Below are 56,949 nucleotides of genomic sequence, written 5' to 3' on the forward strand. Positions count from 1 at the left end.
ACGGTTCATGGCGACGCGCACGACGTCATCACGGAACTCCTGCGGATACCTGGTTGCCATAGTGATCATCCTTCCAGGCCAGCCGAAACTAGCCATGTCGAATGTCACCTAAACGTGCAGCAGCCCCTGATGCCTTGCCGATCCGTGCACTACCCAGCTGTGAGACCGTAGGACAGCCCTAAGCGTCAACCGTTCAGCAAACGGCAGAACAGGCGAACAATGATCTCTAACGAAAAGGCACAAGAAGTCGCACGGCGACTCGGAGTAGCCAGCCACCCACCACTCGACCAGATGGCCGAGGCCATTGCTCTCTTTGCGCCGTCCGGCTGGGCGATGTGTGGGAACTGGCATCTCGCCGGGACCCTGCAAGTTCTGCAGCAAGCTGGCGCAGGTCTGACCGACGAACAGCTCGATGAAGCAATCACAGAAATGTGGAACACGGATGGCGCCGGACTTCTGAAACTCGCAGCGATTCCAATCCGGCGCTGGTCGAACGCACACAAGCCGTTCAAACAGATCCTCTGGGATCGCGTCACGCTTATAGAGAAGGCCATCGCACATCACTTTGAAGGCTCCTACGAAGCTTCGATTCCGATCCTTCTGGCACAGATCGACGGCATGAGCCGTGACCTCACGGGGCAATCGTTCTTTTCCAAAGGAAACAACGATCCCTACCTGGACGATGAGACAGTTGCCGGGATGGAGATCAATCTCCCTGTCGTTCGTGCCCTGTTCTCCGAGGACGTCCGGCCAACCGGAACGTATGGCAAGCTATCTCGACACGGGGTGTTGCACGGACGCGACCTCGGATACGCCACACGGGTGAACTCCACAAAGACAATCGTGCTCGTTGCCGCACTCGCCGAGTACCTCCCAAAGGTCGCCGACGACACAGGTGCCGGACTCCGGCGGGAACACGAAAGCCAGGTCGCTGGTTCGACTGCAACAGATGAAATCGGCCGGCTCGTTGACGACCGGCATGTTCCCGAGGTTCACCAGGTTGCCTGGGATGTCAGCAGCGCCTACTTGGATGCCGTTCTCTTCGCGCCCGGACCATTCGATGCGGCGCTCCAGGTGCAGAACGCGGCGCAGAAGCATGGCCTGGATCCTCATACGTTCACCGTCGAGACCGACGCCATCGGATGGCAGTGGTATTACACCCTCCCCTCCGCTCAAACGCTTGGATACGCAAGTCGTCCAGGCACAAGTGCGCAACGAACGGGCCCGGACATCTGGCGTTGGGATGCGTCTCGACCGCCGCGCACCTTCCCTTGGTCCGGCGAGGTCGAGTGGCGTTCTGATGACGAGTTCCCCCGATCACCGAACTGGGAACCAAAAGTCGTCCTGTGAACGGTTGTCCCATGTTACTCGGAACCGCGATTGGCTCCACTGTCTTATGGAGGCTCAGAATGTTTCAGAAGCTTGATCGCTCCTACGACACACGACGGACTTCTTCCGGCTTGAAGTGTTCAACGAAGAGCCGCCCCAGTTCTGCCCAGTCCTCAGCGGAGACCTCATCGTCCGAGTGGTGTTCCAATGCCTCTTCGACAGTCCAATCTTGAGTGAGGTAGGGCGCGCACCACTGGCTCTCGTCCCACGCCGCGATGGCCCCCTGTCGGCGTTCTGACTTGCCGAGGCCGATCCAGAACATATTGCCGGGGTCATGACCGCCGATACTCGGGAAGAACCTCGCTTCTGGCCATCGACGCCAGGCGTGGTTGAATGCGAATTCAAGCGCCATCTTCTTGCTTGTGACCGCTTCAACACCCTGAGCAAGCACTCCAAGAGCCATCCCAACGACGACAGTCTTGACTTGCTGATCTTTGATTTGCGCCACACCCAAATTCTACCGCTCACCACTGAGACGCTGTTCCTTCCAACGGGCGATCGCCTCTCGCGTCCGAGCCTTCGCGAGTAGTAGCAAGCTGATCGGGCCGACCGCGAGGAACGCGATTCCCATGACGAGGCACCACAGGAGCGGCACGCTGAACAAGGCGTTCCCGCCGTCCTCGAGAATGCCCTTGAAGATGTTCGCGATAAGGAAGTACGGCACCGCGAGAAGCATCGCGGGAATGCCCCACTTGTGGCTGTCGCGGCGGTGGACGATCCGCTGGATGAGCCGGAGCCTGGGAAGGTAGCGGCACAGAGCAGCGACCACGCTCGCGACTCCCGAGACGATGAAGCCCAACATGATGATTCCTCTCAATAGCGCACTGCTGTAGGTAGCGGCGCTATTGGAGGTGGCCCGAAGGCCCGGCCCGGAGGCGAAATGTGTCGTGCAGGTTTCTGCCGCTGCCCTTTTACTGTACGTCGGACAGCCGAGAAGCGGAACAGGCCTCGGCTCGCGCCTACAACGATCGCCCTCCCCGGCGCGTGGACGCATTCGCCGCAGCCGTCGGCCGCGCCCGCTGAGTCGTGAGTGCGCGTGCGCGCTGGAGTGCTTGTGCGGCGCGGGCCTCGTCGATCTTCTGCGCGATCCCGGAGGCTTCCGGTCCGAGCGGATCGTCATCGATGATCCCGTAGCGGTCGCGGTACGCGGCGACCGTGCGCGCATACCGCGACCAGGCCTCCTGCTTTCGCGGATCATCGGGCCGCGCCCCGAGCGCCCGCACCCACGGCGCACCTTCTGTGGCGGCTTGCTCAGCGAGAGTGGCAGCGCGTTGCTCGATGAGCTGGTGCCGCTCCGCGAGCGCCTGCCGCATATCCGACTCGGTGATCCCACCTGCGACTGGGATCAGTCCCACGATCAACCGTGGCGCCTGCGCCGTGCGTCCTCCGCTGGCGGGATGCTCGGTCGCGGTCGCGACCCGCCAGTGCAGGACGGAGGCGATGTCATCGGCATCATCGAAGCCGCGCGCTTTGACGAGGCGCGGGAAGAGCCGGCCAACGTCATGGTGATTCGCCTCTGCCCGGCGGAGCTCAGCGGCGAGGGCACCGAACGCTTCAGAGTCGAGCACTGCATCCGCCTGCGTGGTGGTGAGGCTGGATGCCCGGATGAGGGTGGCCCAGCGGTCGTGTTGGGCTTCGGTGGCGATGGTCTCATACTCGGCGGCGAGCTGCCGGATCGACCCCCACTTTTCCTGCTCCTGCTCGATCGTCTCGTGCACCGACAGCTCCGCCCCGGAATGGTTCAGCACGCCGAATAGCACGCGCCGTGCGGCTTCTTCTGGGTCTTCGACTTCGTGCGGGTGCTGGTGCGCGTCGTCCGGGGCGTCGACGGCGACGTAGGCGTAGTTCCCGTCGCGGCCGCGAGTCAGCGCGACATACAGGTTCTCCCGCGTCATCGACGGATCAGCCAACACGTGCGCCGTATCGACAGTGACACCTTGGGCGCGGTACGCGGTGACGGCGTAGCCCAGATCAAGATGCTCGGAGACGTAGGCGGCGGGCAGCACGATCGAGCCGCCGCGATCCCGGTTCGCAGGTCGGATCGTCGCGGAGCCGTCGCGCCGCACCTTAGTGATGATCCACCGGTTCCCGTTCTGCACCCACGCTGAGCCCGAGCGAAGATCCCGCCGGTTCTTCCTCGTGATGACCACATCGCCGACGGCGGCGGTCGCCCCGCCGTCGAGGGTCACTTCGCCGCGGATGGGTTTGACGATGCCTGTAAGGATGAGTTCGGTGCGGGCGCGGAGGTTGAGCGCGGTCATGGATTCTGCGGCGTCGGTGACGAGGATCGACACGACCCCGGCTTCCCGGTCTGCTCGCCATGCCTCATACGCTCGTGCGGTCATGTCCTCGGTATCGCCGCCGGTGATGCGGCCTGCGTCCTGGTAGGTGTCGATCACGTCGGTGTGGCCGAGGCGGAGCCCGAGCGACGCTCGCTTCTCCCACTCGTTCGTGAAGCGGTGGATCGTGAAGAGCTCCGGGGTGTCGTGGCGGTTGGCGGCGAGGAGCCCGAAGGCGCCGGCGGCTTCGACGGCTTGGAGCTGCGAATAGTCGCCGACCAGCAGGACTTTCGCACCACTGTCGGCGGCGAGGCTCGTGATGCGGTCAAGCGAGAGGGTTCCGGCGAGGCTCGCTTCATCGATGATGACCAGCTGCCCCGCCCGGAACTCGGCTCGGCCCATGAGGTGCAGAGTCCACCAGCGTGCGGTGTTCTCCGTCTGAATGTCGAGGTCATCAGCGAGGACTTCCGCAGCGACCACCGACGGCGCGAGCCCCACCACCGAGCCTTTGCCGTGCTGCTGTTCCCATGCATGGCGTAGTGCGTTCATGGCGGTGGTTTTCCCGGTGCCGGCCGGGCCGACGAGGAGGTCGAGCGTCCTTCCTGAGACCGCGATCTTGGTGAGGGCGTCGGCTTGGTCGGGGCCGAGCATCCTGCCTTCCCGATCCGGCGCGCTCGTGATCCGTTCGATCACCGCGAGTGGCAGCGTTGGCGCGGTCATCATCCGGGAACGATCCAGGAGCCTGGCCTCGGCCTCCAGCAGTTCGGTCGAGGAGAACAGGGCCGAGTGGCGGGGTCGGAATGCGGTTGTGCCGTCGGCGCGCTGGAACCGGGCCGGGGTCGAGGCGAGCTCGGGCGGGGTGAGTCGCAGCGAGGCACGCTCGGCGGCATCGACGACCAGACCGGTTACGGCTTCCCGATCCCGGGTCGTCGCGAACCGGTACTCCATCGTCTGCCGTGCGGCTTCCGCGGTGAGGTTCCAGCGATGCCACGTGGAACGCTTCGCGCCGACGGCCTCGACTACGTTGTGCGCGATCGCCTCGATCAGATCGAGCGGCACATCATCCGCGCGCAGCACCCGCACTTCACCTGCAGGGATCGCTTCACGCGCCCACTCGCCGGCATCACGGCCCAGCTTCTTCGTGGCACGCTTGCGCCATTCACTCGTCAGGTCGGCGAGGGATCGGACATGCTTCTCGGGCCGGGTTTCGAGGGTGGCTTGCGCGCGGAGCTTGATGACCGTAGCGGCCGACGGCTGACGGCCGTGCTTCGCGATGTAGTCGGCGATGAGGCGATCCTTCGCGGCATCGATCTGATGCGCCCGGGTAGAGAACTCGAGCACGAGTTCTTCCGGCACGGTCTTGATCGCCCAGGCGGGGTTCCGATCCCGGCCACGTTCCCGCGCTTCCCATTCGACGCCGAGGAGGCGGGTGAGGTGGTCGGCGATGATCGCCTCGTGCAGTTCGGAGAGCGCGACGGTGGCAGCGTGCATGGGGCGGCCGTCGAGCGACCGCCACTTCCCATCGAGCACCGTCCGCACCTTGTTCGACACGACAACGTGCGTGTGCAGGTGCGGGTCAGAGGCGCGGGAGTCGTAGTGGTCGTAGGCGGTCGCCGCGATCCCGAAGGCATCGACTTGCGCGACCGCGCCCCCGTCGGCGCCGGTCGATCCGATGCGGGTGGCGGCGACCTCGCGTTCCATGAACTCGATCACCTCCGCAATCGCCGCATGATGCGCGTCAGCGATCAGGGATTGCGTGCCCGCGTCTGCGACCGCCCACAGCACCGACGCCGACTTCGGCAACGAGAACGTGTAGTCGTACCCAGCGACGGCCTTCCTGGTGCCGCGGCGTCGTTCCTCGTCCTCGATTTGCGCGACGGCCTCCGCGCGGGAGGCCGGGCCGAGCTCAGCATCGAGGGCTTCGACACGGGCTTCGATGCGCTCTGCCTGGGTTGAGTAGACCGGGTAGGCGTGACCGAGCGGATCACCGGTCACGGGATCGCGGCCCATACCGATCAGGAGCTGTAGTTGCTCTTCCATCACTTCATTGCCGGTCGCGATCTGCCCGCCGGCGAGCTGCACAACTCCGGCGCCGAGCCACCGTCCGGGCGGGTTCCCGACTTCGGCGTAGTAGCGCGTGAGCGGGGTGGACAGTGAGCGGTCGCCGTCGCCGGTGACCACGGAGCGCAGGAGGTATTTATAGCCGTCGCCGGCGCTCATCACCCGCATCGAAACCGTCACAGTTGTGGCTCCCTTCCATCGTGCAATCCGGGGGTTGCGTGAGGGGTTGCAGCCTGTCTCCGCGCAACCCCGGCCAAGATCAGAACAGTGTTGGACCCGCAGGCTTCTTCGGCGTCGCGCGCCTTGGCTGGGGCGTCGGCAACCGGCGCGATTGCGTCTGCAAGTCCTGAGATTGCAGACGTTCGGCGAGCACGCGCTTCACATCGCTCCATAAGTCGGGGCGGTCATGGTGGGGGCGTCGCGTCCGCAGTCTTGGCGGAGGTCGTTGAGGAAGCGGGCGCGTCGGTCTGGGGTGGAGAGCTGGGCTTCGTAGAAGCCGTCGAGGTTGTAGTGCGCGATGAACCCGAAGTAGCCGTGATTGGAGAGCCCGTCATAGAGAGATCGGGTGAAGCGCTCGCGCGGGCAGTCGGCGGCTATGAAGCGCAGCAGTGCGTTCACGAACCGCGCCTTGCGCTCCGGTGTGCCCGACTCCCAACCCGAGGCCACGAACTGGGCTGGCTGATACCTCGGCGCTCTCGTGCTCATGGCGCGCTTCCTTCCTCCGTGGGGTCTCGATCAGGAGGAAGGTGCGCGCAGTCAGCTACAGCGCGACGAGCGGATCGGCGCGAGCAAGGTGTGACTTCTGGGGCGAACAATGCTCACTTCAAACCGCAGATGCAAGACGCGTGGAAGCTCAGGGGCGAGGCCGATGACGTGGCGGCCGGCGGTGGATTGACTGAGTTGCCGTGGTGGGCGTCGGTGGTGCTGACCGCGGGCGCTGGGCGGGTGTTCGGAATGGGTGTCGGGTGCACCTGAGAGGTGACCATCCGGCAGCACTATGCCTGCCGGGATCACCAATCACCGGGAGCCCCAATGCGAGAAGACCCCGCCACGCCCGCCGACCTCACGCCGCTGCGTGTCGGGTCGTTGTTTTCCGGCTATGGGGGCCTCGATCTCGCCGTCGAGCACGTGTTCCATGCCCGGACGGTCTGGTTCTCAGAAATCAGCGTCGTGCAGCGCGTCTTCGCCCGCCATTGGCCGGATGCCCCGAACCTCGGCGATATCACGGCTGTTGATTGGAGCGCAGTGTCGCCGGTGGATATTCTCTGCGGCGGGTTCCCCTGCCAGGACGTCTCGACCGTCGGGAAGATGGCTGGCCTCGCACCGGGCACTCGTTCCGGTCTCTGGTCGTACATGGCCGAAGCGATCGACCAGCTCCGCCCCGAGTTCGTAGTCATCGAGAACGTACGCGGCCTGCTCTCCGCAACCGCCGTTCGCGCAGCCCCGACCGCTGCAACCCCCGAAGGAGCTCCCGATGCAACCCCTGACCCTGCAACCCTTCGCGATCTGGAACCCGGCATGTGGGGTGTGGGAGACGAGTCAGGTCGACCTCTCCGGGCGCTTGGCGCCGTTCTCGGGGACTTGGCCGACCTCGGGTATGACGCGGCATGGCTCGGCCTTCCCGCTTCCGCCGTCGGTGCCCCGCATCCCAGGTTTCGTGTGTTCGTCCTCGCCCGTGCCGCTGTTCCGGACGCCGTTGGCGTCGGATTCGTCTCGCGGTGGGGAAAGCCTCGATCAGGTGCGGGCGAGGCGGGGAACGATCGCGCTCTCCCATCAGGTCATCGACCTCGTATTGAACGGGCCCTATACCTCGAATCGGCGTGTGGGCGAATCGGAGATGCTGTGGTCCCTGGTCGGGCACATCTTCGAGCTTGGGGACGATACGCTGCCGCGATCGCCAGGTGGGAGCACGTCACCGGAATGACGGCTCCGGCCCCTGCTCTGCACCGGGCAGGGCAGGGGTTACGTCCCTCGCCGGGGTTCGTGGAATGGCTCATGGGCCTCCCGCCCGGATGGGTGACGGCCCCGGTGCTGGGGTTGACGGCGAATCAGCAGCTCACAGCGCTCGGCAACGGGGTGCTTCCCCTCCATGCCGTCAGCGCGCTGAATGCCCTCGCTGCGGCGTTCCCTGGACCCCCGTCGCGGTAGGGCCTATGCGTCGTCGCGGTTGCGGGCCCGGTACTGGGTGGGGGTGATGCCGTGGTGCCTGGTAAATGCGGCGGTGGCGTGGGTGCGGCTGTGCCATCCGGCAAGCCTCGCGGCTTCTGCGATGCTGACCCCTGGGCGTTCGGTGAGGAGGGCGGCCATGCGGTAGGCGCGGGCGCGGGCGAGATAGGTGGCGGGAGGTATCCCGTAGGTGGCGGTGAACACGCGCCGCAGCTGCGACGGGGACAGGTGCACGCGGGCGGCGAGCCCTACGGTCGTCCAGCGGGCGTCGGGCTCTGCGGTGAGGAGTTCCGCGACCATGCGGGCCTCGGGTCTCGGCCCGGCACGGCGTGCCCCAAGATCGAGAGCGTGTGCGGTGGCCGGGATGCCAGGATCCGCGGGCGGGGTGGCGTGGAGGTTCCCGAGTTCGGTGATGAGAGTCCAGGACAAGCTCATCGCCTGGGCGTGGTGTTCGAGGCCGAGAGGGAGCGAGAGGGCTTCGTCGAGGCGGTCGAGGACGTCGCAGACCCGGCGAAGGACCGGCTCGGTGAGGCGGGTCTCGTGGATCGGGGCGTGGTAGATGGCGTCGAGCATGCGCTTTGCTGCGGCACGGTCTGGGAGGAGGCCGGTGTAGAGCCAGTAGAGCTCGTCGATGATGTAGCGGCGGTCGAACCCGACCCGGGTCACCTCGTACCCGGGGTCTGGGGTGATCTGGTAGCTTACGCCGGCGTCGATTGCGAGCACGTCTCCCGCGGCAAGCGGCAGTTTCCCGGCCGGGGACGCGAACTGCGCCCTCCCGGCCCGAACGAACTTGTACACGATCCTCGGGTCCTGCAAGCGCGCGGGCGCATCCATCACGGTGGTGACGATCGTGAGCGGCACACCCCGGCCTGTTGCAGGGCTGCCGCCGGTGGCGAGGAAACGGTGCGGCAAGGCTCCGTCCACCCCGGGGGCGAGAGCGGTCTCGTCCTGCGGCTGGGCGGGGTCTTGGTGCATCTCTCCGGTCTTCGTATGTCGGCGCCACCAGCGAGAACGCTGTCCTTGCGTGTGTCTGCGCGGGGAGGCGTTCCGGGGTGTTCTGAGGTTGAGGGGTGGTGCGGCTCTGGAAGCCCGGCGTCTCCCTGGGGCGGAGTCAGAGACCTCGCCTCCCCGAAAGGGGGCGGGGGTTCTCGTCTCCGTGAGGGGAGTCATCGGGGTCCAGAGCCGCACCGTGGGGTGCCGCCGAGGTGATGCCGTGTGTGGTTGTCATGACCCTGTAGGGCATCGGTGGGGGTCTCGGCGGCGGCCGTCACCTCCTCCCCGCGGCCACCGGAACCTCGGAGAAAACGCGCCTTCCCAGAGGGGTGGGGAGGGAGAGGGTGGCGCGGAAGGTTCCTGGTGTGCGGGGCGGGAGGGAAACCCGGGAAAGGGGGTGACGGGCCGGTCGCCTGCACCATCTCTGGTGCGGGCGGTCAGGTCCTGGACGCCGGCTTTAGGAACCGGGGTCCAGGGAGTCAACGGAAACAGGAGCGGAGCGAAAAAGATGCGAGCTGTTGAAGCGGGGCCTTTCGCGCGTGGTGCCGGCGGCTGGGATGGGGTGGGTTCTGGCGGCTCGCCCCGCATGCGAGACAGTGTTCCGGGGGTGGCCAGAACCCGCAACGCCACGTTCAGCCGTCAACGCCTTTCCGGGGTTCCCGCCCCCGTCTCCGACACCTTTCGCTGTCGGAGACGGGGTAGGGCCCGTGTGGTGGGCTACCCGTGTGCGGGAGTCACCGTGGCGTCTTCCTTGCGGCGCTCGCGGAGCAGGAACAGTGCCGCACCCACGAGCAGGAGACCCGCACCCAGGAGACCTGCGGCACCGAGCATCTGCCCGCCGGTGAGCGCGAGCGGCGGCTTCGGCGGGAAGGTGTTTGTGACCTTCACCGTGTTGTCCGCACCCGCAAGGTCGGTGACGATACCGTCCTCGACCCCGCCCTCGGTCGTGCCATCACTATCGGTGTACGTGACCGTCGCGCCATCGGGCACGTCCGTCTCCTTCACCTGGCAGTTCACACCCGCCGGCACGATGATCGTGCGCGATTCCCCATCCCGGAGGGTGAACTTCGCGTCCGCTTCGGGCAGCACGTAGTCGCCACGCGCAGGCGCACCGTCCTCACCGGTCCCGGTGATCGTGCACGCCAGGGTGAAGGAGTACGCGCCACCAGTGCCCGCACCTTCGACCTTCTTCGAGACCGTGAGCTGCGCGTTCTCGAACGTGTTCACCGCACTGATGGTGAGCACCTGGAGGTCTTCCGGCGTGCCGTCGGTGACGGGCACCGAGTTCTCCCACGAATCAAAATCAACCTCCGATTCCTGAGCGCTACCGGTGTTGACCTCGTCGCCGAAGCAGCGAGCATTCAGGGGCAGCACGCGCGGCGTATCGTTCTCGTCGACGAGGTACTTCGTCTGCCCGCCCTTGATCTTCACGACACCGGAGTACACATCCGAGCGAACCGTCTCGTCCTCGTCGGTGGTCTCTTCGATCTGGCAGGTCACGAGCACCTCGAACATGCGATCCTTCGCGGCCTCGACCGCGACATCGTCACCTGCGAGGGTCTTCGTCACCTGCACCGACCCGGCCGACACGAAGTTCGTCATGGAACCTGTCACCGTCCCCGACTTCTCCGCCTCCGGATCCCAGGGCACGGTCACCGTGACCGGTGTGGCAGCCTGATCGGCGGAACCGTGGTCGGTTTCGGTGATCGTGCACGACGAGTACGCCGGGAGGTTCCCGAGCACGTCGCTCGTGATCACGCTCGCACCATTCACCGGGAGGGAGATCTCCTGGTTCAGGACTTCGGTCGGGTCGACCCCGTCGAGTTCGGGATCGAAGGTGCACACCACCTGGAACTTCAGGACGTCGGTCGCTGCGAACTCGCCCGCCCCGGCACCCGTCACCTCCTTGTTGATCTGCACACCACCGAGCGGGGTGAGGCCGGCATCGATCGTGAGATCATGCGTGTCACGCCCCAGCACCACCGGATCAGAAGCCCCCGTAGCCGGGTCCGCGTTCGAATCGTTCGTGGTGTCGCCCAGATCCACCGGGTCAGACCCCGCGACCGTGTTCGCGTACCGCGTCGTGAACTCGCTCCCATCAGGCTTCGTGAACGTCACCGTGTACCCGCCCCCGTTCGAGGAACGCAACTGGTCGAAGACGTACTTCCCGTCATCACCAGTCTCGGTCGAGATATCCACCGCGTTGCCGAGATCGTCCGTGCCCGTGATCCTGACAGGAACCTCGGTCGCGGGCTGCTCATCAGCACCCTTGAACTGATCCTGCAGGCCGTTCCGGTTCAGATCCCACCACACATAGTCACCGATCGAGGACTCGATCGCGACCTCGGGACGACGAATCGGACCCACCGTGTTATCCAGACCCTCAGCGGCAGCCATCGCACGGTTGACATACACGTCACCGCCACGGTTGCCGACACCGACCATCGACAGCTCGATCTCGATCACGTCACCCGAGAGGTACGCGCCAGGACGCTGGATACGCAAGCCCGTCACCTCGGACGCGGAAGCCGGGCACCCGTTCACACCCGACACCACCGTGCCACCGGCAGGCGCATCACACCAGGTCGTCGCACCCGACGCCCCGTTCGAGGCATCCTGCGGATTCGCCGACACATTCGCACTCTTCGTGTACAGGATCCGCGTCGCCGCACCACCCTGCGTCACCGTCGCTTCAACGAACCGGAAGGTCCCGTTGAACTCGGTGCCCTGCACGCCCTGCTTCGGCAACACATCGATGATGTCCGGAGCGGTAACGCCCGACTGCTCAGACGCGGGCAGCGTGTTCGTCAAACGCACCGCCCACTTGTTGAGCTCGTTCGTGGCCTGCCCCGCACGGTTGACCTGCACCACCGGGGTGAGGGCTTCCTTCTGCAGCTTGATGCCCGCGATGTTCGCGATCTGGATCTGCGCCTGATCGCTGCGCTGCGCGAGCGTCGACGCGTCATCCTCAGCCCACACCACCACCGTGTTCGTGTACACACCGTCATTCGCCGTCGGAGACACCTCCACCGACAGAACGATCGGCTCGATCACCTGGTTCACTTCCTGATCAGGCAGCACCCACCGGATATAGGTTTCACCCGCCGCACACGCCGGACGCTCAGCGTCCGCCGGAGTCGAGCCCGGAGACACGATCGCAGGCGTCACCGACGCACTGTCATACGACTGCGACGCCGGGAGGCAGTCCTCCACCCACACATCCTTCAAAATGCCAGGCGTCAGCGCACCACTCGTCAGCGACGGAGACAACTGGTACTGCACCAGATCCCCGCCCGTCACATTCGGCGGCGTCGACGAGAACGCACCACTGTCGCCCTTGCGGACCTGTTTATCAATACGCGCCTGCGCCTGCGCCAGAATCAGACGATCACCATGCGTCCCTTGATGAGTGTCCGGGTTGTACGCGTTGGCGGACCAACTACGCGAAGTATCGTCGATGACTTCTTGCATGCTGGCGTGCTGGCCATAAAGGTACTTGACCGAGCCCCAGTTGGGCACAATTGTCCCGGTCGGTTCACTATTGGCCGCAACCCGCATACCAATCTGAAGCGCGAGCGTTGTGTTCGCGAACTGATTCTTCACCGAATCATCAACTCGAATCCTGACCCGGTTTACTCCGGGGTGAATGGTCGACCCGTCAGCAAGCGTCTGGGGGACGTTTCCTGGAACCTGCGCTGGATCGTCGTACCATGGCCCTTGATCGTCGCCACACTGCGAGTCCTGCCCCGACCCTCCGGCCACAGATCCCGAATATTGCACCTCAATCTCTGAAACCGTGTCTCCAGGCCTACTGTAATAGTTAGGCGAGATGCTTCCCTGGCTTCCTCCGGCAAGCCAAACCGCGGTCTTTCCGGGTGACGGGAGCAGCTGCAGCTGCCCTCCTTGAGCCGAATAGTCCGCTTCTCGGAGATGCAGTTTTGAGTTGTCCCAGGCGTCACAGACGACTGCAGTCACAGGGTCTTCGTAGTCCAATGCGCCGACCATTACGTTGAGTTCTGAAATCACGTTCTGCGTCGGGGCCACCGTGATACCGCCCGTGTCAACGGTCGCTCCTCCCGGAGGGCCCTCCCAGAATCCGGATCCGGGGCTGAACTCGCTAGGCGTCATATTCCCCGGTTCGCCCGGCACGCCAACGAAACGCTTCCAGAAGCTTCCCGGAGGAATCACATTGGGAGTCGTCGCGCGGTGGTCGTTCCATGTGGGCTGTTCAGTCTGCACATCAATATCAGTGAACCCGTTGACTTCAAGATCCGTGTAAGTGTTTAAGGTGTCAAGGGTAGTTCGTCCACCAGATTCCACACCGAAGGTACGGATGGTGTCTACCGGGGTCCACAGAGTCAGCATGACGGAATAGGCGTACGCCGTGTCTCCTGACGAGGGAAGGGCCAGTCCCGAACGAGTCGTTGACGGGTAGGTCTTCAGTGACCAATCAGCATTGCTAATGGTGATCTCGACTGGCTCGCCTACCGCGTTGCTTGGTGCAATGACTGTCACACCAGAATCTCGAACACTATTCGAGGTATTTCCACTCGATGCCTTCGGGCCGGGCTGCATCTGTCCCCTGACAGCATTGCCATTCTGGTACAGCGTTATACGGCTACCGTATTTGTCGAGATCAGCTTCCATATCGGCAATGTCATCGACGCCGTTGCCATCACGGTCTTGCCCCGCAGAAGCGGGATACAGGGCAGCGGGAGAGATGTCGTCCGTAAAGGTAACATCACCCACTGCCGGCATCGCGCCTTTGCCTCCTGCAGGAGCTGAGAGAAGTACCGAGTAGTCAGTCATCTTGCAGGCGCGCGAGGTATCCCAAGGACAAGCGGCATTCTGGGGGCCTTGAATGAGCCCCGTATTCTCTTCCAGCGCGGTGCCGTTCTTGCTGATGTCCCACATCAGCCTTGCGGACGCCTTCACGGACGGCAGCGGCAAGGTTGCGGCAACAGGCTCTTCCACACCGTCAGCGGTGACGGTCGCAGCGGTCAGTGGCAGGTCCTGTCCCTGGTGCGCGAGGTTCAGGACCTTCGTCGTGACGAACACCTTGTCGGTCGCGACCGACCGGTTGCCCATGTTGCAGGTCAGGGTCTGCTCCGAGAGCTCATCGATCGAGTCCGCAGTCAACGGGATCGTGGGCTCGCCCGCCGTCTCGGGCGTGAGGGACGACCCGGCCGCCTGGCAGTAGCCGGGAATCTCGGTGATCTCCATCCCCTTGGGGAACGTGACCGACCAGGTCAGGTTCGCGGCATCGTTGTTCGTCACCACGTACTCGACCTCGTACGTGACCGTGTCGTTCACACGCACGATCCCGTTGTTCGGCCCCGAATCGTTCCCGGCCGTGTCGTCGGCGTCCCATGATTCGGTGCCATCGGATGCGATGCGCACCTGCAGTGCGAGCGAGGGGAGATCCTCCGAATCGGCGAGGGGCTGCGCACCCTGCTCGCCGCCTTCACCCTCGCCGCCTTCACCCTCGCCGCTTTCGCCGCTGGTGTCGTCTCCATCGGCAGCATCGTCACCAGCCGGAGCCTCGTCAGCGTTCTCGGGCGTCCCGGTCGTGGGGGTCTCGATCCCGGTATCCGGCTCGTCCGCCCACGACACCGTCGCAGGAGCCAGGGTGAACGCCAACGCACACGTCAGCACGGAGGCAAGGAGTTTACCCCCCCCCCCCCCGCAAAGAGGGTCGTCTCGCGGGGCCTCGGCCCGGCGACTGGTTAAGTGTTTGCAAGGTGTCTCCTCATCTCTCCGTACTCACTGCAGGGCGCATGCGGCAGGCCGCCCCCTGCACGATCCGCACCCGCATCACGGGCGCGAACGAATGTCCCTTCATACATAAAGACACGCCCCAAGCGTCCCGCATTACACGTTTCGGAAAGAACTTCCGTTGTGTGCGGCCTGCAGCTTCGACACGTCGTCGTGTTGAGAAGGCTCATCATGTGGTACTCCGGCCTCAGTCTCTGAGTTTCCAGCCCGGAGTCGTATCGTCCGGAGACACCGTCTTCTCCCCGTCCGGAAGCGCCGGCCCGTCACCAGGCTGCGGGTCGGTGCCGGTACCGGGGCCGGGGTCGTCGGTTCCGGGCACATCGGCATCCGGGAACACTGTCTCGCTATCCGGCATCGTGGTGCCGGGCTGGGTGACAGCGTCGGTGGCCGGGGTCGGGGGTGCACCGGTCGCGTCTCTCGGGAACAGGGCAAACGCGCCCCCCACCAAGAGCGCAACCCCGACTACGAGAGCCACCCAGCCGGCGAGCTTCCCCACCGGCACACCCTCCACACCACCAGCAGTCTCATGACCGGCAGCACCGTGACCGGCAGCACCGTGACCGGCAGCACCGTGACCGGCAGCACCGTGGCCAGCAGCATCGTGACCGGCAGTGAGAGTCGCAGCGACCGCGGGAGTCGCGTGACCTCCGGCAAGCGCGGTGCCACTGGCGAGTCCCGCACCCGCGAGGACCGGGGCCGCCCACGCACGCAGCACCCCAGACAGGTCTCGCAACCGCGTCACCTGGGCGGTGCAGTGCACGCAACCCGTGAGATGCTGCTCGACCTTCGCAGTGGCCCGCTGCCGCAGTTCGCCGCGCACGTGCTCCGCAAGCATGCCCGCCACCTCCGCGCAACCCGGCAGGGTGTCCTCGACGTACTGCTGCAGATAGGCGGCCGCGAGCTTCCTGCGGGCCCGGTGCGCATGGACCCGGACCGCGTTCACCTGCATCCCGAGATGCTCCCCGGCAACATCCGCGGGCACCTGCTCGACATCCAGCAGCCACAGCACCCGGCGGGCGTCCTCGGGCAGCAGCGCATACGCGCGCCCGATCTGATCCTCTTCCGACAACGCCTCACTGAAATCCGGGACCGGCTCATCGAACAACTCCGCGAGCACGTCCGGGGCGACCGTAACCGTGTCGCCACCCGTGTGGCAGGTGCGGATCGCTTCGCTGCGCAGCGAGATCAGCACATACCCCAGCACCGAATCCGTAGGGCCCTTCCCGTTCGCGAGGGCCTTCAGCACCCGCGTGAAAGTTTCCTGAACAAGATCCTCCGCCACGGCACGATTCCGTGTCATCGACAGCGCTTGCGCGAGCGCCTGGTCCCGATACCGGGAATACAGGACCCCGAACGCCGCCCGCCCACTCTCGGACCGCGAATGCCCGCGCACCATGTCGCACAGAACACCATCGTCCAGGCCAGACAACTCGGGGCTCGCGGGCACCGCATGGTCGGGCAGGTGCAGCACGGCGTCGCTCATGGTCTCCGCACCTCCCCACTGTCATCCGGCGCGCTCCCGCACGGCACCATTCCATGGCAGCAGCACCCCCCTTGCGCACCGCCACGATCTGCTCTGATGATAACCCGAAGCTGTGAACCCCCTGGGTGAATGTCCGGGTGAAGAACCACCCGCCCCGCAACCCCCCAGCACCCTCCAAGGTGCAGAAAACCGCCGACTCTCAAGGCGCACGCGTGGGACTCTCCGCCGGATGTCTGGTAGACGCGCAACTTTGACTTTTGTCGATGGGTCGCTCCACGGTGGCTGCGCGGGTCCCGTATGCCGGGTGGTGCGGGAGGCCGTCGGAAGTGTGGCGTTGGGGTCAGTCTGGTGTTCGCGCATGGTGCGTCTGGCGGGCACTCCTTTCCCTCGCCGCCGCTCGCGATCCTGGCCGTGGGGGTGGTAGGCCGGGAAGTATCTGATCGGGTTCAGCGTCGAGCCTGACGGACTCGCGGCACGCGCGCCCGCCTCACGATACTGGTTCGGCGTCTCCCGGCGCACCTCACAGGTGAACGGGGGTTTCCTGCTGCACGCATCCCCCGTATGACGGGAGGAGACGGCGGCATGACTGGCACAGTTCAAGACGGCGGAGCACGTAGGGCACGCGAAGCCAAACTCGACGAAGTGCGCGAAGCGTTGAACGCGCAGGTCGAGAAGCTCGTCACGGGCGAGGACTGGAAGCGTGCGCTGTCGTTCGCGGCGAAGTTCCGGTCGCGGTCGGTGAACAACTCGTGGCTGATCTTCGCGCAGCACCAGGCCGCGTGGGAGGCCGGCCGGGTGCCGGAGCCGATGCCCACGTATGTGGCGGGGTTCCGGCAGTGGGAACAGCTTGGCCGCCGAGTCGAGAAGGGTCAGAAGGGGTACGCGATCCTCGCCCCGGTGATCGGGAAGCTCGCGTCGAAGACCCCGGCCAATCCGATGTCGTGGCGCCGACTCGCCCCGCGTGAGGCACCACTGCCGGGTGAGAAGGTGAAGTCGGAGATGGTCGGCGCGAAAGTCGCCTACGTCTTCGACATCTCCCAGACCACCGGCCCCGACGTGCCCCTGCCACCGTCGCCGCAGCTTCTTGAAGGTGAAGCTCCAGCGGGGCTTCGCGAGGGTCTGATCCGGCAAGTCGAGGCGGCGGGGTTCCAGTTCATGCCGGTGCCGCATGAGGGCATGATTCACGGCGCGAATGGCATCACGAAGTTCGATGATCGTCAGGTCGCGGTGCGGGCGAACATGGACGATGCCGCCCAGGTGAAGACCCTCGTGCACGAGCTCGCGCACGTGAAGATGCACGGCCCCGACAATGAGGAAGCGCGCCAGCATCGCGGCATCGGAGAAGTTGAGGCCGAGTCGGTCGCGCTCATGGTCGGCGCTGCGCACGGTATGGACACGAGCGCGTACACGGTCCCGTATGTGTCGGGGTGGGCGATGGCCGCCGACGGGAAGAACCCAATCCAAATCGTGCAGGCCACCGCCGAGCGCGTGCGGAAGGTCGCGGTCGAGATTCTAGATCAGCTCGACACCGTGCAGATCGGCGACGGCACCCCGCCAGGCCTCACCCGCGAAGCGCCCCAACGATCGACGGCGAAGTCGACGGGGCGCAAGCCTCCGGCCAGGTCGTCGGCCGGGAGATCATCGGCGGCGCGGCGGTCGGCCGCTCCGGTGCGGGGGTTGTGATGGATGCCGAACAACTCCTCGCCCCGGTCGCCCGCATGAGCCTCGCGGACGCCGCCCGGCACCACGTCTCGCTCGGGGTGCCGGTGTTTCCGCTGGTGCCGGGTGAGAAGCGGCCGCTCGTTGCGCACGGCTTCAAAGACGCCACTGCGGACCCGTCGCAGGTGGAGGCGTGGTGGCGGCGTTGGCCCGAGGCGAACATCGGTATCCCGACCGGCGCGGCATCGGGAGTGGAGGTTGTCGATGTCGATGTGAAGGGCGATCCGCCGCGCGGCCCCGAATCTTGGCTGAACGCCACCCGCGCGGGTTTGCTGGACGGGTGGGCGGCGCAGGTCGTCACCCCGTCGGGCGGCCTGCACGCCTACTATCCGGTAGCCGAGGTCGAGCAGCGGTCTTGGGTGTCGGGTGCGGCGCAGCTCGATTTCCGTGGCACGGCCGGGTACATCGTCGCCCCGCCGTCTCGAACCGTGATCGGCGGTGAGGTGGTCGCGTATCAGCTTCTCGACCTCGCCACCGGCGACGTGCAGCCCGTCGATGCTGGCGCGTTGCGTGAGTTTCTGGACCCGAGGCCGCAGCGTGCGTCGTGGGAGGCGCGCCCGTTCCGCGGCACCTTGGAAGAGCGCACCCAGCGGATCGCGGCGTGGTTGGAAGGGCAGGGCGAGGGCGAGCGGAATCAAGGCTTGTACTGGGCGTCGTGCCGTCTCGCGGAAAGCGGCGTCGGCCTGTCGGATGCGTTCGAGGCGCTGGGCCCCGTCGCGGAGGGGATCGGGTTGCCGCCGCGGGAGATTGAGCGCACGATCCGCTCCGCCTACCGAGGCCCCACCCCTGTCCCGTCGGCGGGTTCGTCGCGGCCGGTCGCACAGCGCGCCCCGGCGGATCGAGGGCGGGTGCTCGCATGAACGACACGACGACACGCAGGGGTGGCCGGCTCGCGGTGATGACCGCGGTCGCCGGCACGGTACTGATCGCGGCCGGGGCGTTCTGGCTCAGCTTCACCGCACTCGCAGACCTTGCGCGTCGTTCGGGGATTGCGGCGGGGCAGGCGTGGGCGTGGCCGCTGATCGTGGACGGCATTATCGTTGTCGCGACCGTCGCCGTCGTCGCGCTCGCGGGGAGCCGGGTCGCGTGGTATCCGTGGATGCTGCTGATCTGCGGGGCGGGGTTGTCGGTGACGGCGAACTCGATCCACGCGATTGTCGCAGCTGACGCCGACGTACCCGCGGTGCTCGCGGCGTGCGTTGCGGCGGTGCCGCCGTTGGTGCTGCTCGCGATCACGCACCTCACCGTGATCCTCACCCGCCGCCAACCCCACGAAGACACCACCGCTGCGAGAGAGGATGCAGCGGAGTTGCACACCAAGGTGACCGACGCTCCGGCCGCGCCGGTGGCGGTGGCGTCGCTGGAACCTGCGCTCCGGGCGCCCGTGCTGATCTCCTCGCCGGAGCCCGAGCGAGACGATCTGGCGCCGCCCGAACCAGGCGAGGTGACGGGGCGAGGCACCTGGTCGGGGCGTGAGGTCGCGGAGGTGCTGCGGGCGGGCGGCTGGTCAAACAAGAAGATCGCCCGCTACCTCGACGTGCACCCTTCGACCGTCGGCCGATGGTTTCCGCAGACCACCACGCCACCGCCTGAGCCCGAGGCTGAGCAGCCGGCGGAGGCTGGCGATGACCCTGAAGATGCGCCGGTAGAACCGGCTGCAGCAGTACCTGAGAACGAGGAGGAACCCTCATGAATCCCGAAGAACACATGCCCGATACGGCGGGAGCGCGGGCGCGTCTGCATCCCGCACTCGCGGCGGCGATGGACGCCGAACGCACCCCCACGCAAGAGGCGATGTCGGAGGCGGAGCGGTCGATGCTCGCCGTGCAGCGCGACCCCTCCCTGACCGCACGCGACCAAACCGAGCACGACAGCCCGGTGGACGTTGCGGAGGCGGAGATGCCCGCAGCCGAAGCAGCAACGGAGGCAAAGCGTCGGACGCAGGTCCGGTGGGTGCGTCCGACCGAGCTGGCGATGCAGGGCGGTGCCCGGGCGACGGGCTGGGGGCTCGATCTGCGGGCCGACCTCGCCCAGCGGCTCCGCGACGCCCGCACGGAGCGCCTGCAGGATCGTGCCGAAGGCCGTGCGGAACGGAGCGAACGGGCATCGCGGCTACCGGATCTGTTGATCGCCGGTCGCCGCCGGAATGCGCGGCGGCAGGAGCTGGCGCGTTCGGGGATGGGTCTGAGGTGATCCGTCATGCACGCAGCGACTTGCCGGTTCGCGCAGGACCTCCCAGGGCCGATGCACGCGGTGTGCACCTGCTTTCCAGGAGGTGCCACGACCATGAACCAAAACACGACAACCCCTGCTGCGCAGCCCGAAAGAGGCTCCCGGCGGGGGTTTGAGCATTCCGAAGGGCTCCGCGCCCTGCTGATCCGCCTGCACGAGGAGGGCCGGTGGGCGTGGAGGCACGACCCCGAAGTCGCCGCGCTCATGCAGTATGCCGCCGACAAGTACGCCGCGCTCGCGCGCCGCCACGGGCTCGACCCGTGGGAGGCAGCGGCCGCGGCGTTCGACGCGATGCGGACCGGCGCCGTCCGCCGCGCCGACGACCCCTGGGCGGTCATCACCCGCGCCGTGAAAGTCACCTGCATCGCCGAGGAGCGCGCGAACGGGCTGCTCTGTTCCGTGCATCAGGCGCGCAGGCCGAAGTTCTCCGCGCATCACGACGCGGAACGCTTCTCGGACAGGGAGAACCCGCTCACCGACTACCACGAGAGCTTCGCGATCCCGGCCCCGGACTACTTCGCAGAGCCCGAGACCAGTGAGACCTCGGTGCGGGTCGGGCAAGCCATCGAAGACGCCGTCGCCCTGTTCCATCTGCTCGGCTGGCCGGTCGAGGCCGCACGGGGCGGGATGGAGTACCTCGTGACGAGGCTCGCAGAGTCGGCGTCCCGCGCTCAGGCGTTCGAGTCGCTGCGCCGCGACTACCATGCCCGCGCCCTCCTCGACATCCCAGCCTCGTCGTGGCTGGCGATGCTCAGGGTGGTGCTCGGCAGCCCGGACCCGAACCAGGCGCACACGAGCGCCGCGCGGGGCGTGCTGCACCGCCTCGTCATAGGTGAACCGCTCCGCGCGCTCCTCGTCGATGACGTGGTGTTGTCGGAGGTGGTGCTGTCGGCTCCGGACGGGGGTGGGTGTCGTGGCTGCGAGTAGTCCGGGGCATATCGAGCTGGAACGCTCCCTTGATTCCATCGGCATTGGGGTGCGCCACCGCACCGACCTCGGCGACATTCCGGAGCTCGCCGATTCCATCCGCAACGAAGGTCTGCTGCAACCGATCACGATCACCCCGGACGGGATGCTGGTGTGCGGGCGGCGCCGGCTCGAAGCGTTGCGCCTGCTCGGATACCGTTCCACGAACGTGTGGGTGCGGTCGAACCTTTCCGACCGGCTCTCCCAGCTCCTCGCCGAGCAGAACGACAACGCCCTGCACAAGCCCCTCTCGTTGATCGAAGCGGAATCCCTGTATCGGGAACTCAAAGTCGTCCTCGCAGAGGACGCCGCTCGTCGGCAAGCCGCCACGAGGTTCGGCGCCGACGGCGGGATGTCGCAGGATTCTGCGGAGGCTTACGGTGGAGTCGATTCGACTCCACCGTGGAACGGTGAAGGCCGTACCCGAGAGCAGGCCGCGCTGATGGTCACCGGCAAGAAGTCCCAGAACATGCTCGAACAGCTCGGCAGGCTCAAAGACCTCGCTCACGACGAGCGCCGCCCCGCGCACATCCGCGCCCAGGCCGCAGAAGAGGTCGCCCGGATCGAGGCGGGCGGGAAAGTGCACGGCGCGCACCTCCGCATGAACACCGCCCTCTCCCTCGACGAGCTCGACCGGATCGCCGCCGACCCCGCCCAGCCCGAAACCGTGCGAGCACAAGCCGTCTCCTCGGCGGCTGAAGTGCGGGCGGCGGCCAGCCAGGAGGCGCGCACGGCGGAGCTCGCCGCACTGGCTGCCGAAGCGATCGCTCGTGTCACCGCCGAAGGCCGCGGCAAGGGGAAGAAACGTGCAGTGCCAGTAGAACGTCCGAGGCTGACGCTGGTGGTGTTGCCGCCGCGCGCGTTCGTCGCGCTCTGGGCCGACATGGACGGATGGGCGAAGAAGCACGATCCCGTCGTCCTCGCATCCGAACTCACGGCGGCGGAGTGGGAGAGCGCCGAAGCGGTGCTCGCCGAGACCGTCGCTTTCTTCGCCCTCATCCGCACCGAACGCGCCCAGGCCGCCGACACTGACACCCCGTCTGCGCACGCGATCTGACGACGGCAGCCGCGACCTCAGCTGCCCTCATTGCGGGCGCGCGGGTGCACCTTCCGAGTACCGAATCCAGCCGTTCCTCGGAAGGGACCACCGTCTCATGCGTCAGCCCACCGCACCGAAGCAGTCGTCGCGTCGCCTCCGCATCGCCCTGATCGTCGGCGGCCTCGTCCTCGCCCTGCTCGTCGGCATCGGCGTCTACGGGCTGCTGCGAGGCCCCGCCGCTCAGCACGCACCGGACACCGACAGCACGACGACGGTCCCGGAAGCTGATCGTAAACTTGCGCCCCGCGCACTATCGGAGGGCGCGGATGCCGAGCGGTTCTCTCGTTCGGTGGCAGAGCGACTGTTCGCATGGGACACCAGCCTCGGTCACGGGGTACATGAGTACATGCAAGTGATCGTCGATGTCGCTGATCGCGAGGAAGCGCCTGGCCTTGCCGGGGACCTCCGCGCCTATTTCCCAGACGATTCGGCCTGGGGCGAGCTGCGGAACTACGAGACCCGGCAATGGCTCACCATCGACACGATCACCGTCCCCGAGACCTGGCCGGAGGTCGTCGCCAACGCCCGGCCCGGCACGCTTCCGCCCGGTGCGGCCGCCTACACGATCACCGGCACCCGGCACCGCGAAGGCTCCTGGGAAGGCCAGGAAGTCGAGGATGCCAGGCCGGTGTCGTTCACGATCTTCGCCGCTTGCCCCTCAGATGGTTCCTGCCGGCTGCTGCGGCTCTCGGCCGTCGACACCCCCATGCCGTAGCTCATGGCGAAGAAACTGCTCGTCCTCCTGCTGGTGCTGTTCTGCATCGGCCCGTCGACCGCGATCGTGGGCCTGGGCGCGTTCATGGGTCCGGCAGGATTCTGCCTCAACGGCTCACTCGTGGTCGGCCCGATCCCCGACAGCCTCACCGCCACCACCGCTGACGGCACCCCGGTCACGCTCGACAAGCGGCAACTCACTCACGCGGCGACGATCATCACCACCGGGACCGGCATCCCCGGTGTCGGGCAGGCCGGCGTTCGTGTTGCGCTGATGGCCGCGCTCACCGAATCGCGGCTGCGGATGCTCGCCAACACTGGCGCCTACCCCGAGTCCGGGAACTATCCGAACGACGGTGACGCTTCAGATCACGACTCGCTGGGTCTGTTCCAGATGCGTCCCGCCGCAGGCTGGGGCACGGTCGCCGAGCTCATGAACCCGAGCTATCAGGCTCAGGCGTTCTATGGCGGGAAGGACGGACCGAACTATCCCTCGCCGCGCGGCCTGCTCGACATTCCCGGCTGGCAGTCCATGGACCCGGGAGCTGCAGCGCAGGCAGTCGAGGTCAGCGCCTATCCCGACCGCTACCGGAATTGGCAGCCCGTCGCCGATGCGATCCTCACCGCCCTCACCGCCCCCGCACTCGGCAGTAACAGCGGCAACGGGGGTGGCGGGCAGGTGCCCGTGACTTCGCGGATCGTGTTCCCGCTCCCGGAGGGCAGCTACACGAGCACCGACAGCTTCGGGTGGCGCAGCGACCCCTTCACAGGGGAGAGCGAGTTCCACTCCGGCTCGGATCTTGCCGCAGCCGACGGCACCGCGATCTTCGCCGTCGCAGATGGCCGCGTCGCGGTCGCGGAGTTCAGTGCCGGGTGGGGTGGCCTGATCGTGATCGAGCACACCGTGCAGGGTGCCCGCGTCGCCTCCTATTACGCGCATATGTGGCAGCACGGGATCTACGTCACTGGCGGCGAGACCGTGACGGCCGGGCAGCACATCGGCGATGTCGGGTCGTCGGGCCGTTCGACCGGCCCGCACCTGCACGTCGAGATCCGCCCCGGCGGGCAAGGGCAACCGCCCGTGAACGCGACCGAATGGCTCGCCCAGCACGGCGCCGTGTCGGGTGACGGCGCGACGACCGCGGCGGGGTGCCGCGCGAACTTCGGGAGCGCCGCATGAACGTGTTTCCAGACTTCGGCGCCGTCGGTGCCTCCGACGAGCTCGCCTCGGTGATCGGCGCGCTCCTCACGATCGTGCTGATCGGGGCCGTGCTCACCCTGATCGTCTCCGCGATCATCTGGGCGGTCGCCTCCTCGTCCGGGAACCCCTATGCGGCGCAGAAAGCCCGCATCGGGGTGCTCGTCGCCCTTGGCACCGCGGCGCTCGCAGGCGCCGGGGTCGCGTGGGCGAACTTCCTCCTCTCCGTCGGCGACACCCTCTGAACCTGCCGCTGCCGGGCTCTCGGGCGCACCTGCCTGGTGGACAGTCCACGTCCATACTCTGAGCGGCAAGGAGCGGCACCCTATGATCGACATCGACCCGAACAGCAGCGGGCTTCCCGGGATCGCGCAGCTGCGCGACATCGTGGGCGCCGTGATGACCGTCGGCCTCATCCTCAGCGTCTTGGCGTTGATCGTCTCCGCGATCATCTGGGGTTTCGGGGCGAACAGCAGCAACCCGCACCTCGCATCACGCGGGAAGACCGGGGTGCTCGTCTCGTGCGGTGCGGCGGTGCTGTGCGGGGCGGCGGTGACGCTCATCAACTTCTTCTGGACCGTCGGCCAGGCCGTCAACTAGCCGGCGGTGATCCAGGGTGAGTATCTGCGACATCCCCGGCATCTCCACCGTCTGCACCACGATCGGTGACGGCCCTGCCGGGCTGTTCTTCGGGTGGATCGCCTCAGCGATGGGCCTCGCCGTCTCCGCCCTGTTCCAGGGCATGTGGGAAGTGTTCTCCACCACGACCGCGGTCGACGTCACCAGCGACAGCTACGTGAAGGTCTACAACATCCTCTTCGGCATCGCCGTGTTCGTGACGCTGCTGTTCTTCTGCTTCCAGCTCATCACGGGGCTCGCGCGCCGCGACCCGTCGGCGCTCTCGCGGGCAGCGCTCGGGCTCGCGAAGTCGGTGCTGGGGTCGTTCGTGCTCATCACCTGCACCGCGCTCCTCTTGGAGATCACCGACCAGCTGTGCGTCGGCATCGTCCACGCCACCGGGCAGACCATCGAGGGCATGGGCGACCGGCTCGCGCTCCTCATCGGCGCCACCGCGGTCACCCCGCTGACTGGAGGGGCCGGGGTGCTGCTCACGATCTTCCTGACCGGGCTCATGATCGCAGCGATCTTCATCCTCTGGTTCTCCCTCCTCATCCGCAAAGCCCTGCTGCTGGTCGCTATCGTGTTCGGCCCGATCGCGCTCGCAGGCCTGACCTGGGAGGCGTCGCGCGGCTGGTTCGGGAAATGGGCGACCTTCGTCGTCGCGCTCATCGCGTCGAAGCTCGTGGTCGTGGTGATCTTCCTGATCGCCACCACCCAGGTCGCCGCCCCCATCAGCCTCGACCTGAAATCCTTGTCAGAGCCAATCGCGGGGATCGTGCTGCTGTTCGTCGCCGCGTTCGCCCCGTACCTGGCGTATAAGTTCCTCGCCTTCGTCGGGTTCGACATGTACCAGGCGGCGTCGATGGAGCAGGAGGCGAAGTCCGCGCTCAACCGGCCGATCCCGCTCCCCGCGAAACCGACCGGGCAACCCCCGAAGCAGGTGCTCGACAGTGCGGACGCGGGCAAGCCCCCGCCGCAGCCGCCCCCGCCGGCGCAGACTGCACCAGCAGGAGGCGGTGCCGCGGCAGGCAGTGCCGGTGCTGGGGCCGGGAGCGGTGCGGCAGGCGGCGGGGCTGCGGGCGGTGCCGCGGGAGGGGCGGCCGCAGCGGGGCCTGCCGCCGCGATCGTCGCGGGGGCGGTCGTCGTGAAGGAGACCGCGACCGCGGGCCCGAAGCTCGGCAACGCGATCGGAGGCGCCGCAGGCTCCCACGCCGGCAGCGCCTCCGAGCAGGCAGCCCCGCCGGCCCAGAGCACGCCGGTGCGACAGCCGCCCGCGGTCCTCCCGCCGACCACGCAGCCGGGCGGGAAGGGGTGAGTCCCGTGACAACGAATACCGCCGATACGTTCGAGTTGCAGCCGGTGCAGTTCTCCCGGCTCACCCGCCGCGGCATCCTCCTCGGCCTCTCACTCTCGCAGCTCATCGTCCTCGCGACCGCGCTCCTCATAATCGTCGCGGGCCTCTACACGAACGGCGGCGCCGGCCTCGCCTGGTCATCTCCCGCGTGGACGTCGCTCGTCGCGATCGCCTGGGTGAGCGTCGGCGGCCGGAAGCTCATTGAGTGGGCGCCCATCGTCACCCGCTGGATGCTCCGCACCCGGGCGAAGCAAACCCGCTACCGCAGGCGCGTCGTGAAGCCCCGCCCCGCCAGCACGCTCGCACTCCCCGGCGACATGGCGGCGCTCAGGGAATGGGTCGACCCGGAAACGGGGGCGGCGATGATCCACGACCCGCACGCGCAGACCCTCACCGCGGTGTGCGGGGTGCAGCACCCGGCATTCGTGCTCCTCGACCCCGCAGAGCAGCAGCGCCGCGTCACCGGCTGGGGCCGCGTGCTCGCCGCCGCCTGCCGCTCGGGCCGAATCGCCCGTATTCAGGTCATGGAGCGCACCCTCCCCGATTCCGGGTCCGGGCTCACCGAGTGGTGGCGGCAGCATGGCACCGACGACGGCTCCTGGGCGGCGACCACCTACCGGGAACTCATCGAGCGGGCAGGCCCCGCAGGCGAGCGCCACGCCACCACCGTGTCTCTGTCGATCGACATGCGCGCCGCCGCCAGGCAGATTCGTTCCGCAGGCGGCGGCATGAAGGGCGCGGCCTCTGTGCTGCGGCAGGAGATGCAGTCGTTCCAGACCGCGCTCCGCAGCGCCGAGCTGCACATGACCGGCTGGCTCACCCCGGGCGACGTCGCCTTGATCCTCCGCACCGCCTACGACCCCGCTGCGGGTCCCGCGCTGGAACGGCACGGCGAGTTGGGCCGGGATCTCGCCATTGCCGGCCCGGTCGCGGTGACCGAATCGTGGGATCGGCTGCGCTCCGACAGCGCGCACCATGCGGTGCTGTGGATCAGCGAATGGCCCCGAGCGCAGACCTTCCCCGGGTTCCTCGCCCCGCTCGTCCTCACCGGCGGTGTGCTCCGTTCCCTCTCGCTGCACTACCTCCCGGTCCGGGCGGATCAGGCGGCACGGGATCTGCGGAAGAAGAAGACCGAGATGATCGCCGACGCCGCGCAACGGCGGAAGATCGGCCAGGTCGAAGACACGCAAGCCTCCGCCGAGTACAGCGATGTCCTGCAACAGGAATCCGAGCTCACCGCCGGTCACGGCGTCCTGCGGGTCGTCGGCCTCGTCTCCGTCTCGGCACCGACCGCGAGCGAACTCGACGCTGCCGTGTCGCAGATCGAACAAGCCGCGATCCAGGCCTCCTGCGAAACAAGAAGGCTCGTCGGGCAGCAAGCCCAGGCCTTCACCGCGGCGGCGCTCCCGCTCTGCCGGCCTATCTGACCACCGCCCCTTCTTGAATGGAGTCCCGATCATGCCGACCTTCACCGATCCTGTCGCCGATGCGGCCGAGATGTCTGAGGCGATGCGCGGCCTCGCTCACGCGAGCATCGTGCTCGACCAACCCGAGCGCATGTACGGGATACTCGGCGATCTGCTCGGCGCGATCAGGTCCCTCGAACAGATACTCGGCCAGTTCGCGAGAGGCCACACCAACTCGATTGGACGTGCGGCGGATGATGCGGGGGATCGTGCCGCCGGCACCCAGGACGCGCTCACCGCAGCGGCCGAGCTCCGGCAGGCCGCCGCCCTCATCGGCCAGGCAGAGCGTCGGGTCGACGCCGGCATGGCGGCAGCCGGCCGGATCGCCTGGCAGCTCCCAGCCCAGACGAGCGAACCCGCCTCCCGACTCATCAACGTGGTGTTCCTGCAGGGCGGCGAGGCCGACCATGCGCTCGAGCTCATCGAGGCTGGCGGTGCGGATGCCGTGATCCAGGAACTCGCAGGCTACGACTTCGGCGACGAGACCGTCGATGCTGCGCTCGAGAATGGGTACGTCTACGACAAGGTGCCCGTTGCTTCGCTCGACCGTGTGGCGACGCTCGACGCTTACACCCTGGTCTACAACCATGACCATCGGCACGTCGCCCTTTACCGTGCCGAAGACAGCCTGCCCAGCCCCGTGCTGCTCGGCATCGCAGACCCCCGCCACGCCGCACCAGCCGGCACCCCCGAGCGCGACGGAGCTGCTGCGGATTCACGGCAGGCTCGACGGGAACGTCTGGGCACCCCGACGATCAACCGACAAAACTACGTGAATCACCCCACTCTGCAAGGCCTCGGACGATGAGTCACGAACCAGGCGAGGCCGAGCCCGGGCGGCTTCATACATCCGCGCTCGTCGGCCCGGAAGGGGAACTGCGCAAGCACCGCCGAGCCCGCGCGCAAGCCGCAGCCCGACTCCAAGCCGAAGCAAGAGCCGCAGCGATCGCCGCAGCCCGAGCCCAAGCAGACGAGGAACGCGAAGCTCGCCGCGCGACCCGCTATCTACCGCGGGCGGGCGAAGACGGGCCCGCAGCGTTGCGTACGCCGGGCAGGTTCCGGCTCCCGCGCCACCAGGACACCTCCGCCACGCTGTCGGGGCACTACCCGTTCCTCGCGGAAGGCGGGCTCGGCTCAGCCGGAACCTTCATCGGGCAAGACCTCTACTCGGGCGGCTCCTTCGTCTACGATCCGTGGCAGCTCTACAAGCAAGGGGTCATCACCGCCCCGAACATGATCCTCGCAGGTATCGTCGGCTCCGGGAAGTCCTCGCTCGCGAAGAGCCTCTACACGCGGGCGCTCCCGTTTGGGCGCCGCGTCTACATCCCGGGAGACCCGAAAGGCGAACATACTTCCGTCGCCCGGGCCGTCGGCGGCCGCGCAATCGTGCTCGGTCCATCGCTTCCGACTCGCCTGAACCCCTTGGACGAGGGCTACCGGGCGGCCGGCATCCCGGATGAGGACTGGGCGGCACAGGTCGCGGCCCGCCGCAGGGATCTCATCGGGGCGCTCGCGGAGACCGTGCTCGACCGCCGCCTCACGCCCGTGGAGCACACTGCGATCGACGTTGCGCTGGCCGATGCGGTGCGCTGCGCGGAAGTGCCGATCCTTCCGATGGTCGTCGACCGCATCCTCGCACCCGCGAAAGCCGACGATCCCGACGGCCGGCTCGGCGAGGACGGCCGCATGGTCGGGCACGCGCTGCGCAGGCTCGTCGCCGGCGACCTCTCCGGCATGTTCGACGGCCCCAGCACAGAGAAGTTCGATCCCACCCTCCCGATGCTCTCGCTCGACCTCTCAAGAGTGGCCGAGAACTCTGCCCTGCTTGCGGTGCTGATGACCTGCGCGGCCGCGTGGATGGAAGCCGCACTACAAGACCCCGCCGGCGGGCAACGCTTCGTCGTCTACGACGAGGCCTGGCGCCTCATGTCCTACCCCAGCCTCCTCGCCCGCATGGATGCGCAATGGCGGCTCGCCAGGCACTACGGGCTCGCGAACCTGCTGGTCTTCCACAAGCTCTCGGACCTCGAGAACGTCGGCGACCAGGGATCGCGAATGCGGGGCCTCGCCTCGTCGCTCCTCGCGAACGCCGAAACGAGGGTTGTCTATCGGCAGGAGTCCGATCAACTCGGCGTCACCGCACAAACCCTCGGCCTCACCGGCACCGAGCAATCCTTACTCCCGGGCCTCGGCATCGGGCAGGGGCTTTGGAAGATCAAAGACCGCAGCTTCGTGGCGCAGCACCAGCTCCACCCCGCCGAACTTGAGCTCTTCGACACCCGCGCGCGGATGCTTTAAAAAGCATCCGTTCTCTTTGGCATGCCTCCCGTCAGGTGATGCCAGGGAGTCCAGTAGGAAGGTGCCTGACCACTCGGAGTAGGCATTCGATGCTGTCTCGAAGGTCATCGTCGGACAGGGCGTTGTGTGGGTTCTCGGGGTGATGGATCATGTTGCGAACTGCACCCGGGAGTGTCATCGTCACTGCCTTCGCCGCGCCGGACTTCTCAAGCTTTGAGTACGGGGTATTGCGGGCCACTCCCTTCGCTTCGAGCCACCGGTCGAAATCCTCGACAAAGTACGCACCCGAATAATCCTGTAGCCGACCGATCAGCATCGTGTGGTTGATGATGGATACTTCCCGGTCGACCTCGGTCAAGTCTTCCACCGTCGCCCATCCACTATCAACCAAGTCCTGATGATGCCATCTCAGGATCATTTGCCTGTTGTCGCTGCACTCAGCCAGACATCGAAGCAGCAGAGTGAAGTCGAGATGCTCCTTGATGAAGTCTTCAAGAAGAGCCCCGTCAGCATCCCAGCCGGCGAGCCGCTCGATAACGAGGTCTCTGAAGTCGTATCCGTAGGCCTCCATGCCTGCCGGCGTGAGCGATGCGAAATCTAGGCCAGTCAGAGTATCCCGAAACTCATTGAAGGTGAGGTTCAGCTCAGCGGTGCGGTTCCAACGGGCAACAGACCTCTCGAACTTGGTCTTTGTTTCATGCAGCGAATAGCCGAGGTGACACAGCCGAAAGCGTGCCTCGTCCAGAGCGACCTGAAAGGCAGGTTTCACCTCGGTCACCTCATCGGCGTAGCGATACACAGCATTCGTGATGCTGTTCGGCGGGAACAGCCAGTGGTGGTTGGTCCAGTAGCGGTTCTTGCCGTAGTCGATGTCGATGCCGTTCAGCGACAACGAGATCATCGTGCCCATCGGCCCATTGTTTCACGCTCTCCGAGTATGCAGGCCGCTTGGACGCGTCGTTGATGAGAGCACCTGACTGTTGGCTGCCGTCATTCCTGGCGGTGGTCTTCCATCGTCCAGTCAGGAGTTCCCATGTCGAATACCGTGCTCTTTCCGCCCGGCGTATCGAGACCGCCCGACCGTGCCGCCGCCCGTGCGGCGGCGCTCTTCACGATTCTGCTCATGCTCTTCGGTGGCCTGTTCTTCAGCCCGGCTCCGGCGCAGGCGGCGACCCTCGGAGTCGGCTACGGCAACGAAGATCTCTGGCTCGGGTCGTTCTCCGCTCATGGCAGGCAGGCGTACTGCATGGACCTCGACGCTGTTCCTCCGTGGGGGAATACGCAGCACCCCGAGCTGGAGACGACCCTCGATAGTCTCACCTCGACCGAGCTGGCCCGACTCAACTACGTCATGGGCCGCTGGGGCGAGTCACAGGACCCGAATGTGACGGCTGCGGTGCAGATGTATGTGTGGGATATCGCCGATCACGGCAACTATGCCGGCCGTGGCGGGGATGCGCACTTCATCACCCGCGTACCGGCAGGCGCGCAGGGCGCCGTGCTCGCGAACTTGGCCGCGATGCGTGACGCTGCGGCAGCAAACGCGGTCGCGAATCCGTCGGTGTCGCTGTCGATCAGCATGAGCGACCAGTACAACGGTCAACTCACGGTCAGTACGAACCCGGCGTCTGCGACGGGCACGGTGACCCTCACCAACGCGACCTTCGCGAACGGTTCGTCGTCGGCTTCGCTAGGTGCGGGCACGCATCAGATCGTCGGCACCCCGCCCGAGTCTGCCCCCGATTACCAGATCACGGCTGCCATGCAGGCGCCCGCGATCGGGTACGGGGCGGGCGTCGATCTCTTCTACACGCCCGGCGAGCAGCGCATTCTCGCGGCCGCTTCCTTCGAGCCGCTGGCTGCGACCGCGAAGTCCCCGGTGATCCCGCTCGACTTCCAGCCGGTCATCGAGACGGTCGTCTCGGCGAAGTTCGTGCAGGCTGGCGACGTGTTCACCGACAAGCTCGCCGTGTCGGTGACGAAGCACTCCTGGATCAAGGTGAACGGGAAACCAGTGCCGGCGCTCGCCGAGGGCACCCTGTACGGGCCGTTCGATGCGCAGCCCGCCGAAGCGAACGCGCCTCCGCAGGGCGCGCCCGTACTCGGCACCGAGACGCTGACGCTCACGCACCCCGGCAACTACGTCTCCCCGGGCACCCTCGTCGCGCCCGAGTCGGGCTTCTACGCGTGGGTGTGGAAGATCGACAAGAGCAAGCAGGGAGAGAACGCGAAGTACCTCACCGATTCCTTTACCGACCGCTTCGGCCGGGTCGCGGAGACGTCGATCACCCCGTTCCAGCCCGAAGCGGTGTCGAAGGCGAACGGCCGGCTCGTGGAACCCGGCGACGCGGTGACGGATACGATCACGGTGTCCTCGACCAATGGGGCTTGGCTGAAGCAGAACGGCGATCTGATCCCGGTTGTGTTCGAGGGCACCACCTATCAGGTGCCCGGCACGCTGCCTCCCTTGCAGGGGTCTGAGGTTCCGGCGGGTGCGGTGCCGATCGGCACGGTGCAGGTCACCGCGACCGGGCCGGGCACCTACGAGTCACCCGAGATGATCCTCCCGGATGCGGGCTTCGTGACCTGGGTGTGGCAGGTGAAGAAGGCGTCGCAGCCCGAGTGGGTGCGCCCCTACATCGCGTCCGATTGGCAGGACGACTACGGCATCAACATCGAGTCGCACTCGGTGCGCTGGCCCCTGACGATCACCTCCGAGGTGCGCGAGTACAACGTGCACCCGGGAGGCCGCGCCTTCGACCGCATCACCGTGACCGGGTTCCCCGACAATCACCCCGACTTCGAGGGCGACGGCTACTGGGGCCCGGACGAGAAGGAGCTCACCCACACGGTCTACGGGCCGTTCAAGACCGACGCGGAGCTCACCGACGATCTCGACCTCGAGACCGCGCCGGTGCTGACGACGATCACGACCCCTGCGAAGAACGGCGTCTATGACATCGGCTACACCGATGACGATCGCATCCAGCCCGAGGAGCCCGGCTACTACGTCGTCGTGACGACGTTCGCGGGCGATGACCGGGTGCAGCCCTTCGAGAGTTCCCCGGCTGACATCTGGGAGCGGTTCTACGTTCCCGACGACAAGCAGCCGCTGTCGGTCATCACGCAGGCCACCCCGGCTGCGGGCGTCGGCGAGGAGTTCGACGATGCCGCGCTCGTGCAGGGATCGAAGATCCCCAAGGACTCTTATCTCGTGTTCCGCGCCTACGGCCCCCAATCGCCGGATGCTGAGCCGGTGTGCGAGGCCCCGTTCTTCACCTCCGAGAAGATCCCGGTCACCGAAGCTGGCATCTACCGTTCCGGGAAGACGAGCGTCGACCGGGCCGGGCACGTCTACTGGGTCGAGACCCTCTATGGGAAAGACGGCAAGGTGCTCGCCGAAGGGCGCTGCGGTGCACCGGGTGAGACCACGGTCGTGACCGACACCCCGCCGAAGACACCGCCGACGCCGGAGACGCCGAAGCTGCCGAAGCTGCCGCCTGAGCTCGCGGTCACCGGCGGGCCCGGGTTCCCGTGGCTCATCGCCGCAGGCGGCGCGGTGGCGCTTCTCGCGGCTGGGTTCACGCTGTGGTTCGGGCGCCGGCTCGCGCTCTCCCGGGAGCAGTGCGGCTACGTCAGAGAGGAGGACGAAGGTATCGAAGAACTCATGAAGAACTAGGACACCTCCCACTGAGCGGGCGGAACCGGCAGACCCTACCCCCAGGTCTTGCGGTTCCGCCCGCTTCGTCATGCCAGCCCGGTGCACCTGCCCACTGACAGCAACCAGATTCAGGAGGCGACGGTGACCGACTACACGGAAGACATGCTCGCGCGCATGACGCTCACGGCGCTCACCGACCCGGGAGACCCGATCACGGGGAAACTCGTCCAGGCCATCGGCCTCACCGAGACACTCGCACTCATCCGCGACGCAGATGCTGCGATCCCCGCCCAGGTCAACCAGTTCGAAGGAGCGCGCTGGCTACAGAAAGCTGCCGCAAGACAGAAAGACACTCTCGTAGACGACCTCGTCGCCCTCGCCGAGCGGGGCGGGCTCAGGCTGCTCACGCCCGGGCGGGCGGGCTGGCCGGCCGATCTCACCGATCTCGGGCCTTCGGCGCCGCTGGTGCTGTGGGCGAAGGGGAACCCGGAACTGCTCACCTCGTCGCTCACTTCCCGCGTGACGATCACCGGCGCACGCGCTGCCACCGCCTACGGTGTGCATCTCACCCACGAATTTGCCGAGCAACTGGCGCAGTCCCCGCGCATCCTCGTCTCCGGCGGCGCCTACGGCATCGACGCCGAAACGCACCGCGCCGCGCTCGCAGTCCGTTCAGGTTCAACGATTGCGGTGCTCGCGGGCGGCGTCGACCGTCCCTACCCGGTCGGGAACGCTTCGCTGTTCCAGCGCATCACCGACGGCGGTGGGCTGCTGATCTCTGAAGTGCCGCCCGGACTCGCCCCGAGCAAGGACCGCTTCGTGGCTCGAGCCCGCCTCATGGCTGCGCTCAGCGGGGCGACCGTGGTTCCCGAGGCCGGCCCACGTTCGGGAAGCCTGCGGGTCGCCGTCAGCGCCTTCGATCTCGGTCGCCGCGTCGGCGCGGTGCCCGGACCGATCACCTCGGCAGCATCGTCTGGATGCCACCTGCTCCTTGCGGAGGGATTCGCCGAAGTCATCACGAATGCCTGGGACGTCGAGGCGATGTCCGACCCGTCCCCGGAGGCATACCGTCTCCCGCCCGCCTATCAGCAGGCCGCCCGCCGAGCCGCACCGGACGTGAGCCGCTCGGCGGGTAGGGCCGCACTCTGATCCCCATTCCGCTCTTGGCCCTGGCGTGCTGCGCGTCAGGGTCGAGCTCTGCCCTACACCACTTACGAAGGAGATTCCCGAATGCCCAAACGCGACCGCTCGAAGCGCACCGACCCGACTGCCGTGATGGTGCGGATCGTCGTCGCAGACGACGGCACCCTGACCGTCAGCGTTGACGGGGCACCGTATCTGCCGCCCGAGTTCTCGCCGCCGTGGCGTCGTGCGTCGTTCCCCGCGATCGTCGACGCGATCAGCCAGCAGACCGGCCGCACCCTCCGCGTCGACGTGATCGAGACCGACGGCCGCACCATCACCGACTTCTACACCCCACGCACCCCCCGCAAGGCAGAACCGCAAACGTCCGCCGCCGAGTCCTCCGTTCAGGCGGCGTCCGCAGCGGAGCCAGCGCCGGCGCCGCGTCTGATGCAGTTCGCCGGGTCCGGGATGATCCCCGGAGAAGAGGTCGCGGTGGCGATCATCATCGCGCACGCCGAGTCAGGACCGGACGGCATCGCCCGCACACTGATCGACTCCCGGTATCTTGAGCATTCTCCCACCGGCGAAGCCGTGCTGCTGGGCCGCATCTCCGCAACGGTCTGCGTCGGGCAACCGCAATGAGTTCCCCGATCCGCCCGACCGGGAGTCTCGGCGACGAACTCACGAACGCCGCACTCGTCGGACTCGCCGCGCTGGCGATCCTGGCCGCGATCCTCCGGGGCGCGGGAAGCGTCACCGCGTTCCTCACCGGCTCGGCGCCGCCCACCGGAGGGATCGGTTCTGGTGCCGGAGTGCTCCTACACCCCGCCGACCCCGCCACCGCACTCGATGCGCCAGGCCTGAACCCGATCGTCTACTGGCTCGTCGCAGGCGTGCTGATCCTTACGGCCGCCGCAGCCGGCTGGTGGATATGGTCGGCGATCCGGCATCACGGCCGGCGCCAGGCGATGGACCCGTACCGCATCGCAGGAATCGCCACCCGGGCCGAAGTCGCCAGAGCCGGATCTCCGCGTGCCCTGCTCGCACGCGCAGGCAACCTGCACCCCTCTCTCGACCACCCGGAGCCGGCCGATGTGGGGTACCGCGTCGGGGCGTCGCGCGGGGTCGAGGTGTGGGCCTCGGTCGAAGACTCGATCCTACTCATCGGGCCTCCCCGAAGCGGCAAGGGGGTGCATATCGTCATCAACTCGATCCTCTCCGCCCCAGGCGCCGTGGTGACCACTTCGACGCGGCCAGACAATGCGACCGCGACCATCCGTGCACGCGAGCGCATCGGCCCAGTCGCGGTGTTCGATCCGCAAGGCCTCGCCGCAGGCATCCCAGCCGGGCTGCGCTGGTCGCCCGTCCGGGGATGCGATGCGCCGCTGACGGCGATGATCCGTGCGGCGGGTCTTGCCTCGGCTACTGGGCTCGGGAAAGGAGGCGTCGAGGGCGGTGACTTCTGGGAAGCGAAAACCCGCGTCGCGCTCCAATGCCTGCTGCACGCCGCAGCCCTCGACAGCCGGCAACCAGCCGATCTGTTCCGCTGGACGCTCGACCCTGCCGCCGCAGGCGATGCCGTCTCCATCCTCGGCACGCATCCGCGCGCTGCCGGAGGCTGGGCAGAGGCGTTGCAGGCCATGCTCGAAGCCGACCCGCGCACCAGAGACTCGATCTGGCAGGGCGTCTCACTCGCCCTCGCCGCCCTCGCCGACCCACGCGTGCTCGATGCCGTCACCCCGGACCCGGATGAGATGTTCGACCCCGAAGCGTTCCTCAAACAGAGAGGCACCCTCTACTTGCTGGCGACAGCCGCCGGAGCGAACAACAGCGCCCCGCTGGTCGCAGCGCTCATCGAAGATGTCGTGGAAGCCGCCCGCCGCATAGCCGCAAGCAGTCCCGGGGCGAGACTCGACCCACCGTTACTGCTTGCTCTCGATGAAGTGGCGAACCTCAGCCCGCTTCCCTCCCTACCGACGCTCATGGCCGAAGGAGGCGGCACCGGGATCACGACCATGCCGGTCCTGCAGTCCCTTGCGCAGGCGAGGGAGCAGTGGTCGGACAACGCGGCATCCGCGATCTGGGATGCCGCGATCGTGAAGATTATCCTCGGCGGAGCCTCCGGCAGCCGCGACCTCCAAGACCTGTCAACGCTCATCGGCGAACGAGACGAGATCACCGACTCCACGACCGTCGGCGACCACGGCTCACGATCGGCACAGCGCTCCATCCGCCGGGTGCCGATCATGCCACCCGACGCGATCCGCCGCCTCCCGTTCGGTACCGGTCTTGTGCTGCTGCGCGCGGCACCCCCGATCGTCTCACGGCTGCGTCGCTGGACCCAGCGTGCCGACGGCAAGCAACTCCTCGCGGATCGGCGCACGGTCGAAGCGCAACTCCACTACCGGGATGCCGCGACCGGTTCAGGTGCGCCGTGTGCGGATGATCCGGCAGGCACGGAGAGCGCACCTGGCCTGTAGAGATGTCGCGCAGCAAGCGCGACCGTGAAATGGGAAGGACGAAGCGATGGAACTGCGTACCAAGACGGCTCTCCCGGGTTACCTCTCCCGTGCTCCTCAGCTCAAGCGTCTCTCCGATGGGCTCGCGCTGTTCATCGGCCAGGTCGGGCAGAAGCAGTACCGAGACGAGGCAGATGGCAGTCTCACGCTCCTCGGCACGAAGTACATCAAGCTCGTCTTACTTGGCGAGAAAGCTGAGGAGGCGATCGCTGACTTCGTGGAAGGCGACGACGTGGTGGCCATCGGCGGCTTCAAGACGCGTAACTACGAGCACCGCGGGCAGAGAGTCGAGGAACGCCAGTTCCAGGCCGTCAAGCTCCTGTTCGACACCACACGCGATCGCTATCAGGTCGAACGGAAGCCACGGCGCCGCATGGATATGGCGAAGGAAACACCGCACCCTGCGGCCACGGTCGAGTTCCGGGCAGTTCAGCCCGCCTCTGCTCAGGCGCTGGGGCGGTAAGCGAGATGAACGACGCTCCTCGCGCTGAGGATAGTCTCGGCGACGGCCTTGATGCCGAACTCGAAGAAGACGACCTGTACGACCTGGTGATGGCCAGCACTGTGCTGCCGGAGCCGCCTCGACCGATCAACTGGAATCTGCTCTCGTCCGGTGACGCAGAGGCAGAATGGCTGGCACTGAACCAGTGGGTCGACCAGATCCGCCGCACCTATGGCCTGCCCGCTTCGGTGATCCCGCCCTTCTGGTACCGGCATCCCGAACTCGTGTGGGAGCTCTCCGCTCTGCATCTTCACTGGATCGCGAGCTACGACCCGGAGCAGGACGCTTCGGGTCCGATTGCCTGGCACACCGACTTCGCTCTCGCCCGCGAACGCCTCCGCGAATGGGTAGCGACCTGCGGTACCCGCATCGACCGTGACCGCCCGACCCGGCAGACCATCTGGCCAGGAGAAGCACCACAAGCGCCCATCGAGGATGAGGTGATCGCGAATCGGATGGAAGATTTCATCGCGTTCGTCGCCGCCGATGTGCAGTCGCGCCAGGACATCGAGGATGACTTCATTCGTGCCAAGCAGGCGGCTGATTGTGCCCGCGACAACGAACCAGGTTGAGCCGCTGTGGAACTCGCGTGAGGCATCCGAGTTCCTCAACGTATCCCAGGCGACGCTGTCCCGGTGGCGACGCGAACGGGAAGGCCCGCCCTTCGTGCAGGTCGGGACGATCGCGCGCTACAACCCGCCGACGGTACGTGCCTGGGTGCTGGAACGCGAGGCCCGCGATGGCTGACCCGCACAATCACCAGGTTCCCCCGATCGGCGCGAAACTCGCAACCAGCATCGAGAACCGAGGCAGGGGCTACCTCGCACGCGTCAGATGGACAGACCCGCACACGAGGAAACGCCCCAGCCGGTCTGTGTTCGTCGAAACCACGCAGCAGGCGGAAGAGTTCTTCGAACGGATGCAGCAGGCAACCGAGACTGGAACCGATGCGCTCATCACCTTCGCCGACTACGTGAAGTCGATCGGAGACCGGTGGCAGCGGGGCCTCGATCCCACCTCCACCGCTTCCTACTACGACGCAGGGCTCAGGCTCCGCGTGCTTCCCGCGCTCGGACACCTGAAAGTCAGCAAGATCACCACTGGCCTTATCGATCGCACCATCGACAGATGGGAAAGCGAGTACAGTCCCTCGACGATCAAGAACACCATCGGGCCGCTCGTGAGAGTGCTCGATGTCGCCGTGCGCGACGAAGTCATCCCGTCGAACCCTGCGAAGAACCGCTCCCGACGCACATTCCACAAAGACTCAGTCCTAGCACCAGGCTCGCTCCGTGCGTACGCGATCTCCGACCTCGAGACGCTCAACCGGCTCGCAAAGGCGTGCGCTGCGGTGCACCAGAGCTACTCGGACCATGTGATGCTCTGCGCAATGCTCGCCGCAAGAGGCTCGGAAGTCGCAGGGCTCGAAGTCGGCGACATCGACTGGAAGAACCGGATCGTGACGATCGAACGCCAGGTATACCCCGGCAAAGGCGGTCTCGTCACGAAGCAGACCAAAGGCCGAAGGGAACGCTACGTCCCCATTCTCGATCCGCTCGAACCCATCCTCATCCGCCTCTCCGCAGGCAAGAAGCCCGACGAGCCGCTGCTGCGCGGCCCCCGAGGCGGGATCCTGACCACGGCCACGGTACGCGACGCGACGAAATGGGAAGAACTCGTAGACAAGCTCGGGATGCCGGGCCTGACCAGGCACGGGCTTAGACACACCGGCGCGACCTGGCTCGCGGACGCCGGCGTGCCGCTCCACGTTCTGCAGAGAATCCTGGGTCACGCGTCAATCGAGACGACAAAGGGATATCTGCACCCCGACCACCGGCACCTGGGAGAAGCAGCGAAACTCGCCAACCGCTTCCTCGCGAACTCAGCTAAACGGAAGGAGAATGTCCAACCCACAAGACCCCAGTTATAGCGAGCAGTCACCCGATCCCTTGCTACGAAAGGGGTCGGGGCATCGCCATGCCACCGGATTTGGCCCACTAGCGGCCACTAGATGGCCCACTAGATCCTTCACCAGCAGAATCGGCGAGAGCCGCCGGACTCTCGCTCACGCCCCGCTCCGCACCGTCTGAAGCGCGCCGGAACCCACCAGAAACGAGAGAAGTCCTGACGAGAAAAGCTTCTCATCAGGACTTTTTCGTCGGGTTGACAGGATTTGAACCTGCGACCCCCTGACCCCCAGTCAGGTGCGCTACCAAGCTGCGCCACAACCCGTTGTTTAGTTATTTTGGGCTGACGAGAGGCTATTGCACTTAACCCCCAGTCAAGTGCGCTACCAAGCTGCGCCACAGCCCGTTGCCACTGCGCCTTCGCGAAGCAACCCCTCTATCTTACCCATACTCCGGGGCCGCAAATGACCACGGCGCGAAAGTCGCGCCCACTCATGCACCCGCTCTCCCGACGATGCCGTCGAGAGCGGCGGCGAGGTAGCCGTCCTCGGCGTCGTTGCCCGGGATCTCGAGGGCTCGGCGGTACGCTGCGGCGGCGCCGGGATAGTCCTCGAGCTCTTCGAGCGTCACCGCTCGCGCGATGTGGAACGGGCGGAAGCGCGCGAGCGCCGGATCATCCGCGAGACCGTCGAGCAAGCGCAGGCCGACCGCGGGCCCCCGCGCCCGCCCCAGCGCCACCGCGCGCCCCAACCGCACGACGGGTCCCGGCTCGTGCGCCTCGAGCAGCCCGTAGAGCACCGCGATCTGGTCCCAGTGGGTCTCCGTGAACGACTCCGCCTCCGCGTGCACCGCCGCGATCGCCGCCTGGATCGCGTAGGGGCCGGCACCGGGCGCGCTCGCCGCCGCTTCGGCAAGCGTGAGACCCTCCGCGATGAGCGTTCGATCCCAGAGACGGCGATCCTGCTCCGCGAGCGGCACGGGGCGCCCCTCGGGTCCGTGCACTCGCGCCGGCCGTCGCGCCTCCGTGAGCAGCAGCAACGCGAGCAGGCCGGTCGCTTCGGCAGAGGCGGCTCCCGAGCTCACGCCCGATCCAGCACCACCAGCACCAGCACCACCCCCACCACCCACCAACCGGACCAGCACCCGGGCCAACCGAATAGCCTCGGCGGTGAGGTCGTCGCGCACGTGCGCCTCCCCCGCGGAGCGCGCGAAACCCTCCGCGTACATCAGGTACATGACCCGCTGCACACCCGCCAGCCGTGCCGGCAGTTCGGCCCGCGGCGGTACGTCGAACGGCACCCCGAGGGTGCGGATGCGCTTCTTCGCCCGCACGATCCGCTGCTGCATGGTCGCGACGGGCACGAGCAGCGCGTGCGCCACCTCGGGCGTGGTCAGCCCGCCGACGAAGCGGAGCGTGAGCGCCACGCGATCCTCCGCGCTCATCACGGGGTGGGCGCACGCGAAGAACAGGCTGAGGCGATCATCGGGCACGGTGTCGATCCCGCGAGAACCCGCGCCGGAATCAGCAAGAACAGCCGGATCCCCGAGCCCCCACGCGACGGGCGCGCGCTCCTCCTCGATGCGCAGCCGGGCGAGCTTCTGCGCCAGCACGCTCTCGCGCCGCACCACATCGAGCGCCTTGCGCTTGGCCGTGGTCTTCAGCTACGCCTCGGGCGACTCCGGCACCCCCGTCTGCGGCCACGTGACCAGCGCCTGAGCCAGCGCCTCCTGGGTCATGTCCTCGGCGAGGTCGAGGTCGCCGAAGCGCCGCGCGAGCGTCGCCAGGATGCGGGCGCGGGCGTCGCGGTCGATCGCCGCGAGCGCCCGGCGCACCTCGTCCTGCGCGGCCATGTGCTCAGTCACCGGCTCGGCCCCGAGCTCAATAGGGGGCGACGGGGCGGATCTCCACGTGCCCACCGGGCGCCGAGCCGGGGCTCCTGCGCGCCCAGGCGATCGCCTCGTCGATGTCGGCCACGTCGATGATGTAGCCGCCGCCCACGAACTCCTGCACTTCGGCGAAGGGCCCGGACGACACGACCCGCTCCCCCGCGGCGTCGCTGCCCACGCTCACCGCCTGCTCCGGCCCCTCGAGCGCGAACGAGGTCACCACGACCCCGGCCGCCGTGATCTCCTGGTCGAAGGCGAAGAACTCCTCGGGGCTCGCGCCTCCCTCCTCGCCGCAGGCCGGGTCGTTCACGTGCCCATCAGCAGCAGTGCGTACTTCATGATTTCCTCCTCGGTCGTCCCGCCCTCCGCAGCGAACTGGTCGCGCAGCGAACCGATCGCGCAGCGGGCGGGTGCGGGTGCCGGGCCGATCGGTCCGACATGAAGGTGACGTACGGGATGCGCCCTAATCGACAGCACCCCCGAAAAAAATCGCGCGGGATCCGCCTACCCCTCCTGAACGTCCTCGCGCCGCGGCTCGGGCCCGAACTCGAACGCGCGCCCGCTCACCGACGTCGCCTCGACCCGCACGAACGTCGGCTTCAGCGTCGCGACGAACGGCCGCAGCGGCAGCGCCTCGGCGGCGGCCACCTCATCCTCGTTCGAGAGCACACGCGCCTCGCCGCGCAGCACCACGCTCCACCTGGCATCGCCGTCGAACTCGTCGACCTCGAACACGACATCGCCATTGATCGACAGCCCTGCGAGCTTGTTGCCCGCTGCGGTGCGGAACACGATTCCGCGCCCGTCGACCACGAAGTTGATGGGCACGATGTCGACCACGTCTCCCACGTGCGTCACGAGGCGGCCGACCTGCTGCGCTGCCAGCCGCTCCCAGCACGCGTCCTCGTCGAGCACGGTCATGGGCGCTGCGTTGCTGTTCATGACTTCATTCTCGCCCGATCCCCGGCCCCGCGAAACCCCGCGTTGCTACGCTGATGAGCATGAGCGACCTCCGAAATCCCGGCGACGCCTGGGTCACCGCAGACGACGGCGGTCGCTACTGGGGCCGCTTCGGTGCGGCCGGCCTGCTCGCCTACGACCGCGATCTCGACGCGATTCTGCTGCAGCACCGCGTCACCTGGAGCGATCACGGCGACACGTGGGGCATCCCGGGCGGAGCGCGCCACGCGGGCGAGGCGGCGCTCGCGGCGGCGATCCGCGAGTCGCAGGAGGAGGCCGGAATCCCCGACGACGCCGTGCAGCCCCGCTTCACCCACGTGCTCGACCGCGGCGGCTGGAGCTACACGACCCTCATCGCCGAGGTCATCGAGCCCTTCGAGCCCCAGATCACCGACGCGGAGAGCCACGCCCTCGAGTGGGTGCGCCTCTCCGAGATCGAGAAGCGCCCCCTGCACCCGGCCTTCGCGCAGAGCTGGCGCCTGTTGCGCCCCCTCGTCACGGCCGCGCCCACGGTCGTGGTCGACGCGGCGAACGTCGTCGGCAGCGTGCCCGACGGCTGGTGGAGGGATCGCCACGGCGCCGCGGAGCGACTGCGCGACCGCATCGAGGCCCTGGTCCGCGAGGGATCGGGCCTGCGCTCCGGCTTCCTCGACCTCCCGGCCACGCGCATCCCCGGCCTCGAGCGCGTCTTCCCCGACTGGGTGCTCGTCACCGAGGGCGCCGCGCGCGGCGTCACGGGCACGCCCTCCGTGCGGGTCGTCGGCGCGGACGGCCTCGGCGACGACACGATCGTGCTCGAGGCGCAGGCGGCCGTCGCGCGCGGCGCCGCCGTCACGGTCGTGACGAGCGACGCCGAGCTGCGCGCCCGCTGCCACGCGATCGGCGCAGCGACTCGAGGCTCGGGCAAGCTGCTCAAACAGCTCGGCGTCTGAGGGCGGCGAGGTCGCGAGCGGCGAGGGCTCCCTCACCCCTGAGCCCGCAGACCCAGGCGCCTCACCTACACCCGCGCCTACGCCCTACGCCCTACGCCTCGACGAGGATCCCGTCGTCGTCGCACCACACGGTGGCACCCGGCCTGAACACGACGCCCGCGATCTCGACGGGCACGTCGACCTCGCCGGCCCCGGTCTTCGAAGACTTCGCCGGGTTCGACCCCAGCGCCTTCACGCCGAGCGGCAGCGTGCCGATCGCGACCCGGTCGCGGATGGCGCCGTGCACGATGAGGCCCGCCCAGCCATTGTCGACCGCGAGCGACGCGATGATGTCGCCGACGAGCGCGGTCTCGAGCGAACCGCCGCCGTCGATCACGAGCACCGCGCCGTCGCCCGGCGTCTGCAGCTGCTGCCGCACCAGCGCGTTGTCCTGGAAGCAGCGCACCGTGCGCACCGGTCCGCTGAACCCGCTCATGCCCCCGAGGTTCTGGAACTGCAGCGAGACCGAACGCAGCTGCTCCCCGTGCTCGTCGTACAGGTCTGCCGTGCTGAGCTGAGTCATGATCCCTCTCCCCCGGTGCGCCGCGCGATCGCGGCGGCTCTTGCACAACACGCTACCCGCTGCCTCCGACAAAGCGGCCCGACAGGCAATGCGGCGCAATATTGACACGCATTCGAAACTTGCGATCACCGCAACGAATCTGTACAAAAGTACATGTACATATGTCCAATAGGGATCGGAGGAGCCATGCACGCGACGCAGCCCGCACCCGGCAAACGCGACCCCGAGGGCCGCCGCCGCGCGATACTCGACGCCGCGGCCGAGCTGATCGTCGAGAACGGCCCCGCTGCCATCACCCACCGCGCGATCGCCGCTCGCGCCGGGGTGTCGCTCGGCTCCACCACGCAGTACTTCGCATCGATCGACGAGCTGCGCGAGCAGGCGCTGCAGCGCATCGCCGACGACATCGACCGGAATCTCGCCGAGATGGAGGCCACGATCCCCGACCTGCTCGGCGACGTCGAACACGCGATGGTGCCGCTGCGCGACTTCCTCCGCGACCGGCGGGCTGTCGACGGCGAGCTCGCACTCATCGCCTCCGGCACCGTCGACGCGCGCATGCGAGCCCTCGCGCGGCGCTGGAACGACCGCCTCGCCGCAATGCTCGCGCCGCACATCGGCCGCGCGCGAGCGGCGGCGATCACCGTCTACCTCGACGGCGCCACCGTGCACGCCGCGCTGCACGACGAACCCCTGAGCCTCGACGACCTCGCGGCCGCCGTGCGCGCGCTGCTCGCGATGCCCGATGCATCGGCGCCGAGGTCCGCGATCCCTCGCCCCGGCACCGGACCGACCACCGCCTCGCCCGCCCCGGCGACGACCCCCACCGACACCGAAAGGCCGCTCCCGTGACCGCGCCGACCGCCCCGACCACCGCGCAGCCGCTCACCCGCGCCCGCCGCTGGGCCGCCCTCTCCGTGCTGACGGCGAGCCTGCTCGTGATCATGATGGACATGACGATCCTCAACATCGCGCTGCCCGAGATGGCGGCCGAGCTGCACCCCACCTCGGATCAGCAGCTCTGGATCATCGACGTCTACTCGCTCGTGCTCGCTGGCCTGCTCGTCTCGTTCGCGGCCATCGCCGACCGTTGGGGCCGCAAGCGCATGCTCATGCTCGGCTACTCGATCTTCGGGCTCGCCTCGCTGCTCGTGCTCTTCACGACGAGCGCGGAGGGCGTCATCGCGATCCGCGCGCTGCTCGGCATCGGCGGCGCGATGATCATGCCGATCACGCTCTCGCTCATCCGCGTCATCTTCGCCGACCCGAAGGAGCGCGCCACGGCGCTGAGCATCTGGGCCGCCGTCTCGGGCCTCGGCGCGGCGGTCGGCCCGCTCATCGGCGGCGCGCTGCTCGAGCACTTCTCATGGCACGCGGCGTTCCTCATCAACGTGCCGCTGATGGTGGCGGGCGTGATCGCGGGCATCCTGATCCTGCCCGAGTCGCGCGTCGCGAGCCCCGGCAGGTGGGACGCGCTCTCGGCGCTGCTCTCGCTCGCCGGCATGACCCTCGTCGTGTGGGCGATCAAGACCTTCGGCAAGCACGCGAGCTTCCTCGTACCCGAGGCGCTCGTCGCCTTCGCCGCCGGTGCAGCGCTGCTCGCCTGGTTCGTCGTGCGCTGCGTGCGCAGCGAGGCGCCCCTGCTCGAGCTGCGCCTCTTCCGCAGCCGCGAGTTCTCCGCAGGGATCGCGGCCGCGCTCGGCTCGATGTTCGCCATGGCCGCCGCGATGCTGCTCATCGCGCAGTGGATGCAGCTGGTCGACGGCGCCTCACCGCTCGAGGCCGGCGTGCGACTCATCCCGCTCGCGATCGCGAGCGCCCTCGCCTCGCTCGCCGCTCCCCCGCTGGCCCGCCTCATCGGCGCGCGGGCGGTGCTCGCCGGCGGCATCGCTCTCGCCGGCGCCGGCATGCTGCTCATCGCGCTGCAGCCGGGCGAACTCGCGAACCTCACCGTGATCGGCGCGCTCACCCTCATCGGCGCGGGCACCGGATCTCTCGCGATCGGATCGGCCATGATCATGCACGGCTCCCCCGAGGAGAAGGCGGGCAACGCCGGCGCGCTCGAGGAAACCTCGTACGAGCTCGGAGCCGTGCTCGGCGTCGCGATCCTCGGCAGCATCTCGGCGCTCATCTACCGCGCCGAGCTCGTGGGCAGCGGGCTGCTCGACGCCCTCGACCCCGGGCTCGCGGTGCAGGCCGAGGACTCCCTCGGAGCCGCCGTCGCGATCGCCGGCGAGCTGCGCCTCCCCGAGCTCGCGCACGAGGCCGGCACAGCGTTCACCCACTCGCTGCAGGCGACGGGCGTCGCGGGCGGCCTCATCATGCTCGCCGTCGCCGTGCTCGTGTTCGTCACCGCCCCGAAGGGCACCGACATCTCGCAGGCCTCGCACTAGCGCGCGCTCGCGCGGCACCGAAGCAGCACCGCGGTGTCACTGCGGGGCGGTACCGGGGTACGACGGCATCGATACCGCGGCAGGACGCGAGGGATCCCTCGCCGTTCGTAACGTGGAGGCATCACGGACGGGACGCCTTCGAGAGCCCGCCGCCCACCGGAAGGAAGTTCCGATGAACGCCACCATCACCGCCCCCGCCATCGTCTCCGACTCGACCGTGGAGCTGCCCCGCATCGCGGAGTCGGCCCGCACGACGGAGCTGGACCGCACCACGGAGCAGGGCCGTACGGCGGAGCCGGCCCGCACCATGGAGCCGGTCGAGACCTCCGATGCACCCGAGGCCGCCGCTTCGGCATCCACGCCCGCCGGTGCCGGAGCAGCCGAGGCCGGGCCCGCGTCCGCCGCGCCGCTCGGCGCCAACCACGCGAACGCGTTCTCGGTCGCGAGCTTCGTGCTGGGCATCGTCTCCATCGTGGCCGGCTGGTCGTTCTTCGCGCCGGTCACCGGCCTCGTGCTCGGCATCCTCGCGCTCCGCCGCGGCACCGGAGAGCGCACGCTCGCGCTCTGGGGCGTCTGGCTCAACGGCGTCCTGCTCGCCCTCACCGCTCTGGCCGCACTCGCCGTCGCCGCACTCTTCGCCATCGGCATCATCGCGGCGCCGGTGCTCGCGAGCTAAGCCTCGGCGGCCTCGGCCGTCTCCCCGGACCGTACCCGCTGCGGTACCCGATCATCCGGGCTCCGCGGCGGGTACACCCACGTCACGAGCACGATCGAGATGATCATCAGCAGGAACCACGAGACGAGCTTCTGCGGTGAGACGAGTTCCCATCCGTCCACCTGGTTCGGATAGAACCAGGCTCCCGCCCAGGTCGCGATGTTCTCGGCGAGCCAGATGAACAGCGCGACTCCCGCGAACACGAGCAGCACCGGCACCCGCAGCACCGCGCGCCAGATGCGGAAGTACATGACCGTGCGCAACCACAGCAGCGCCACGAGCGCGAGCAGCACCCAACGCAGGTCGAAGAAGAAATGGTGCGTGAAGAAGTTCGCGTAGATGCCGGCCGCGACGAGCGTCGTCGCCCACACCGGAGGAAACCGCGTGAAGTGCAACTCGTGCAGGCGGTAGACGCGCACCATGTACGAGCCGACCGCGGCGTACATGAAGCCGCTGAAGAGCGGCACCGCGCCGATGCGCAGCACGCCCTCGGCCTCGTAGGTCCAAGAGCCCATGTCGGTCTTGAACAGCTCCATCGCCGTGCCCGTGATGTGGAACAGCACGATCACCCACAGCTCCCGCCCGCTCTCCAGCCGGAAGGCGAGCATGCCGACCTGGATCAGCACCGCCGCGATCGTCAGGGCGTCGTTGCGCGCGAGGGGCGCGTCGTCGGGGTACCAGAGCCTGGCGGCGACGATCACCGCGAGCAGCAGCGCACCGAAGACGCACGCCCATGCCTGCTTGAGCAGGAACACGACGCACTCGATGAGCACGGCGCGGGCTCCCGTCGCGGGACGCCCGGCGAGCACGCGGTGCGCGGCGCGGTCGATCGCGCGCTCGAGCCGCGTGAGCTCGCGGGGGTCGTCGGCCATGCCTCGAGGCTATCGGGTGAGGGATCCGGCCGCCCGAGCACACATCCACGTCCGCCGCCCGCGATGCCGGTGCGGCGCGATCCGACGTAGGCTGCTCGTGAGGCATCACCGAGGAGGTCGTCATGGCTACGTTCGACGATGTGCGCGCGATCGCCCTCGCGCTGCCCGAGACCGAGGAGCGCGAGGGCGGCTGGAACATGGGCCCGAGCTGGCGCGTCGTCGGCGGGCCCATGTTCGCCTGGTCGCGCCCCGTGACCGGCAAGGACCTCGCGTGGATGCGCGAGCGCGGCGAGGAACCGGGCGAGCCCGTGCTCGCGATCCGCGTCGACGGGGAGGAGGCCAAGCTCGAACTGCTCGAGGCCTTCCCCGAGATCGCGTTCACGATCCCTCACCTCGACGGCTATCCCGCGGTGCTCCTGCGCCTGCCGCTCATCGAGGCGGGGCTGCTCGGAGAGCTGATCATCGACTCCTGGTTGCTGCGGGCACGCAAGCGCACGGCCAGAGCCTGGCTCGCCGAACACGGCTTCGCGGAGGGGTGAGGGATCAGCGCCGCGATGCTCACCGCGCGGACGGGTTCGCGCCGCGTTTTCCCACCGCGCAGCCCGGTGCCGGCACGCGCGGCGCGCATCCTCCGCTCGTCAGTAGATGTCGAGAATTCGAGATCCCACGACATCAACTGACGAGCCACGAAGGATGGGCGCGGAGCGGCGACCCCGGCTCCTAACGTCGCTGTCGCCTTTCATGGGAAGGACAGAGGAGTGCCTTCGGCATGCTCACCGCGCGGACGGAGCCGCGCGGCGCATCCTCTCGAAGGCCAGAAATGGCCTTCTCGGAGCGGCGACCCCAGCTCCTATCGTCGCTGTCGCCGCTCACGGATGCGCATGTTGATCACGATGGGGGAACCCTCGAAACCGTAGCGCTCGCGCAGGCGGCGCTGGATGAAGCGACGATACCCGGGATCCAGGAAACCCGAGGTGAACAGCACGAACGTCGGCGGACGGTTCTGCACCTGCGTGCCGAACAGAATACGCGGCTGCTTGCCGCCGCGCAGCGGGTGCGGGTGCTCCTGCACGAGCTCGGCCACGAAGGCGTTGAACTTCGCCGTCGGGATGCGGGTGTCCCACGACTCGAGCGCCTGCTCGAGCGCGGGCACGAGCTTCTCGAGGTGGCGCCCGGTGCGCGCCGAGATGTTCACGCGCGGCGCCCAGTCGACGTGCGAGAGATCCTGCTCGATCTCGCGCTCCAGGTAGCGGCGGCGATCGTCGTCGAGCAGATCCCACTTGTTGAACGCGAGCACGAGCGCGCGGCCCGACTCGAGCACGAGATCGATGATGCGCAGATCCTGGTCGCTGATCTCCTGCGTCACGTCGATGAGCACGACCGCGACCTCGGCCTTCTCGAGCGCGGCGGCGGTGCGCAGCGACGCGTAGAAGTCGGCGCCCTTCTGCAGGTGCACACGGCGGCGGATGCCCGCAGTGTCCACGAAGGTCCACACGCGCCCCGCGATCTCGACCTGCTCGTCGACGGGGTCGCGGGTGGTGCCCGAGAGCTCGTTCACAACGACGCGCTCCTCGCCCGCGGCCTTGTTGAGCAGGCTCGACTTGCCCACGTTGGGACGGCCGAGCAGCGCGACGCGGCGGGGGCCTGCGAGCTTGGGCTGCGCGACGGCCGACTCCTCGGGCAGAGCCGCGACGACCCGATCGAGCAGGTCGGCGACGCCGCGTCCGTGCAGCGCCGAGACGGGGTGCGGCTCGCCGAGGCCGAGCGACCACAACTGGGCGGCCTCCGGCTCTTGCACGGCGTCGTCGACCTTGTTGGCGATGAGGAAGACGGGCTTCTTCGTGCGGCGCAGCAGCTGCACCACGCGCTCGTCGGTGGCGGTCGGCCCGACGCGCGAGTCCACGACGAACATCACGACGTCGCAGAGCTCGATGGCCACCTCGGCCTGCAGCGCGACCGACGCATCGATGCCCTTCGCATCGGGCTCCCAGCCGCCGGTGTCGACGAGGGTGAAGCGGGTGCCGCCCCACTCGGCCGGATAGCTGACGCGGTCGCGGGTCACACCGGGCACGTCCTCGACGACGGCCTCGCGGCGGCCGAGGATGCGGTTGACGAGCGCCGACTTGCCGACGTTCGGCCGGCCGACGATCGCGACGACCGGCAGCGCCTCGGCCAGCGGCTCCTGGAAGCCCAGGAACTCGCCGTCGGCGCCGATGATCGCGAGGTCGTCCTCCTCGAGGTCGAAACCATCGAGGTTCGAGCGCATGGCGCGCAGGCGCTCCTCGTCGGTGACCTCGCCGTCGAACTCCGGCGCGTCTTCGAAGCCCTCGCCGACGATCACCTCGTCCGCGTCCACAGCCGAGGCGTCGAAGACCTCGGGCTCGTTCTGTTCGTTGCTCATTACTCGCTCACTTCCGCGGCCTTCCGGGCCGTTCGTACGATGTCGATGACAGCCCCGACGGACTGCTCGAAGTCCAGTTCGCTCGTGTCCACGAGCGTCACCCCGGGTGCGGGGTTGAAGAAGTCGACCACCTGCGCGTCCTTCGCATCGCGCGCGACGATGTCGGCGAGCACCTGCTCGTGCGACAGGCCGGGCAGCTCACCCGCCCGCCGCTGCGCCCGCACCTCGGGCGAGGCGGTCATGAGGATGCGCACTGGCGCATCGGGTGCGACCACGGTGGTGATGTCGCGCCCCTCGATCACCACGCCGGGCAGCCCCGACTCGGCGACGATGCGGCGGAACATGGCATTCAAGCGCTCGCGCACCTCGGGATGCTTCGACACCCGACTCACCTGGCCGCTGATGCTCGGCTCGCGGATGGCGGCGGTGACGTCGACCGGGTCGCTCGGCACGACCCCCTCGGCCGCGGGCAGCGTCACCGTGACCCACTGCTCGCCGCGCATCGTGATCGTGAAACCCCAGGATTCGAGCAGCGCGAGCACGGCGCCGTCGTCGTCGAGGTCGACACCGGCCTGGAGCGCGGCCCACGCCAGCGCCCGATACGCTGCGCCGGTGTCGAGAATGCCGAAGCCGAGACGACCTGCCGCCTCGCGCGACACGCTCGACTTGCCGCTGCCCGCGGGGCCGTCGATCGCGACCAGCAGAGGAGCGGCGGTCTCGCCCGCGGCGTCGGCAGGCTGACCCGCAGCGCTCATCGCAGCATCGTTCACAGCGTCCTCCATCCGCGTTCGGTGAGATCGGCGACCGCGCGCTCGGCCACCTCGGGCAGCACGGCGATCTCGGCGAAGCCGATCTGGGCGCCCGGCGAGTGCTCGAGGCGCAAGTCTTCCATATTAATGCCCAGTTCTCCGAGTTCGGTGAGCAGACGGGCGATCTGGCCCGGCCGGTCGTCGACGATCACCGTGATCACCGCGAAGCGCTCCGATGAGCCGTGCTTGCCCGGGATGCGCGAGACGCCGCTGTTGCCCGCGGCGAGCAGGTCGGCGATGCGCCGCTTCGCACCGGGCTGCGCGGGATCCCTCAGCGCGTCCGTGAACGCCGCGATGTCTGCGGCGAGCGCGTCGAGCATCTCCACGACGGGCTCGCGGTTGGCCCCGAGGATCTGCACCCACAGCTCGGGATCGCTCGACGCGATGCGCGTCGTGTCGCGCAGGCCTGCGCCCGCGAGGCCGATGGCCTGCTCGGGCGCGGGCAAGAGGCGGGCCGCGAGCAGGCTCGACACGACCTGCGGCAGGTGCGAGACGAGGCCGACGGAGCGGTCGTGCTCGTCCGGGGTCATCTCGAGCAGGACGGCGCCGAGGTCGAGCGCCACCGCCTCGACGAGCGCGAGCGCCTCGGCGGGCGTCTCGCGGTCGCGGCACACGACCCAGGGCCGCCCGACGAACAGGTCGGCGCGGGCCATGATCGCGCCGCCGCGCTCGCGCCCGGCCATCGGGTGGGAGCCGACGTAGTTGGTGAGGTCGACGCCGCGGCGGGTGAGTTCGAGGAACGGGGCGAGCTTCACGCTCGCCACATCGGTGACGACCGCCTCGGGGTAGCTCAGCAGTGCTCGCTCGACGACGTCGGCGGTGACGTCTGGCGGAGTCGCGACGATCACGAGCGCGGGCGAGGGATCCCCGGCCGCGCGCACCCGGCCCGCTCCGTAGTCGGCTGCGAGCGCGACCGTGGTCGGCGACAGATCTTCGAGCGTCACGTCGATTCCGTGCTCGCGCAGGCCGAGGCCGATGCTCGCGCCGAGCAGGCCCGCGCCGATGATGTGCACGGATCCGCGCGTGCGCGCCTGCAGCTCGTTCATCGTCCGCCTCCCTTCTTGCCGCCGCCCGCATTGCCGCGCTTGCCGCCGCCCGGACCGGCCGGACCGCCGCGCTTACCTCCAGTATCTGCGGCACCGCCGACACTCCTGCGCTTGCGCCCGCTGACCGCCTGCGCGCCGCGGCGGTTGTGCGGGTTGCCCTTGGCCGCGGCGCCTCGCATGCCGCGCGCTCCGGCTCCGTCGCCCGGCCTCCCGGCCGTCACCGCGCCCCTGGCGTCGCGGCGCGGCCGCGATCCCTCGCCCGCGGCAGCGGCCTCGCCGTCCTCGATCGCGCTCAGCAGCGCCCCGCGCTCGGCGGCCGAGAGCTCGCGCATCTCCCCCACCCGCAGCGTGCCGAGGTGCAGCGGGCCGAACTGGCGCCGCACGAGCTCTTCCACGGGGTGCCCCACCTCGGCGAGCATGCGCCGCACGATACGGTTGCGCCCCGAGTGCAGCGTCAGCTCGACGAGCGAGTGCGAGCGGTTCGAGCCGCCGGGCAGCAGCTTCGCGCGGTCGGCGCTGATGGGGCCGTCCTTCAGCTCGACGCCGTCCTTGAGACGCTGGATCACCGCTGGGGTGACGCGGCCTCGCACCTTCGCGATGTAGGTCTTCTGCACCCCGAAGCTCGGGTGCGCGAGGCGGTGCGCGAGCTCGCCGTCGTTCGTGAGGATGAGCAGGCCGCTCGTGTCGGTGTCGAGGCGGCCGACGTTGTAGAGGCGATCCTCGATCCGGTCCGTGAACTCGCGCAGGTCGGGGCGGCCGTTCTCGTCGCGCATGGTCGAGACGACGCCGCGCGGCTTGTTCAGCACGAAGTAGCGCTTCGAGACGTCGAGCTGCACGACGACGCCGTCGACGCGCACGTCGTCGTGCTCGGGGTCGATGCGCGATCCGAGCTCGCGCTGCACCTCGCCGTTCACCGTCACTCGGCCGCCGGTGATGAGCGATTCGCAGGCGCGGCGCGACGCCACACCCGCGTGCGCGAGGGCCTTCTGGAGGCGCACGCGGCCGTCGTCGGCCTCGTTCGAGGGCGAGGGATCCGACCCGCCGCCGGGCCGCTCCCAGCCCCACTCGGCGAGGTCGATCTCGACGGCCTCGCCGTCGACCGAGAACTGACCGCCGGCGCCGCCGCGGTCGCCGCCCCGGGCTCCGCCGCCGGCGCCGTCATTGCTAGAGCGACTCATGTTCGAAGCCTTCCGTGGGTTCGTCGAGGAGGGGGGCGATGGGCGGCAGCTCGGAGATGTCGCCGATGCCGAGGTGTCCGAGCAGCGCCTCCGTGGTGCCGTAGAGGGTCGCGGTCGTCTCGGGGTCCTGCCCCACCTCCGTGATGAGGCCGCGGCCGAGCAGCGTGCGCACCACCGAGTCGACGTTCACCGCGCGGATCGACGCGATCGCTCCGCGCGAGATCGGCTGCCGGTACGCGATCACGGCGAGGGTCTCGAGCGCGGCCTGCGACAGCTTCGACGGCGTCTGCTGCTGCACGAAGCCCGCCACCACCGGGTCAAGGCTCTCGCGCACGTAGAAGCGGTATCCGCCCGCCACCTCGCGCAGCTCGAAGCCGCGCTGCGGACCCGATCCCTCGCCCTCGAAATCGGCGATGAGGGCCGTGAGCGCCGCCCGCACCTCGCGCACCGGGCGGTCGGTCGCCGTCGCGAGCGCCATCGCGCTCAGCGGCTCGTCGGCCACGATGAGCAGAGCCTCGAGCTGCTGCTGCAGCGTGTGATCGGTTCGGGCGCGGTCGAGCTCGGTGTCGGGCGCCTCGGCCGGGGCGGGCGCGGTCGCGCCGCCCTCGGCCCCGTTGCGCTCAGTCATAGTCGCTCCCCAGTGTCGCGAGTTCGTCGTCGGACCAGCTCTCCCCGGTCCACTGCACGTGCAGCTCGCCGAGCGGTTCGGCCTGCTCGAAGGTCACCGCTGCCCGCCGGTAGAGCTCGAGGATCGCGAGGAAGCGCGCCACGATCACCCCCCGGTCGGCAGAGGGATCCACACCCGCCACGAGTTGGCGGAACGACCGCGCCCCACCCGTGCGCAGCATCGAGACGACGACCGCCGCCTGCTCGCGGATCGACACGAGGGGCGCGTGCAGGTGGTCGAGGCCGACCGTCGGGATCTCACGCGGCGCGAAGGCGAGCAGCGCGATCGCCGCGAAGTCCTCGACCGAGAGGTGCCACACGAGCTCGGGCACGCGCTCCCGGAACTTCGCGTCGAGGGGCACGAGGCGCGGGTGCCTGGCCTCCTCCGCCTCGAGCCGACCGCGGAACCACGCACTCGCCTGCTTGAACGCGCGGTACTGCAGCAGCCTGGCGAACAGCAGGTCGCGGGCCTCGAGCAGGGCGATGTCCTCGGCGTCGACGGCCTCGCCCTGCGGCAGCAGGCTCGCGATCTTGAGGTCGAGCAGGGTGGCCGCGACCACGAGGAACTCCGAGGCGCGGTCGAGCTCGACGATGCCCTGCCCCTCGAGCGAGGCGAGGTAGGCGATGAACTCGTCGGTGACGAGGCTGAGCGACACCTCGGTGATGTCGAGCTCGTGCTTGCCGATGAGGTTCAGCAGCAGGTCGAACGGGCCGTCGAACTGCTCGAGCGAGACGCGGAAGCCGCCATCCGCGGCCGCACCGGGCTCGGGGGCGGCGTCCGCAGCGCCGGGTGCGGCATCGCCTGCACCGTGGGGAGGGGCCGACGCCCCCTGCCCGCCTGCGAGCGCGACCATCATGGCATCAGGCGACGACGCCGCGCTGCACGAGTTCGCGGGCGAGCTTCAGGTAGGCCTCGGAGGCCGCGTTCGACGGGGCGTAGTCGAGAATCGGCTTCGCCGCGATCTGCGCGTCGGGCAGCTTCACGGTGCGGCCGATCACCGTGTCGAACACCTTGTCGCCGAAGGTGTCGACCACGCGCTCCAGCACCTCGCGCGCGTGCAGCGTGCGCGCGTCGTACATCGTGGCGAGGATGCCGTCGAGTTCGAGCGCCGGGTTCAGGCGGTCCTTCACCTTCTCGACCGTCTCGACGAGCAGGGCGACGCCGCGCAGCGCGAAGTACTCGCAGGCGAGAGGGATCAGCACCCCGTGGCTCGCGGTCAGCGCGTTGACGGTGAGCAGACCGAGCGAGGGCTGGCAGTCGATGAGCACCACGTCGTAGTCGTCGGCGACCTTGCGCAGCACGCCGGCGAGGATCTGCTCGCGGGCGACCTCGGTGACGAGGTGCACCTCTGCCGCCGAGAGGTCGATGTTGGCCGGGATCACGTCGAGTCCCGCGGTCTCGGTCTGACGGATCGCCTCGTGCGGATCCCTCACCTTGCCGAGCATCAGATCGTAGATCGTGGGCACATCGTGCGCCTGCACGCCGAGGCCCGCGGAGAGCGCGCCCTGCGGGTCGAAGTCGACCGCGAGCACGCGGCGGCCGTAGCGCGCGAGCGCGGCGGCGAGGTTGATCGTTGAGGTCGTCTTGCCGACGCCGCCCTTCTGGTTGCACATGGCGATGATGCGCGCCGGACCGTGACGATCGAGCTTCGCGGGCGCGGGAATGATCCGCTCGGGTCGGCCGGTGGGGCCCAACTCAAACAGAGTGTTCGCCATTCCCGCTCCTTGTCGCACGCGATCTCTAACGCTCCATCCTATCGCGGGCGCGGATGTGCAGATGCGCGGCTATTTCGCGCGCGGGTGCGACATCAGGTAGTGCTCGCGCAGGGTGTCGGCCGTGACCTGCGTGTAGATCTGCGTGGTCGTGACGGACGCGTGGCCCAGCAGCTCCTGCACGGTGCGCACGTCGGCGCCTCCCGCGAGCAGATGCGTGGCGAACGAGTGGCGCAGCGTGTGCGGCGAGACGTCGGCCGTGATGCCCGCCCGCTCGGCGGCGGCCCGGATCACGAGCCAGGCGCTCTGCCGCGACATGCGGGCACCGCGAGGCCCCACGAACAGCGCCGGGGTGCCCTTGCCGCGCGCGACCATCGCGGGGCGCGCCCGCACGAGGTAGGCGGCGAGCGCACGGCCGGCGAAGCTGCCGTAGGGCACGATGCGCTGCTTGGATCCCTTGCCCGTCACGCGGATGAAGCCGCCCTCGCCGAGCGCGCCCTCGGGGTCGGCCCACGCATCGGAGCCGACGGCCGCGCCGAGCAGATCGTCGACGTCGAGCGCCGCCGCCTCGCTCACGCGCGCACCGCTCGCGTACAGCAGTTCGAGCAGCGCACGATCCCTCAGCGCCACAGGGTCGTCGCCGCTCGCCGAGGCCAGCAGCGCTTCGACCTCTTCGATCGGCAGGGCCTTGGGCAGCCGCTGCGCCCGCTTCGGCGTGCGCACGGCGCTGCCCGCGTTCGTCTCGAGCACTCCCTCGTCGAACAGGTAGCGGTGCAGATTGCGCACGGTCGACAGGCGGCGCGTGATGGAGGCGGGGGCGAGCCGCGGCTCGCCGCCCTCCGCTCCGCCGAGCTCGACCACGTACTGCGAGAGCGTCGCGGGAGAGACGTCGTCGAGCGTCGGGATCCCTCGCCCCTCCAACCACGCCGCGTAGGCGGCGAGGTCGCGGCGGTAGGCGGCGAGGCTGTTCTCCGAGAGCCCCCGCTCGAGCGCGACGTATCGCAGATACCGTTCCGCGCCGCGCGACGGCTCGATCGGCATCAGCGCGACCGTTCTCCCCGCGCAGCCTCGCGTGCGGTCCACGGCAGCGAGGGATCGCGGAGCGTCTCCCAGCCGCGCGCCCTGGCCGCGACGGCGCCGAGCACGGCCGCGGCCGTCACGGCGTTCTGCACGCGGCCGTCGAGCACCGCGGCGACGGCGTCGTCGAGTGCCACCCAGCGAGGCTCGATCTCGGCCTCCTCCTCGGAGCGCACGTAGTCGTGCTCGACCGGCGACAGCTCACGCGCGA

General features: G+C 68.2%; 50 protein-coding genes, 1 tRNA gene and 2 pseudogenes (1 of these 53 only partly in view). 29 read left to right on the forward strand and 24 right to left on the reverse strand.

Annotated features, from left to right (window positions below; genetic code table 11):
• Positions 1-291: 291 nt before the first annotated feature.
• The gene (locus tag J4H91_RS11985; protein WP_208046500.1) at positions 292-1,350 is read left to right on the forward strand and encodes a hypothetical protein; all 1,059 of its coding nucleotides are present in this window, start codon (positions 292-294) and stop codon (positions 1,348-1,350) included.
• 82 nt (positions 1,351-1,432) lie between these two features.
• On the opposite strand, the gene J4H91_RS11990 is transcribed toward J4H91_RS11985, so the two are convergent.
• From J4H91_RS11990 to J4H91_RS12005, 4 genes are all read right to left on the reverse strand, one after another.
• On the reverse strand, positions 1,433-1,837 hold the full coding sequence (locus tag J4H91_RS11990) for a hypothetical protein (RefSeq protein ID WP_208046501.1): 405 nt from the start codon (positions 1,835-1,837) through the stop codon (positions 1,433-1,435).
• A gap of 9 nt (positions 1,838-1,846) precedes the next feature.
• The gene (locus J4H91_RS11995; protein ID WP_208046502.1) at positions 1,847-2,191 is read right to left on the reverse strand and encodes a hypothetical protein; all 345 of its coding nucleotides are present in this window, start codon (positions 2,189-2,191) and stop codon (positions 1,847-1,849) included.
• Between the two features lie 157 nt (positions 2,192-2,348).
• On the reverse strand, positions 2,349-5,909 hold the full coding sequence (gene mobF, locus J4H91_RS12000; protein WP_460648280.1) for a MobF family relaxase: 3,561 nt from the start codon (positions 5,907-5,909) through the stop codon (positions 2,349-2,351).
• A 198-nt stretch (positions 5,910-6,107) separates the two neighbouring features.
• Positions 6,108-6,434, reverse strand: coding sequence for a hypothetical protein (locus J4H91_RS12005; protein ID WP_243752929.1), 327 nt, complete (start codon positions 6,432-6,434; stop codon positions 6,108-6,110).
• Positions 6,435-6,761: 327 nt separating this feature from the next.
• On the opposite strand from J4H91_RS12005, the pseudogene J4H91_RS15650 reads away from it, so the two are divergent.
• Together J4H91_RS15650 and J4H91_RS15655 are read left to right on the forward strand one after the other, a co-directional pair.
• A pseudogene (locus J4H91_RS15650) lies at positions 6,762-7,097 on the forward strand (DNA cytosine methyltransferase); the annotation flags it as partial.
• A 106-nt stretch (positions 7,098-7,203) separates the two neighbouring features.
• Positions 7,204-7,653, forward strand: coding sequence for a hypothetical protein (locus J4H91_RS15655; RefSeq protein WP_243752947.1), 450 nt, complete (start codon positions 7,204-7,206; stop codon positions 7,651-7,653).
• 227 nt (positions 7,654-7,880) lie between these two features.
• Here J4H91_RS15655 and J4H91_RS12015 read toward each other — a convergent pair whose 3' ends face one another.
• The 3 genes from J4H91_RS12015 to J4H91_RS12025 all read right to left on the reverse strand — a co-directional run bounded on the left by J4H91_RS12015 (position 7,881) and on the right by J4H91_RS12025 (position 16,146).
• Positions 7,881-8,870, reverse strand: coding sequence for an AraC family transcriptional regulator (locus J4H91_RS12015; RefSeq protein ID WP_208046504.1), 990 nt, complete (start codon positions 8,868-8,870; stop codon positions 7,881-7,883).
• Between the two features lie 735 nt (positions 8,871-9,605).
• Complete coding sequence (locus tag J4H91_RS12020) at positions 9,606-14,528, reverse strand: DUF5979 domain-containing protein (protein WP_208046505.1); 4,923 nt, start codon at positions 14,526-14,528, stop codon at positions 9,606-9,608.
• A gap of 322 nt (positions 14,529-14,850) precedes the next feature.
• Complete coding sequence (locus J4H91_RS12025; protein ID WP_208046506.1) at positions 14,851-16,146, reverse strand: sigma-70 family RNA polymerase sigma factor; 1,296 nt, start codon at positions 16,144-16,146, stop codon at positions 14,851-14,853.
• A 582-nt stretch (positions 16,147-16,728) separates the two neighbouring features.
• Here J4H91_RS12025 and J4H91_RS12030 point away from each other — a divergent pair.
• From J4H91_RS12030 to J4H91_RS12095, 14 genes are all read left to right on the forward strand, one after another.
• Positions 16,729-17,829 (forward strand): ArdC-like ssDNA-binding domain-containing protein, encoded by a 1,101-nt coding sequence (locus J4H91_RS12030; protein ID WP_208046507.1) that lies wholly within the window; start codon positions 16,729-16,731, stop codon positions 17,827-17,829.
• A complete protein-coding gene (locus tag J4H91_RS12035; RefSeq protein ID WP_208046508.1) occupies positions 17,829-18,725 on the forward strand; it encodes a bifunctional DNA primase/polymerase in 897 nt (298 codons plus the stop codon). Before J4H91_RS12030 ends, J4H91_RS12035 begins: the two co-directional genes overlap by 1 nt.
• Positions 18,722-19,558 (forward strand): DUF2637 domain-containing protein, encoded by an 837-nt coding sequence (locus J4H91_RS12040; protein WP_208046509.1) that lies wholly within the window; start codon positions 18,722-18,724, stop codon positions 19,556-19,558. The genes J4H91_RS12035 and J4H91_RS12040 overlap by 4 nt, the downstream gene beginning before the upstream one ends.
• On the forward strand, positions 19,555-20,058 hold the full coding sequence (locus J4H91_RS12045) for a hypothetical protein (RefSeq protein WP_243752930.1): 504 nt from the start codon (positions 19,555-19,557) through the stop codon (positions 20,056-20,058). The genes J4H91_RS12040 and J4H91_RS12045 overlap by 4 nt, the downstream gene beginning before the upstream one ends.
• A 93-nt stretch (positions 20,059-20,151) precedes the next feature.
• On the forward strand, positions 20,152-21,024 hold the full coding sequence (locus J4H91_RS12050; protein ID WP_208046510.1) for a hypothetical protein: 873 nt from the start codon (positions 20,152-20,154) through the stop codon (positions 21,022-21,024).
• Positions 21,002-22,120 (forward strand): ParB N-terminal domain-containing protein, encoded by a 1,119-nt coding sequence (locus tag J4H91_RS12055; RefSeq protein ID WP_341783530.1) that lies wholly within the window; start codon positions 21,002-21,004, stop codon positions 22,118-22,120. Before J4H91_RS12050 ends, J4H91_RS12055 begins: the two co-directional genes overlap by 23 nt.
• Positions 22,121-22,217: 97 nt before the next feature.
• Positions 22,218-22,877 carry a hypothetical protein gene (locus J4H91_RS12060; RefSeq protein ID WP_208046511.1) on the forward strand — a complete coding sequence of 220 codons (660 nt, stop codon included), beginning with the start codon at positions 22,218-22,220 and terminating at the stop codon, positions 22,875-22,877.
• Between the two features lie 3 nt (positions 22,878-22,880).
• On the forward strand, positions 22,881-24,056 hold the full coding sequence (locus tag J4H91_RS12065; protein ID WP_208046512.1) for a M23 family metallopeptidase: 1,176 nt from the start codon (positions 22,881-22,883) through the stop codon (positions 24,054-24,056).
• The gene (locus J4H91_RS12070) at positions 24,053-24,319 is read left to right on the forward strand and encodes a DUF6112 family protein (RefSeq protein ID WP_208046513.1); all 267 of its coding nucleotides are present in this window, start codon (positions 24,053-24,055) and stop codon (positions 24,317-24,319) included. The genes J4H91_RS12065 and J4H91_RS12070 overlap by 4 nt, the downstream gene beginning before the upstream one ends.
• Positions 24,320-24,401: 82 nt before the next feature.
• Complete coding sequence (locus tag J4H91_RS12075) at positions 24,402-24,674, forward strand: DUF6112 family protein (RefSeq protein WP_208046514.1); 273 nt, start codon at positions 24,402-24,404, stop codon at positions 24,672-24,674.
• Positions 24,675-24,690: 16 nt separating this feature from the next.
• Positions 24,691-26,010: a TrbL/VirB6 family protein gene (locus tag J4H91_RS12080; RefSeq protein ID WP_208046515.1), complete on the forward strand. Its 1,320-nt coding sequence runs from the start codon at positions 24,691-24,693 to the stop codon at positions 26,008-26,010.
• Between the two features lie 5 nt (positions 26,011-26,015).
• The gene (locus tag J4H91_RS12085) at positions 26,016-27,476 is read left to right on the forward strand and encodes an SCO6880 family protein (RefSeq protein ID WP_208046516.1); all 1,461 of its coding nucleotides are present in this window, start codon (positions 26,016-26,018) and stop codon (positions 27,474-27,476) included.
• A gap of 31 nt (positions 27,477-27,507) precedes the next feature.
• Positions 27,508-28,323, forward strand: coding sequence for a hypothetical protein (locus J4H91_RS12090; RefSeq protein WP_208046517.1), 816 nt, complete (start codon positions 27,508-27,510; stop codon positions 28,321-28,323).
• Positions 28,320-29,813 (forward strand): ATP-binding protein, encoded by a 1,494-nt coding sequence (locus tag J4H91_RS12095; protein WP_208046518.1) that lies wholly within the window; start codon positions 28,320-28,322, stop codon positions 29,811-29,813. Before J4H91_RS12090 ends, J4H91_RS12095 begins: the two co-directional genes overlap by 4 nt.
• A gap of 31 nt (positions 29,814-29,844) precedes the next feature.
• Here the strand turns inward: J4H91_RS12095 and J4H91_RS12100 are convergent, their stop codons facing one another.
• A complete protein-coding gene (locus J4H91_RS12100; protein ID WP_208046519.1) occupies positions 29,845-30,723 on the reverse strand; it encodes a HEPN/Toprim-associated domain-containing protein in 879 nt (292 codons plus the stop codon).
• A 123-nt stretch (positions 30,724-30,846) separates the two neighbouring features.
• Between J4H91_RS12100 and J4H91_RS12105 the strand changes: the two genes are divergently transcribed.
• The 7 genes from J4H91_RS12105 (at position 30,847) to J4H91_RS12135 (ending at position 39,550) form a co-directional block, all read left to right on the forward strand.
• Positions 30,847-33,492, forward strand: coding sequence for a hypothetical protein (locus tag J4H91_RS12105; RefSeq protein ID WP_243752931.1), 2,646 nt, complete (start codon positions 30,847-30,849; stop codon positions 33,490-33,492).
• 123 nt (positions 33,493-33,615) lie between these two features.
• Complete coding sequence (locus J4H91_RS12110; RefSeq protein WP_208046520.1) at positions 33,616-34,623, forward strand: DNA-processing protein DprA; 1,008 nt, start codon at positions 33,616-33,618, stop codon at positions 34,621-34,623.
• A gap of 126 nt (positions 34,624-34,749) precedes the next feature.
• Positions 34,750-35,241, forward strand: a complete 492-nt coding sequence (locus tag J4H91_RS12115) for a hypothetical protein (RefSeq protein ID WP_243752932.1) — start codon at positions 34,750-34,752, stop codon at positions 35,239-35,241.
• On the forward strand, positions 35,238-37,079 hold the full coding sequence (locus J4H91_RS12120; protein ID WP_208046522.1) for a TraM recognition domain-containing protein: 1,842 nt from the start codon (positions 35,238-35,240) through the stop codon (positions 37,077-37,079). The genes J4H91_RS12115 and J4H91_RS12120 overlap by 4 nt, the downstream gene beginning before the upstream one ends.
• A 46-nt stretch (positions 37,080-37,125) precedes the next feature.
• Positions 37,126-37,581 carry a single-stranded DNA-binding protein gene (locus tag J4H91_RS12125; RefSeq protein WP_208046523.1) on the forward strand — a complete coding sequence of 152 codons (456 nt, stop codon included), beginning with the start codon at positions 37,126-37,128 and terminating at the stop codon, positions 37,579-37,581.
• Positions 37,582-37,586: 5 nt separating this feature from the next.
• On the forward strand, positions 37,587-38,192 hold the full coding sequence (locus tag J4H91_RS12130) for a hypothetical protein (protein WP_208046524.1): 606 nt from the start codon (positions 37,587-37,589) through the stop codon (positions 38,190-38,192).
• Positions 38,193-38,359: 167 nt separating this feature from the next.
• Positions 38,360-39,550, forward strand: a complete 1,191-nt coding sequence (locus J4H91_RS12135; RefSeq protein ID WP_208046525.1) for a tyrosine-type recombinase/integrase — start codon at positions 38,360-38,362, stop codon at positions 39,548-39,550.
• Positions 39,551-39,778: 228 nt separating this feature from the next.
• On the opposite strand, the gene J4H91_RS12140 is transcribed toward J4H91_RS12135, so the two are convergent.
• The 5 genes from J4H91_RS12140 to J4H91_RS12155 all read right to left on the reverse strand — a co-directional run bounded on the left by J4H91_RS12140 (position 39,779) and on the right by J4H91_RS12155 (position 42,356).
• Positions 39,779-39,852 (reverse strand) — tRNA-Pro (locus J4H91_RS12140).
• Between the two features lie 167 nt (positions 39,853-40,019).
• Positions 40,020-41,156: an RNA polymerase sigma factor gene (locus J4H91_RS12145; protein WP_341783532.1), complete on the reverse strand. Its 1,137-nt coding sequence runs from the start codon at positions 41,154-41,156 to the stop codon at positions 40,020-40,022.
• Positions 41,157-41,189: 33 nt separating this feature from the next.
• Positions 41,190-41,390: a hypothetical protein gene (locus tag J4H91_RS15660; protein ID WP_243752933.1), complete on the reverse strand. Its 201-nt coding sequence runs from the start codon at positions 41,388-41,390 to the stop codon at positions 41,190-41,192.
• 16 nt (positions 41,391-41,406) lie between these two features.
• A complete protein-coding gene (locus J4H91_RS12150; RefSeq protein WP_341783533.1) occupies positions 41,407-41,724 on the reverse strand; it encodes a YciI family protein in 318 nt (105 codons plus the stop codon).
• A gap of 194 nt (positions 41,725-41,918) precedes the next feature.
• A complete protein-coding gene (locus J4H91_RS12155) occupies positions 41,919-42,356 on the reverse strand; it encodes a pyridoxamine 5'-phosphate oxidase family protein (RefSeq protein WP_208046526.1) in 438 nt (145 codons plus the stop codon).
• A 59-nt stretch (positions 42,357-42,415) separates the two neighbouring features.
• Between J4H91_RS12155 and J4H91_RS12160 the strand changes: the two genes are divergently transcribed.
• Positions 42,416-43,306 (forward strand): NUDIX domain-containing protein, encoded by an 891-nt coding sequence (locus J4H91_RS12160; RefSeq protein WP_208046527.1) that lies wholly within the window; start codon positions 42,416-42,418, stop codon positions 43,304-43,306.
• Positions 43,307-43,397: 91 nt separating this feature from the next.
• Here J4H91_RS12160 and rraA read toward each other — a convergent pair whose 3' ends face one another.
• Entirely contained in the window at positions 43,398-43,868 is a 471-nt protein-coding gene (gene rraA / locus J4H91_RS12165) for a ribonuclease E activity regulator RraA (protein WP_208046528.1), read from the reverse strand.
• Positions 43,869-44,054: 186 nt separating this feature from the next.
• Here rraA and J4H91_RS12170 point away from each other — a divergent pair, with 186 nt between their 5' ends.
• The 3 genes from J4H91_RS12170 (at position 44,055) to J4H91_RS12180 (ending at position 46,937) form a co-directional block, all read left to right on the forward strand.
• A complete protein-coding gene (locus J4H91_RS12170; RefSeq protein WP_208046529.1) occupies positions 44,055-44,720 on the forward strand; it encodes a TetR/AcrR family transcriptional regulator in 666 nt (221 codons plus the stop codon).
• On the forward strand, positions 44,717-46,261 hold the full coding sequence (locus J4H91_RS12175) for an MFS transporter (RefSeq protein ID WP_208046530.1): 1,545 nt from the start codon (positions 44,717-44,719) through the stop codon (positions 46,259-46,261). The genes J4H91_RS12170 and J4H91_RS12175 overlap by 4 nt, the downstream gene beginning before the upstream one ends.
• A gap of 172 nt (positions 46,262-46,433) precedes the next feature.
• Positions 46,434-46,937: a DUF4190 domain-containing protein gene (locus J4H91_RS12180; protein WP_243752934.1), complete on the forward strand. Its 504-nt coding sequence runs from the start codon at positions 46,434-46,436 to the stop codon at positions 46,935-46,937.
• Here J4H91_RS12180 and J4H91_RS12185 read toward each other — a convergent pair.
• Positions 46,934-47,848 (reverse strand): DUF817 domain-containing protein, encoded by a 915-nt coding sequence (locus J4H91_RS12185; RefSeq protein ID WP_208046531.1) that lies wholly within the window; start codon positions 47,846-47,848, stop codon positions 46,934-46,936. The two genes, J4H91_RS12180 and J4H91_RS12185, sit on opposite strands and share 4 nt — an antisense overlap.
• Before the next feature lie 122 nt (positions 47,849-47,970).
• Between J4H91_RS12185 and J4H91_RS12190 the strand changes: the two genes are divergently transcribed.
• Entirely contained in the window at positions 47,971-48,387 is a 417-nt protein-coding gene (locus J4H91_RS12190) for an MmcQ/YjbR family DNA-binding protein (RefSeq protein WP_208046532.1), read from the forward strand.
• 311 nt (positions 48,388-48,698) lie between these two features.
• On the opposite strand, the gene der is transcribed toward J4H91_RS12190, so the two are convergent.
• The 9 genes and pseudogenes from der to J4H91_RS12235 all read right to left on the reverse strand — a co-directional run.
• A complete protein-coding gene (gene der, locus J4H91_RS12195) occupies positions 48,699-50,249 on the reverse strand; it encodes a ribosome biogenesis GTPase Der (RefSeq protein WP_208046533.1) in 1,551 nt (516 codons plus the stop codon).
• The gene (gene cmk, locus J4H91_RS12200) at positions 50,249-51,004 is read right to left on the reverse strand and encodes a (d)CMP kinase (RefSeq protein ID WP_208046534.1); all 756 of its coding nucleotides are present in this window, start codon (positions 51,002-51,004) and stop codon (positions 50,249-50,251) included. Before cmk ends, der begins: the two co-directional genes overlap by 1 nt.
• Positions 51,005-51,015: 11 nt before the next feature.
• A complete protein-coding gene (locus J4H91_RS12205; RefSeq protein ID WP_208046535.1) occupies positions 51,016-52,104 on the reverse strand; it encodes a prephenate dehydrogenase in 1,089 nt (362 codons plus the stop codon).
• A gap of 254 nt (positions 52,105-52,358) precedes the next feature.
• Positions 52,359-53,282: pseudogene (locus J4H91_RS12210) on the reverse strand (pseudouridine synthase); the annotation flags it as partial.
• Positions 53,269-53,910 (reverse strand): SMC-Scp complex subunit ScpB, encoded by a 642-nt coding sequence (gene scpB, locus J4H91_RS12215; RefSeq protein WP_208046537.1) that lies wholly within the window; start codon positions 53,908-53,910, stop codon positions 53,269-53,271. The gene scpB and the pseudogene J4H91_RS12210, both read right to left, overlap by 14 nt.
• Positions 53,903-54,805, reverse strand: a complete 903-nt coding sequence (locus J4H91_RS12220) for a segregation and condensation protein A (RefSeq protein ID WP_243752935.1) — start codon at positions 54,803-54,805, stop codon at positions 53,903-53,905. The genes scpB and J4H91_RS12220 overlap by 8 nt, the downstream gene beginning before the upstream one ends.
• A 4-nt stretch (positions 54,806-54,809) precedes the next feature.
• Positions 54,810-55,664, reverse strand: a complete 855-nt coding sequence (locus tag J4H91_RS12225; protein ID WP_208046538.1) for a ParA family protein — start codon at positions 55,662-55,664, stop codon at positions 54,810-54,812.
• 69 nt (positions 55,665-55,733) lie between these two features.
• On the reverse strand, positions 55,734-56,702 hold the full coding sequence (locus J4H91_RS12230; protein WP_208046539.1) for a site-specific tyrosine recombinase XerD: 969 nt from the start codon (positions 56,700-56,702) through the stop codon (positions 55,734-55,736).
• Positions 56,702-56,949: the 3' portion of an NUDIX domain-containing protein gene (locus J4H91_RS12235; RefSeq protein WP_208046540.1), read on the reverse strand. It continues 403 nt past the right edge of the window; 248 of the gene's 651 nt are visible here — the last part of the coding sequence; the start codon falls outside the window, past its right edge — the gene reads right to left on this strand; the stop codon is at positions 56,702-56,704. Before J4H91_RS12235 ends, J4H91_RS12230 begins: the two co-directional genes overlap by 1 nt.

This window comes from Leucobacter ruminantium (genome assembly GCF_017565705.1).
GTDB classification, from domain to species: domain Bacteria; phylum Actinomycetota; class Actinomycetes; order Actinomycetales; family Microbacteriaceae; genus Leucobacter; species Leucobacter ruminantium.

Coding starts and splice junctions, on each gene's coding strand:
- J4H91_RS11985 (WP_208046500.1), top strand. CDS start 292: ATGGCCGAGGCCATTGCTCTCTTTGCGCCGTCCGGCTGGGCGATGTGT.
- J4H91_RS11995 (WP_208046502.1), bottom strand. CDS start 2,191: ATGTTGGGCTTCATCGTCTCGGGAGTCGCGAGCGTGGTCGCTGCTCTG.
- J4H91_RS12005 (WP_243752929.1), bottom strand. CDS start 6,434: ATGAGCACGAGAGCGCCGAGGTATCAGCCAGCCCAGTTCGTGGCCTCG.
- J4H91_RS15655 (WP_243752947.1), top strand. CDS start 7,204: ATGCAACCCCTGACCCTGCAACCCTTCGCGATCTGGAACCCGGCATGT.
- J4H91_RS12015 (WP_208046504.1), bottom strand. CDS start 8,870: ATGCACCAAGACCCCGCCCAGCCGCAGGACGAGACCGCTCTCGCCCCC.
- J4H91_RS12025 (WP_208046506.1), bottom strand. CDS start 16,146: ATGAGCGACGCCGTGCTGCACCTGCCCGACCATGCGGTGCCCGCGAGC.
- J4H91_RS12030 (WP_208046507.1), top strand. CDS start 16,729: ATGACTGGCACAGTTCAAGACGGCGGAGCACGTAGGGCACGCGAAGCC.
- J4H91_RS12035 (WP_208046508.1), top strand. CDS start 17,829: ATGGATGCCGAACAACTCCTCGCCCCGGTCGCCCGCATGAGCCTCGCG.
- J4H91_RS12040 (WP_208046509.1), top strand. CDS start 18,722: ATGAACGACACGACGACACGCAGGGGTGGCCGGCTCGCGGTGATGACC.
- J4H91_RS12045 (WP_243752930.1), top strand. CDS start 19,555: ATGAATCCCGAAGAACACATGCCCGATACGGCGGGAGCGCGGGCGCGT.
- J4H91_RS12050 (WP_208046510.1), top strand. CDS start 20,152: ATGAACCAAAACACGACAACCCCTGCTGCGCAGCCCGAAAGAGGCTCC.
- J4H91_RS12060 (WP_208046511.1), top strand. CDS start 22,218: ATGCGTCAGCCCACCGCACCGAAGCAGTCGTCGCGTCGCCTCCGCATC.
- J4H91_RS12065 (WP_208046512.1), top strand. CDS start 22,881: ATGGCGAAGAAACTGCTCGTCCTCCTGCTGGTGCTGTTCTGCATCGGC.
- J4H91_RS12070 (WP_208046513.1), top strand. CDS start 24,053: ATGAACGTGTTTCCAGACTTCGGCGCCGTCGGTGCCTCCGACGAGCTC.
- J4H91_RS12075 (WP_208046514.1), top strand. CDS start 24,402: ATGATCGACATCGACCCGAACAGCAGCGGGCTTCCCGGGATCGCGCAG.
- J4H91_RS12090 (WP_208046517.1), top strand. CDS start 27,508: ATGCCGACCTTCACCGATCCTGTCGCCGATGCGGCCGAGATGTCTGAG.
- J4H91_RS12095 (WP_208046518.1), top strand. CDS start 28,320: ATGAGTCACGAACCAGGCGAGGCCGAGCCCGGGCGGCTTCATACATCC.
- J4H91_RS12100 (WP_208046519.1), bottom strand. CDS start 30,723: ATGGGCACGATGATCTCGTTGTCGCTGAACGGCATCGACATCGACTAC.
- J4H91_RS12105 (WP_243752931.1), top strand. CDS start 30,847: ATGTCGAATACCGTGCTCTTTCCGCCCGGCGTATCGAGACCGCCCGAC.
- J4H91_RS12115 (WP_243752932.1), top strand. CDS start 34,750: ATGGTGCGGATCGTCGTCGCAGACGACGGCACCCTGACCGTCAGCGTT.
- J4H91_RS12120 (WP_208046522.1), top strand. CDS start 35,238: ATGAGTTCCCCGATCCGCCCGACCGGGAGTCTCGGCGACGAACTCACG.
- J4H91_RS12125 (WP_208046523.1), top strand. CDS start 37,126: ATGGAACTGCGTACCAAGACGGCTCTCCCGGGTTACCTCTCCCGTGCT.
- J4H91_RS12130 (WP_208046524.1), top strand. CDS start 37,587: ATGAACGACGCTCCTCGCGCTGAGGATAGTCTCGGCGACGGCCTTGAT.
- J4H91_RS12135 (WP_208046525.1), top strand. CDS start 38,360: ATGGCTGACCCGCACAATCACCAGGTTCCCCCGATCGGCGCGAAACTC.
- J4H91_RS12155 (WP_208046526.1), bottom strand. CDS start 42,356: ATGAACAGCAACGCAGCGCCCATGACCGTGCTCGACGAGGACGCGTGC.
- J4H91_RS12160 (WP_208046527.1), top strand. CDS start 42,416: ATGAGCGACCTCCGAAATCCCGGCGACGCCTGGGTCACCGCAGACGAC.
- rraA (WP_208046528.1), bottom strand. CDS start 43,868: ATGACTCAGCTCAGCACGGCAGACCTGTACGACGAGCACGGGGAGCAG.
- J4H91_RS12170 (WP_208046529.1), top strand. CDS start 44,055: ATGCACGCGACGCAGCCCGCACCCGGCAAACGCGACCCCGAGGGCCGC.
- J4H91_RS12180 (WP_243752934.1), top strand. CDS start 46,434: ATGAACGCCACCATCACCGCCCCCGCCATCGTCTCCGACTCGACCGTG.
- J4H91_RS12185 (WP_208046531.1), bottom strand. CDS start 47,848: ATGGCCGACGACCCCCGCGAGCTCACGCGGCTCGAGCGCGCGATCGAC.
- J4H91_RS12190 (WP_208046532.1), top strand. CDS start 47,971: ATGGCTACGTTCGACGATGTGCGCGCGATCGCCCTCGCGCTGCCCGAG.
- der (WP_208046533.1), bottom strand. CDS start 50,249: ATGAGCAACGAACAGAACGAGCCCGAGGTCTTCGACGCCTCGGCTGTG.
- cmk (WP_208046534.1), bottom strand. CDS start 51,004: ATGAGCGCTGCGGGTCAGCCTGCCGACGCCGCGGGCGAGACCGCCGCT.
- J4H91_RS12205 (WP_208046535.1), bottom strand. CDS start 52,104: ATGAACGAGCTGCAGGCGCGCACGCGCGGATCCGTGCACATCATCGGC.
- scpB (WP_208046537.1), bottom strand. CDS start 53,910: ATGACTGAGCGCAACGGGGCCGAGGGCGGCGCGACCGCGCCCGCCCCG.
- J4H91_RS12220 (WP_243752935.1), bottom strand. CDS start 54,805: ATGATGGTCGCGCTCGCAGGCGGGCAGGGGGCGTCGGCCCCTCCCCAC.
- J4H91_RS12225 (WP_208046538.1), bottom strand. CDS start 55,664: ATGGCGAACACTCTGTTTGAGTTGGGCCCCACCGGCCGACCCGAGCGG.
- J4H91_RS12230 (WP_208046539.1), bottom strand. CDS start 56,702: ATGCCGATCGAGCCGTCGCGCGGCGCGGAACGGTATCTGCGATACGTC.